Genomic DNA, 57671 nt, shown 5'->3' with positions numbered 1-57671 from the left:
GATAAAAAGAAATATTTATTTGATACATTTAGCTCCAGAAGGATGGATGTTGATGTCGAGTGATGATTCTTTTGAACCACTATTGGCATATTCGTTGAATGGAAAACTGAATAAAAATTCCCAATTACCAGATAATATGGAATTTTATGTAGGACTTTACAATATGCGTATTGGAAAAATATCTGAAAAAAGTCTCAATCCACTTGTTGAGTGGAATAAAATGTATTATAAATCCGTAATACGTTCACGTTCAATAGGTACAAAAATAGAACCAATAATAAATGTAAATTGGAATCAACCAGAACCATTTAATGCAAAATGTCCTGCATTAGGAAGTAGTAAGGCTTTGGTTGGTTGTGTAGCTGTTGCTATGGGTCAAGCCCTCTCTGTTACAAAACATCCTGCAAGACCGGTAGGTAATTTTACTACGACATCACCAATGGCAACCATAAAATCATTTAATTATGATAATGAAGAACCATATAATTGGGATAATATATCTGATGGATCTAAAGATAATTATGCAGAAGTTTCACGTCTTTTATATCATCTTGGTGTATCTGTTGAAATGCAATATGGCTTAGATGCTTCAGGTACTTATACTTATTTAGTTGAAAATGCTCTTAAAACTCATTTTGCCTATAATAACGTGAAATACTATTGGAGAGATGAATATGAAGGAAACTGGGAACAGTTGATAATAAATGAACTTGGAGCAGGCCGCCCTGTTGTATATAATGGAGTTGATACAAAGAATAATGCAGGGCATTGTTTTAATTTAGATGGTTATGATGGAACCGGAATGTTTCATGTAAACTGGGGATGGGGAGGATATGGAAACTCATATTTTAATCTTAATGCTTTGAGAGACAAATTTATGGGTATGGATTATTCAGATCAGCAAGGAGCTGTCATTGGAATTGCGGCTCCAAGTGACAGACCATTAAATATTAATGTTACACAACTGTCTGCGCCGTCTGGTCAAAGACCTGGAGTATTTGTAGGAAAGATATCTGTAGAAACAAGCGCAGTAGGACATACTTATTCATATTCAATAAGAGGTAAATATAAATCAGATGGAGTATATGAAACTGTGCCATTTAAGATAGTTGGTGATGAGATTTATACTTCGCAATCTTTATCTTATACAGCCGGCAGTTATGATGTAGAAATTGTAGTTACAGACGAAGATATAAATGCTTCTATTTCACAAGGCTTTAATATCAAGATTACAGGAAATTTACCTGCTATAAAATCAATAGAAGAAGCAACCTCTTTAGAATATGATAATTTAACAAAAACTTTAAGATTAAGTTCACTACAAGGAATAGAGTATATAATAAAATCAGAAAATGGAGTAATTATAAAAGATGGTAGTTTTGAAAATCAGCCATTGGAAATAAATACTCAGGAATATCCTTACGGTAAATACATTATTAATTTAAAAGATGATTACGAAGAGAAAGAATTATCAATTATTTTAAGTGAATAAATTATGAAGTTTACAATATTTTGTCCATATATATTCCTTTTGGGTGTGATTGTTGGTTGTAGTGATAAAAACGATCCTTCAGGAAATGATGAGAATCCTCCAGCTGGAGGAGATGTAATACTGTCTATTTCTACAGAAATAAACTCTCGTACTGCTAAAACAGCTTTTGTTGATGGCGATCGAATGAATTTATTTGTAAAAGAATATAATACAATTAGTTCTAATAATTTATTAGAAGGAAATATAATTGCAAGTTTTACAGAGTCAAAATGGAATATTCAACCTGAAATTAAATTGAATGAAAATATTTCAGGTTTTGTTTATGCATTTTATCCGTTTGATGAGAATATAACATCTGCTTCTTACGTGTCAATTGATGCAAATGAACAAATTGATTATTTGTACTCAGGTAAAGGAGTTTTGGTCTCATTGAAAAATCCTGAGGCAAAGTTAAATATGTCGCATGCAATGTCTGCGATTGCTGTTAATATTATTAAAGGGGATAATTATAAAGGAAGTGGAATTTTGCATAGTATAACTGTTAGTGGTGATGGATTTAAAGTCAAAGGTAACCTGAATATTGAGACAGGAGTGATTACGCCTGAGACGGATGGGTCTATCATTGTTGAAACAGAAAAAGAAATTGTCGGTAATGGATGGAATTCTGATTTACCGCAAACATTTACTATCCCATTTGAATCTGACGGTAAAAAAACAGTAATGACATTCTCTATTGATGACCAAAGTTATCAGGTTATCTTACCATCAATAAAGATAGAACGTGGAATGAAATATATTTTCAAATTAGGTTTGTCTGATAATAATATAACTTTATTCTCGGATAAAACTGAAGTTGTGCCTTTACAAAAAGAAGATGATGAAATTGGTATGGAAAGCAATGTAAAAACTATTGTATATGATTTTATTGGAGAAAAGGCATTGCTTCCTGATATATCTGGAGAAAATATGGTAGCAGGTTTTGTAAATTGGGGAGACAATAGTACTTTGGAAATTTATAAATCACAGAATTCTCATATTTATAAAGAAACAGAAGATGTTCATACAATAAAAATTGAGAATTGGAATGCTGATAAAGTGACATTTAATAATCTGATTGGCATCTCAAAAATAGACTTATCTAATTTTAAATGAGAGTTTTTACTTTCAATTTTAATATTTGCAAAACTCAAAATAAAACTAACTCAAAAAAAACAAAAAATGAAAAAACAAAAATTTATTAAGACACTTTTCCTAACGTGTATGCTTATGATGCTTTGTTGGGGATGTAAGGAAAATGAAGAGACACAGCAAGCAACATCGGTTAATAACATCAATGCAGTTTTGACTGCACCTGAAGGTCAGGTTTTCACGACATCTGCTACTATAGATGTGAAAGTTGCAGGTGCATTGGATTTTGCTTATAAGGTAGTTGAAGGAGCTAATGCAACGCCAGTTGATGGAGCTGTTATATATGCTGAAGCTCAAAATAAAGTTGATGGTATAGTGAAAATTGAAGATGATGCTCAGAAAATAAATATTTATGGTCTGGAAGGAAATAAGGATTACACAGTATTCTTTGCGTTCAGAGCTGATGATGGTTATAAGGTGGAATCTGTGTCATTAAAAACTCCTGTATATACTCAGCCTCTGACAATTGTGGATGCAAATATGTTTAAGGTTACATTCCATGTTGAAGTACCAAATGATACATATTATAAAGTGAGTATAGTTCCTACAGAAGTTTATAGAACTAACGAAGAACTTTATGGCTACAAGGACTTTAGTTATATGGCTGATGGTGATTTTATGGGAGAAGGCCAGGGTATGCCTTTACCACAATTCAAAGGTCCTAAGACTATTACATTTGAGAACGGACACAGTATGTATACTGGAGCATACAATGAAGATAAGGTTTTGAATTGGGGAGAAGGAACTGGCAGCGATCCTATAGAGGAGGCTGACTTGATAACTCAGATTAATCCAGGTACAAGCTACCAGCTTATTATATGGGAATGTCAAGAGAATGGTGATATTTCCGAATTCATGTTTGGAGGTATGTCAGAAATTAATGCTCAGGCGAGTTCAAGAGCAACTGAAAATCCGGTTTCACCTGTTGCACCGTCGGAAGTTTATTTATCTGGCGAACTTGTAACTTCAGTAGAAATGTCAATGGGAGGAATGGATATGGGTACATATCCTAAGATGTTCATGCGTCAGGGATTCTTTACTCAATTGCCGGCTCCAGGAAACGGTGAAGTAAAAATAGAAAAGGTTCTTGTACGCGAAAAGACGCTGGTTATGAAAATGACACCGGAAGAAGGTGTGCAGACAATGAAATATAACCTTATAGAAGAAGGTGAAAATATGGAGAAACTCCTTAAATATGTAGATGGTGAAAGAGGTATAGAATCTATGATATTCAGTGGAGGATATGAGTCGTCTAAAGAAATAGAAGTGGCATTTGATGTGGAGGTTGACAAAAAGTATTCTTTATTTGTTTCTGCTGTTTACAATGATGATGCTACTATACGTAGTCTTTACAAGATGACAGGTATAGAAATTCCTAAATCTACAAATCCTAAAGCTGAGCTTACGGTAGAAGCCGTTGAGTCGGCAAATGGTGATCCGTTTGTGGTTATGTTCAAAGTGAAAGCCCCTAACAAAGATTGTTATGCTTTCAGATATCTTATGAACTATACAAGTGAATGGTTTCCTATGCTGAACGGAATAGAAGGAGAGGAAATGGATACCAAAGTGGCTCAAATGATTGGACAGTACGGAACCGTTGTAAATGAAGAAAACGGTTCGGATATATTGAAGAAAATCAACAGCGATGAAGGCTATATATTAGGATTTACTTCACAGGATGATAAGGAAAGCTGGTTGGCACTGATGTCGTATAATGTAGACGAATCGACAAAATTGTTCTATGACGGACCTCAATACAGAGCAAGATCTGGCAAATGGGAGGCAGAAACTCCTGTACAGAGCGAATTGTTTGAGAAGCTTAAAGGTGAATGGACCGGAACACTTAAGCGTCCGGGAGAAAGTGGAATGATATCCACATTTGATGTCACTATCGGACAAGAACCGGCAGGATATACCACTACTCTTCCTGAGGAAATAAAAGCAGACCTTATAGAATACTTCAAGAAACAAGGAAACGAAAATCCACAAGCTGAAGTTGATAAACTGTGGGAGGAATTTAAAACAAGTCAGGAAAAATATAAAGATAAATATATCGGCCATAACTGGATGGTAGGTACAGGTTTCTGTTATGACAAAATATCAACTAAATTCGCGACTCCTCTTGACCTGTTCGGTGATACGGGATATTCTGCATATGATACTGACGAACTGTTCCAGGATTATGGTCCGAAATTGTTCTTCAAGATAGGAGCTGACAACAGCATTACACTTGTAAGTTCAGAAATGGATGATGAAGGTTTCTATACCACATATATTGATCCGTTTGAAGCATGGAGAAACCGTATAAGCCTATATGGTTACAATGAAGATTATGCTACAGATTTCAGTCAGTATAATTTCCCTTGTGAATTATCTGAAGATGGAAATACATTGACAATCAAACCTTATGAGAAAAACAATTTTGTATTCACTCCATCATTTGCACAGGAAATGAATATGGGTGCATGGAGCTGGAACTGTAAGGTTGATGGCAATATTGTTCTGACCAGGAAGTCTGATGCAGAAAGTCGCGCAAGCAAGAGTCGTGCATCACATTTATTTGTACCAGGAGAATATAAAGTATTACCAGTTAAAGGTAATGGTATGTTGAGAAGAACCCGTTTGCCAAAGGCAGATGTGCTTCCAGAAAGGGTTTATCATAAGCCTTATACTGTAGCGAATGCTCAGTGAGATTATTAAAAAATATATAATATCAGAAAACAGTAGCGGTTTAATGTGCCGTTACTGTTTTACTCGTTTTAATGAAGAGGTATTTGTGTAACAAATTTTAGTAAAGATTTATAGAAATGAAGAAAATCTCATTTTTGTTGGTCATACTATTGTTGATAGCAAACTATAGTTTTGCACAAAGTGTATGGCCTAATGTTAAGGTTGAAAAAATTAACGGTGATGTTGTAAACACAAAAGATGTACTTGAGGGAAAACCTGCTATTGTGTCTTTTTGGGGGGTTACTTGTAAGCCATGCATGACTGAACTGAATGCACTTAATGAGGTTATGGAAGAATGGCAGGAAGAAATAGACTTCAATATAATTGCAGTATCAATAGATGACAGCCGTTTTACATCACGTGCGCGTTCAATGGCTCAGGGATTTCAATGGGGCTTTATATGTCTGTTCGACAAGAACCAGGATCTGAAGCGTGCTATGAATGTATCTCTGACTCCACAAACATATATCGTAAATGCTAAGGGTGAGATTGTATATTCACATACCGGATATACACCCGGCAGTGAATATGAGTTATTTGAGAAACTTAAAGAGATAAGCGAGTAATGAGACAACTGATATTTACATTGCTATGCGTTACTTCACTTCCCTTATTTTCGCAGGAGAAGGGATATCTTACAGGGAGTCTTGAGTCAAACAGCATATATTATGTTAAGGATAATGGACTGAATAAAGAAAACTCAGTAGATCCTGACGACAGGTTCGGTAGCAACAACTATCTGAAACTTGATTATACTTTAGGTAAATTCAGTGCAGGAATACAGTTGGAAGGTTATCTCCCTACACTGCAGGGATATGATATCGGTCTGTATGGAAGTGGAAAGAAAGCAATATTAGGAATAAAGTATGCATCATGGCAGGATGAAAATTTTGCTTTTCGAGTAGGTGATATTTTTGAACAGTTCGGTTCCGGACTTGTTTTCAGAAGTTATGAAGACAGAACTTTAGGAATAAACAATTCTATAGAAGGTGTAAACGCAAGCTATAACTTCAAGAACTATGTCAGTGTAAAGGGATTGTATGGGCGTCCAAGACTTTATGATTCCTATGCTGACTCCTGGATAAGAGGAGCTGACCTGAGTTTATCGGTATCTGATATTATTGGATGGAATAGCGGATTGCTTAATCTGGAAGGAAGTGTTGTGAACCGTTACGAAGCATTGCCTGAAGATGCTTCCAATGCCTTGATTGTGGATAACCTGAATCTATATTCCGCAAGGCTGAATTTTGACTATAAAGGGATTAATATGGCTGCAGAATATGTTGGAAAAGGTAAAGATGCGTCGTTTAATGCTTCTAAGCCTGTGCAGGGACATGGATTTCTGGCTGAAATAGGATATAATTATAAAGCTCTGTCTGTGCTTGGGACATATCGTGAACTTAATTACATGAATACAACTCTGGCGCGTAATGGTAGAGGAGTTGGAAACGTGATGAACTATCTACCAGCTCTCACCAGACAATATACTTATATGCTTGCAAATCTTAATCCATATCAGGTGCAAGGAGACGGTGAGCGTGGAGGACAGTTGGATATATACTACTCCATTCGTTCAAAAGAGGATAGAAGTAAGTATTGGAATCTGCATTTTAATGGTTCCATGTTTTATTCTAATAAGAATATTACAGGGAAATCACGTCTGCTGTGGCGTGATATAAATGCAGATGTAGAACGTCAATGGAACAGGAAGTTCAAGACATCGCTTCTTGTATCGGTACAGGAATGGAATCCTTCTTTAGGTTTTGACGACGAGACTTATCTGTCGAACATCTTCGTACTGGACGGCCTTTATAAATTCGACCGTAAGAAGTCAATCCGTGCCGAGTTGCAGTATCTGTATTCACAGGACTACGAAAAAGATTGGGTTGCGGCTCTTGTTGAGTTCAGTTTTGCTCCAAAATGGAGCTTTTCTGTTAGTGATATGTACAATCTTGGAACTACTGATACACACTATTACAGTGGTTCAGTGAGCTACACACGCAAGAATACGCGATTACAATTGAGCTATGGCCGTAATAGAGCCGGATATGTATGTTCAGGTGGGGTTTGCAGATATACACCGGCATATACAGGCGCTAACTTGACTGTAACATCATCATTTTAATAACAAACATAAAAACAAAAAAACATGAAACTTAAGAATTTATTTTTCGGACTGGCTGCGGCATTTATGGCGACAGCCTGTTCAAGTAACGATGATCCAGGTAACGGAAACGTACAGGAAGGATTACAACTGAACTCTTCGGAAGCATACATTTTGAACAACGGACAGGAAGAGACATTATTCACCGTTACTATGGAAGGAGCGGACGTGACCGCACAATCTACAATATACCAGAAAGTAAACGGAAAATCGGAAGTATATGAAGGACTTTCATTTAAATCTTCCGAAGCTGGGAAATATGTTTTTTTTGCAAGTTATCAGGGTAAGCTGACACCGGAAATAACAATTGAAGCTGTGAAAGAGAAACTGCAACTTCCGGAGGATACCGACTCTGACAAATATGACGGTTTCCGTAAAAGAGTATTGGTTACAGAAGGCACAAGTCTTGACTGTAACATCTGCCCGAAAATGATTGTAGGGATAAATGAATTCAGCAAGCTGAATACAAACGGTGATGCAGTGCTTACTGTTGTTCACGGAGTAAAGGGTGAAGATGAGTTTTTCACACCTTCAACAGATGTTGTGGCTTTGCAGCTGTTCACCAGAGGTAACGTGGGCGGTGTTCCTTCAACAGTTCTGAACTTGAAAGCGGATGAAGGTATAGGGGTCTATGCTACAGACACACCGGAAACAATTGCAAATACTATTAAAAAGGCTGTGGATAGCGAAATGCAGTCGGAAGCAAGCTGCGCAATCTCGGCAGCAACTTCGGGAGATGCTACTAAAGGCATAAGTGTTTCTGCAAAAGTTAAAGTAAACAAGGCTGGAAGATACCGTATGGCTGTGTGGGTAATCGAAGATAATCTGGTAAGTTCTGAAAAGCAAATCGGTACGACTCCGGAACTTGATGCTATGTATGACTTCAGCAAACACAACCACTTGGTACGTTATGTGTCTGCAACCAAACCTATATTTGGTGACATAATGGCCGGCAAGGATACAAGCAAAGGCAACGAAGTTCTGGAGTTCCATCATTGCATAGAACAGGGGGCGTTCAAGTTTGCCGACATGCAGAATGTGAAAGTAGTGCTTATTGTAAGCAGAGCAGGTGAAAACTCATCAAACTTCGTAACAGACAACGTTGTGGAATGTCCGCTTAATCAAAGCATAACATTTGAATATAAATAAGATGACAGGTTGACGAGGTTTTAGATATTTGATATCAGACATTAGGAAAAAATGGTAACTAAAGCCTTGTCAACTGGTAATTAAGGCCTAGTAATTAAAATAATAACAAAACTACAATGAAGAAACATATATTATACACAACCTTGCTTGCTCTGGCACCAGTGATATATTCGTGCTCGGACAATGAGGGCAATGATATGAAATTGCCGGAAGAGGCCATAACAATAGCTGAGGGGCTTGATGCGAATGGAGGTTCTCTAACTGTAAATCTGACAGAAAACGGAATACCTGCCGGTGCATGGCAAACAGCTGTTTCAAGTAACCATTGGCTACAGGTAAGTGCGAATGCAGAAAAAAACCAACTTGAAATAAATTTTTCTGAAAATTTATGGCAGAATGACCGCGACGCAAAAATTAATATTACAGGGGCATCGGGTACAGTGGATTTGCTTGTATCACAAAAGTCTATTGAGTTCAGCGAAGACCATGAATATAAAATTCCTATAGTTTTTCATGTACTTTACAAAGACGAATCTGATGAAAAACAATATGTAAGACCTGGACATCTTGAAACTATATTGGAGGGCGTGAATAAATATTATGCAGACAACGGTTTGCCTGTCACCTTTGTGATGGCAGAAGAAGATAATGAAGGAAAAGCAATGCCTGAAAAAGGTATTTCCAGAGAAAAAATATCATATAATGATATTAATCCGGAGGATTTTATGGCAAGTGGCGATCCTAAATATAAAGAAATGCTTTGGGATAATGACAAATATATTAATGTATTTATCTATACATATACAACAGACCAACAGTATATAATAGGTATATCGCAATTCCCTATATTTCTTGAACCGTATTCTTTGGATGGTTGCACAACTTGTCCTTCGAACGGAAATCCATATGACTTTCCTTACCCGCACTGTATTTGTATAAACAATAACTACATTTATGAAATGCAGAAAGAGGGAGAAAACTATAATAATAAGGATATTACAATGACATTGGCTCATGAACTTGGTCACTTCCTTGCACTTTATCATGCATTCAATGAGAACAGCAGCTCTCCAAAACTGGATACTGACTATTGTACTGACACAAAACCATACAACAGAAACCAATATATGATAGGACTAAACTCATGGATTAGTAAAAATGGTCCTATAGGTCCAATAGGAAGTGATGGATACGAAAAGAATGTAATGCGTAATAATAGTGTGGAGCCAGAAGTGTTCCGTTCTACTAATATAATGGATTATGCTGTTTCTGATGCCAATAAATTTACTGAACAACAGAAAGAACGTATAATGTACAGCCTGCACCATTCATTCTTCTTGCCTGGTCCTAAGGATTTTAGTGAATCGCCAATATACCAGCAGAAAAGTAAGAGTGTAAAAAGCGGAGAAAATACTGAATGGGCATCTAAACCTAATATAACAAAATGTGATACAGGGCTTCATTAATATTATAGTTCATAGGTATAAGATCAATTTGCTTGTTAGCTGAAACTGCAATTAATATGCTTGCTTGTTTTTTACTAACATATGTTTGCTTGTAAAAAAATAACTTTTTACGTCCGCAAACTAAATATACCAATGAGTATTTGGAGAAATATGCTATTCTCAATTGCTCATTGGTATTATTTTGTTATTAAATAAAATAAATGGTTGTCTTTTTCGGGAATAGTGATTTACCAGAACTTATTCATCTCTTCATTGTATTCGAATCCTGCGTCTTTAAGACGTGATATTATTTCCTCTTTGTTAAGGCTTAAATCATCGCAAAGAGAGTCGAGCGAGGGATAAAAGTCTCTAAGCTTCATGTTGATGAGGCTGAAAAGCATCATCGGATCGTTTGGAAGTTCCATTGTCTTTTTGATTTTATGTTCGTTTTTTTCTGATGCAAAGGTACGCTTTATTTCAGACGGTTATATATCTTGATTAATTGTATTCTTCCGTTTTTATGATATTTTAGCTTATGTTGATGCTATGTTTGGAAAAATCAGCAGGTTTTTTGCTGTTATGAAAAACCGGATATTTGTGTAATAATTACTAAAGTTTTCATTTTTAGGGTGGTTAAGTCGGGAAAAAGCATTACTTTTGCGAAGTTTTAATGATCATTAATTTAGAAAAAACTGAAAAACAATGTTGGAGCTTGACTTACTCACTGCTGTTTCTCCTATTGACGGCAGGTATAGGACCAAGGCGGGAGCTTTGGCTGAATATTTTTCTGAGTATGCGCTGATCAAGTATCGTGTGCAGGTGGAAATAGAGTATTTTATTACTTTGTGTGAACTTCCGTTGCCACAGTTGAAGTGTTTCGATCATGCGCGTTTCGAATCATTGCGTAATATTTACCGTAATTTCTCAGAGGCTGACGCTCAGCGTATCAAAGAAATAGAAAGCGTTACTAACCATGACGTGAAAGCTGTGGAATATTTCATCAAGGAACAGTTCGACAAGCTTGGGGGATTGGAAAAATATAAGGAGTTCATCCATTTCGGATTGACTTCGCAGGATATCAATAATACTTCTGTGCCTTTGTCTATAAAAGAGGCTCTGGAGAAGGAATATTATCCGCAAATACAGAAACTTATTGACCAGCTTGCCGCATATGCTGAGGAATGGAAGGATATTCCTATGCTTGCGAAGACTCACGGACAGCCTGCTTCGCCTACAAGATTGGGTAAAGAGATTATGGTGTTTGTGTACAGATTGCGCCGTCAGCTGGATATACTGAAAGCTTGTGCCATTACTGCCAAGTTCGGTGGGGCTACTGGTAATTATAATGCTCACCATGTGGCATATCCTGAGTTTGACTGGAAAGAATTCGGTAATAAGTTTGTTGCAGAAAAGTTGGGATTGGAACGTGAGGAATATACTACTCAGATTTCGAACTATGACAATCTGGGGGCAATATTTGATGCGATGAAACGTATCAATACTATAATGATTGATATGAACCGCGACTTCTGGCAGTATATCTCAATGGAGTATTTCAAGCAGAAAATCAAGGCCGGTGAAGTTGGTTCGAGCGCAATGCCTCATAAGGTTAATCCGATAGACTTTGAAAATGCTGAAGGTAACCTTGGTATGGCTAATGCTATTTTCGAACATTTGTCGTCAAAACTTCCTGTTTCAAGATTGCAGCGTGACTTGACTGACTCTACTGTTTTGCGTAATATCGGTGTTCCTTTCGGTCATACTATTATTGCGATACAGAGTTCGCTGAAAGGACTTGGCAAACTGTTATTGAACGAGCATAAGATTTATGAGGACTTGGATAACTGCTGGAGTGTGGTTGCTGAGGCTATTCAGACAATTCTTCGCCGTGAGGCTTATCCTAATCCGTATGAGGCGCTGAAGGCTCTTACACGTACTAACCAGGCTATAAACGAGGCTTCAATAAAGAATTTCATAGAAACATTGGAGGTGAGTGAAGATATAAAGAAGGAACTTCGCGCAATAACTCCACATAATTATACTGGTATTTAATTTTATATTTGATTTATAGAGACATTTTTGGCCCGAGAGGGTAAGAGTATTAATTTTTTGATTTTATTATTATGACAGAAAGAGAATTCAGACAAAACGGTGAAAACCAGTCTGGCCGCGATGGTAGAAAATCTTACAACAACAGAGAAGGTTATAACAGAAACAATCGTTATGAGGGTGGAAATTACGGACGTCGTCCTAACAATGGATTTGAAGGTGGTGAGCAACGTCAGAACCGCTCTTCGTTCAACCCTCGATTTAACAACAATAATAATGGTGCTGACCGTCAGCAGCGTGGAGGTTATGGCAATAACAATTATGGCCGTCAGCAACGTCCTTATGGCAATCGCCCATATGGAAACAATGAAGGAGGGGAACGTTCTTACGGCGCACCACGTTTTAATAACAACGGCGGTGATCGTCAGCAGCGTCAGTTTACTCCTAGATTTAACAATGATGGGGGTGAACAGCGTTCGTTCCGTTCTCGTCAGGGACAGCAGGGCGGATATCGCCAGCAGGGTGGCGGATATGGAAACAACCGTCAGGGAGGATTCCGTCAGCGCACAAATGATTATAACCCGAATGCTAAATATAGCATGAAGAAGCAGATAGAGTATAAGGATGTGCTTACAGATCCTAATGAACCTATCCGCTTGAACAAGTTCCTTGCTAATGCCGGTATATGCTCACGTCGTGAGGCTGATGAGTTTATCACAGCAGGAGTGGTTTCTGTAAATGGTGTAGTGGTGACAGAACTTGGTACTAAAGTGCATCGTAATGATGAGGTTAAATTCCATGACCAGCCGGTAACCATTGAAAGAAAGGTGTATCTGCTGCTTAACAAACCAAAGGATTGCGTTACTACAGCGGATGATCCGCAGGAACGTAAGACTGTGATGGATTATGTGAAGAATGCATGTAAGGAACGTATTTATCCGGTGGGAAGACTTGACCGTAATACAACAGGTGTTCTTCTGCTTACCAATGATGGCGAGATGGCTTCGAAACTTACTCATCCAAAATACTTGAAAAAGAAAATTTATCATGTATATTGCGATAAAAATGTTACAAAAGCCGATCTTGACCAAATTGTACAAGGTATAACTTTGGAAGATGGAGAAATTCATGCTGATGCTGTAAGCTATGCTTCTGATACTGATAAGTCGCAGGTTGGAATAGAAATCCACTCTGGAAAGAACCGTATCGTACGCCGTATATTCGAACATTTGGGATATAAGGTAATTAAACTTGACAGAGTTTATTTTGCCGGACTTACAAAGAAAGGATTGCGTCGCGGTGACTGGAGATTCTTGACAGAAAATGAAGTGAATATGCTCCGTATGGGGTCTTTTGAATAATATAAATTATTAAATGATGGAAATGATTCGTAGAACAAAAATTGTTGATGTGCTGAAATCACGTGAATTCGGCAGTATGGTCAACGTTAAGGGCTGGGTTCGTACCCGCCGCGGTAGTAAACAGGTAAACTTTATCGCCTTGAATGACGGTTCTACTATAAATAATGTGCAGGTGGTTGTTGATTTGGCTAACTTCGATGAAGAAATGCTCAAACAGATTACTACAGGTGCATGTATCAGCGTAAACGGTGAATTAGTGGAATCTGTAGGTGCGGGACAGGCTGCCGAAATTCAGGCTCGCGAAATAGAAGTGTTGGGTGTATGTGACAATACTTATCCTCTTCAGAAGAAAGGACACTCTATGGAGTTCCTTCGTGAGATAGCTCACTTGCGTCCGCGCACAAATACTTTTGGCGCAGTGTTCCGTATTCGCCACAATATGGCTATCGCTATACATAAATTCTTCCATGACCGTGGTTTCTTCTATTTCCATACTCCTATCATTACTGCTTCTGACTGTGAGGGTGCGGGACAGATGTTCCAGGTTACTACCATGAATCTGTATGATCTGAAGAAGGATGAGAATGGATCTATAGTTTATGATAATGACTTCTTCGGCAAGCAGGCTAGTTTGACTGTTTCAGGTCAGCTTGAAGGTGAATTGGCTGCAACTTCACTTGGTGCAATCTATACTTTCGGTCCTACTTTCCGTGCTGAGAACTCTAATACTCCTCGTCACTTGGCAGAGTTCTGGATGATTGAACCTGAAGTGGCTTTCAATGACATCAATGATAATATGGACTTGGCTGAAGAGTTCATTAAATATTGTGTGCAGTGGGCTTTGGATAACTGCTATGATGACGTCAAATTCCTGAACGATATGTTCGATAAGGGATTGATAGACCGTCTGCAGGGCGTATTGAAAGATAGCTTTGTACGTCTTCCATATACAGAAGGTATCAAGATACTTGAAGACGCTGTAGCCAAAGGTCATAAATTTGAATTCCCTGTATTCTGGGGAGCTGACCTGGCTTCTGAACATGAACGTTATCTGGTGGAAGAACATTTCAACAAACCGGTAATCCTGACAGACTATCCTAAGGAAATCAAGGCATTCTATATGAAACAGAATGAAGACGGAAAAACTGTACGTGCTATGGATGTGCTCTTCCCTAAGATTGGTGAGATTATTGGTGGATCTGAACGTGAGGCTGACTATGACAAACTGCTTACACGTATTCAGGAACTTGGTATTCCTATGAAGGATATGTGGTGGTATCTTGATACTCGTAAGTACGGAACTTGTCCTCACTCTGGATTCGGACTTGGTTTCGAGCGCTTGTTGTTGTTCGTGACAGGTATGTCGAATATACGTGACGTTATACCTTTCCCTCGTACTCCGAGAAATGCAGAATTCTAATATTCGAGAATATAGAAATTATAGGCTGTATGGATAATTCCGTACAGCCTTTTTTGTAATATGTATTAAGATTAAGGCCTGATAATAAAAAAAATGATGCTAATCTGTGTGTCTAATAATTATTTTTGTTATATTTGTAGAAACCTATTAATAAACTTAAATATATAGTGTTATGAAAATGCGCAGTTTCTTATTATTGGCATTATTGTTGCTGGTGGCATCGGGTAATGCGTTGGCGCAAAAGGCTGAAAAAGTTCCTGTAAGTCTTAATGGCGTATGGCAGATGTGTTTTTACCGTTCTAATTCTCCGGATGTAGCCGGTGAGCTTAAAACAAGTAATTCATTTAAAATTCTTTCGGACGACGGACGGTTTACTAATATGGTTATGATGCCTCATGGAGCTATTATAATAGGTGAAGGGACATATGAGGTGGATTCTGAAAAATCATATACAGAAATTGTTGAAAGAAATCTCCATCTTCCGCAGCTGAACGGAAAAAAGAATGTGATGGAATACGAAATGAAGGAAAATGGAATAATGGTTGTGAAATATTTTCTGAAAGAGGATATTAACGGAAATATAATAGATTCATGGTGCTATGAAACCTGGAAAAAGGTTACTATGCCGGAAAAATATCCTGAGAACATTATTAGGTAATCGATAAATATAGTACTAAAATATATAAACGGGCTACTGTCGTTTTATTACGATAGTAGCCTTTTTTACATAGTATCAACTGATTATAATAGAAAAATATGGAAAAACTTTGTCTGTTTCAAGAAAAGTTGTACCTTTGCAAGCCGATTATTATCAAATAGTGATAAATTTAAGATTCTGAGCACTTTATTCTTCTTTGTCCGGGACGGATGGAGTGTGACGGATTCGTTTTTTAGTAGTTAACATTTTAAAAAAGATTTAAGAGTGGATACTTTAAGTTACAAGACCATTTCTGCAAACAAGGAAACTGCAACAAAAGAATGGGTTGTAGTTGATGCTACCGACCAGGTCGTAGGACGTCTCGGTGCAAAAGTTGCGAAACTGTTGAGAGGAAAGTACAAACCAAACTTTACTCCTCATGTGGACTGCGGTGATAACGTTATTATCATCAATGCAGACAAAGTTAAGTTTACAGGTAATAAGTGGAATGACAAAGTGTATTTGAGCTACACAGGTTATCCTGGTGGTCAGCGCGAAATCACTCCTGCTCGCTTGATGGCTAAACCTAATGGCGCTGAAAAATTAATGAAGAAAGTTGTTAAAGGTATGCTTCCTAAAAACCGTCTGGGAGCTAAGTTACTAGGCAACTTGTATGTTTATGAGGGTGCTGAACACAAACACGAAGCTCAGACTCCTAAAGTTATTGATATTAACACACTTAAATAATAAAGAATGGAAGTAGTAAATGCATTAGGCAGACGTAAAAGCGCAATTGCTCGCGTTTTCGTTAGCGAAGGTACAGGAAAGATTACTATTAACAAGAGAGACCTTGCAGAGTACTTTCCATCAACTATTCTGCAGTATGTAGTTAAACAGCCTCTTAACCTTCTTCAGGTGGCTGAAAAATATGATATTAAAGTAAATTTGTGTGGTGGTGGTTTTACAGGACAGTCACAGGCTTTGCGTTTGGCTATCGCTCGTGCACTTGTTAAAATCAACGCAGACGACAAGAAGGCTCTTCGTGCAGAAGGCTTCATGACTCGTGACTCTCGTTCTGTTGAACGTAAGAAACCAGGACGTCCGAAAGCACGTAGAAGATTCCAGTTCAGTAAACGTTAAGCGATTGAGTTTGTTAGTTTTTAAGTTTGTAAGTTTGTTGCAAGTAATCGGTTTGCGAAACTTCAGACTAAACTCAAGAACTTAGAAACTCAAAAACTTAAATGTAAAAGCGTTTAGTATCTAAACTGTCAGGATTTTCCCTACAATTGTTTGCGGAGAAACTACCGGACAGTTGGTTCAATTTAAACAAAAAAGAAAGTAAACGATTAAATTTAAAAACAATGTCAAGAGTAAATTTTGATACATTATTGGAAGCAGGCTGCCACTTCGGACATTTGAAGAGAAAGTGGAACCCAGCAATGGCTCCTTATATTTTTATGGAACGCAACGGTATCCATATCATCGACCTTAACAAAACCGTTGTAAAAGTTGAAGAAGCTGCTGATGCTTTGAAGCAGATCGCAAAATCAGGAAAGAAAGTCCTTTTTGTTGCTACTAAAAAACAAGCTAAACAGGTAGTAGCTGAGAAAGCTGCTTCTGTAAATATGCCATACGTTATAGAACGTTGGCCAGGTGGTATGTTGACTAACTTCCCAACAATCCGTAAGGCTGTTAAGAAGATGGCAACTATCGACAAACTTACTAACGATGGAACTTACTCAAACTTGTCAAAGAGAGAAATCCTTCAAATCTCTCGTCAGCGTGCTAAACTTGAAAAGAACCTTGGTTCTATCGCTGATTTGACTCGTCTGCCATCTGCATTGTTTGTTATCGACGTTTTGAAGGAAAATATTGCTGTACGTGAAGCTAACCGTCTTGGTATTCCTGTATTTGCAATAGTAGATACTAACTCTGATCCTTCAAATGTTGATTATGTAATCCCAGCAAACGATGACGCAACTAAGTCTGTAGAAGTAATTCTTGATGCTTGTTGTGCTGCAATGGCTGAAGGTTTGGAAGAAAGAAAAGCTGAAAAAGTAGATATGGATGCTGCAGGTGAAGCTGCTGCTCCAAAGGCTCCTAAGAAAAAAGCTGCAAGAGCTCGCATGGATAAGGCAGAAGAAGATGCTATCAATGCAGCAAAAGCTGCTGCTTTCGTAAAGGAAGATGAAGCTTAATTCTTGAATAAGACAAATATATAAATTGAGAATTGAAAATTGGGAATGGAACATATTTGCTCAGATTCTCAATTCTCAATTCTCAATTTTGTTTTATAACGATATTATTAACTCTTAATAAAAAGAAATTATTATGGCTGTAAGTATGGCGGATATTACCAAGCTTCGTAAAATGACTGGAGCTGGTATGATGGACTGTAAAAATGCTTTGAACGACGCAGAAGGCGATTTCGACAAGGCAATGGAAATTATTCGTAAAAAAGGACAGGCAGTTGCTGCAAAACGTTCTGACCGTGAAACTTCTGAAGGTTGCGTTTTGGCTAAATCAACTGGTGATTATGCTGCAATGATAGCTTTGAAGTGCGAAACTGACTTCGTTGCTAAGAATGCAGATTTCGTTGCTTTGACTCAGGCTATTCTTGATGCTGCTGTTGAAAACAAATGCAAGACTATCGATGAAATCAAGGCTCTTCCTATGGGTAATGCTACAATCGGTGATGCAATTGTAGAACGCAGCGGTGTTACTGGTGAAAAAACTGAATTGGATGGCTATTTCTTCGTTTCTGGCGCTTGTACAGCTGTTTACAACCACATGAACAAGAATCAGCTTTGTACTATGGTTGCTTTCAACAAGCCTTGCGATCAGCAGGTTGCTCATGAAATCTGTATGCAGATTGCAGCTATGAATCCTATAGCAATTGATGAAGCTGGTGTTCCTGAATCAGTAAAACAGGAAGAAATCAATGTTGCTATTGAAAAGACTAAAGCTGAACAGGTACAGAAAGCTGTTGAAGCTGCTTTGAAGAAAGCTGGTATCAATCCTGCTCATGTTGATAGCGAAGAGCACATGGAAAGCAACATGGCTAAGGGATGGATCACTGCTGAAGATATAGCTAAAGCTAAAGAAATCAAAGCTACAGTTTCTGCTGAAAAGGCTGCAAACTTGCCACAGGCTATGATTGAAAATATTGCTAAAGGTCGTTTGGGTAAATTCTTGAAAGAAGTTTGTCTTTTGAACCAGGAAAGCATCATGGATCCTAAGAAGACAGTTGCAGATACTTTGAAAGCTGCAGATCCAGAATTGGCAATTATTGATTTCAAACGTTTCACTTTGCGTGCTGAATAATCAATCATCTGAATAGATAAATTTAAAGCGTGAATTACAAAGGCTAAACCAAATGTAATTCACGCTTTTTTTATGCTTTGTTTTCTGACGATTATAATATTTATTCAGACTTGACTGAATTAGAGCCTTCTGCCTCAGAAAAAGCGGCTTCTTCGGCCTCTGATATTATTCTCTCCTCATCGTCAAATTTTTCGGCCATAGATTCAAATTTGTATTCTTCTTCGATTGCTGTATTTTCAACTGCATTATTTTGCTCTAGATTATTATTTGAGTTTTCTCTTTCATTCTTGGCAGCAAAAATGGCATCAATGAATACAGAATCCTTTTTAATCATTGTCATTGTGGCATGTGCAGCTTCTTGCTGTGACTCTTTTTTAGAGTATCCCTTACCGGTTCCTCCGGAAATGTTTTCAACTAAAATCTGGGTCTCAAAAATAGGGTTCTGGCTTTCGTCTGATGTTTGTCCGATAAGTCGGAACTCTATTTCAAATTTGTTTTTCTGACTCCATTCTATGAGTTTTGATTTGAAGTTAACTTCTTTCCTTGAGATTTTCTCAAGATTGATATATTGGCCTATTATACGTTTTTCCATGAATTTCATACATGTCTCGTATCCACGGTCCAAATATATAGCCCCGACAAGAGCTTCAAAAGCATTACCGCTCATGTAGCTGTTATGCGATGATTGTTTTGAAGAATACTTTATGAGTTTATCCAATCCTATATTAATCGCAATGTTGTTCAGGGTTTCCCTTTGTACGATTTTCGATCTGGTATTAGTAAGAAATCCTTCTCTTTTACCCTCAAATTTCTTATACACAATGTCAGCCACTACTGCATCAAGAATAGCATCTCCCAGAAACTCCAGTCTTTCGTTGTTTACAAGCCTTCCCTGAGTCTTTACAGAAGACGATTTGTGTAGTAATGCCTGCTTGTATATTTCAATGTTGTGAGGATAAAATCCCAGTATCTTATAAAAACGAAAATAAGGCTCCTTTTCCTTTCGGAAAAAGAGTCTTATTCTATCTGTAATATTTTCTATTGACACAGTTTATTCAGTGTATTTTTTAACGATTACACATGCATTGTGACCACCAAAACCAAATGTATTGCTTAATGCAGCACGTACAGTACGTTTTTGTGCATGGTTGAATGTGAAGTTAAGATTGTAGTCGATGTTTTCATCGTTATCTCCTTCTTCATGGTTGATTGTTGGAGGTACAATATCATTCTTAACAGATAATACGCTAGCAATAGCTTCAACACCACCGGTTGCTCCAAGCAAGTGACCTGTCATTGATTTTGTAGAGCTGATGTTAAGCTTATATGCATGTTCGCCGAACACTTCCTTGATAGCTTTAACTTCAGAAACATCACCAACAGGAGTTGAAGTTCCGTGTACGTTGATGTAGTCGATATCTTCAGGCTGCATTCCTGCATCTTCCAGTGCATTGACCATGACAAGTTTAGCACCGAGTCCTTCAGGATGTGAAGCTGTAAGATGGTGAGCATCAGCTGAAGCTCCTACACCTGCTAATTCAGCATAAATCTTTGCTCCACGAGCTTTGGCATGTTCCAGTTCTTCAAGAACTAAAATTCCGGCACCTTCTCCCATTACGAAACCGTCACGGCTTGCGCTGAACGGACGTGATGCACGAGTCGGATCGTCATTGCGTGTTGAAAGCGCGTGCATTGCGTTGAAACCGCCTACACCAGCTGCAAAAATAGCTGCTTCAGCTCCACCGGTAACTATGATATTAGCTTTTCCTAGACGAAGATAGTTGAAAGCATCTGCAATTGCGTTTGATGATGATGCACATGCCGATGTAGTTGTGAAATTAGGTCCATGAAAGCCGTACATGATGGAAATCTGTCCAGATGCGATGTCGGCAATCATTTTAGGTATAAAGAATGGGCTGAATTTAGGTCCGATAGTATCTTTAGTCTGTTCGTATCCGCCAACTTCTTCTTCAAAAGTACGGATACCACCGATACCTACACCTAAAATAACACCAATTTTGTTCAAATCTTCTTTTTCGACATCAATAGCAGCATCTGTTACAGCTTCTTTTGCAGCTGCCACTGCATATTGAGTGTAAAGGTCCATCTTACGGGCTTCTTTACGGTCGATATAATCTGCAGCATTGAAGTTCTTAACTTCGCATGCAAACTGTGTTTTAAACTTTGAAGCATCAAAGTGAGTAATAGGTCCTGCCCCACTTACTCCATTGATAAGGTTGTTCCAGAATTCAGGAACAGTGTTTCCCAGTGGAGTCAATGCGCCAAGACCTGTTACTACTACTCTCTTTAATTCCATAAACAGAGATTGATTATTTGTTAGATTCGATGTAAGAGATAGCGTCACCTACAGTCTGGATCTTTTCTGCCTGATCATCTGGAATAGAGATACCGAATTCTTTTTCGAATTCCATGATCAATTCAACTGTATCCAAAGAGTCAGCACCTAGGTCGTTAGTAAAGCTAGCTGTTGGTACAACTTCTGATTCTTCTACACCTAATTTATCAACGATAATTTTCTGTACTTTTGATGCAATTTCAGACATAATTTTAATTTTTTAAGTTTATAAAATTGATTTATTGATTAAATATTTGCTGCAAAGGAATAAATATTTCTTGTTTTCACCAAATATTCAGTCAAATAAATGCATTTTTTTGCACAAAAACATGCCATTTGTGCATGAATTATACTGTGAAAACATGAATTTATGCGTTAGTTATTCTTTTCTTAGATTATAATTTCCTCTTATTTTTTCGAAATCTTCAGGGCATGAAAGTAATAAGTTATAATCATTTTTAGGATTGTACTTAAGAAGTATATCATTCTTATTTTCAGCGGTTCCACTATTGTCGGAAGTATCAGGCAGCTTTATATCTATATCCATATCAATTCCGAAAAAATCGGTTAACGATTTAAGCGTCATTTGTGTTGCATTGAATTTACCGTTTGCCGAATATCCTGCAATGTGTGGCGTTCCGAAATATACTTTGTTCAACAATTCGAGGTTGATGTGCGGCTCATTTTCCCAAACATCAATTATTGCTTCAGACACTTCTCCTTTGTTTATTGCATTTAGAATAGAGTCTGTTTCTACAACCTCTCCTCTGGATGTATTTATTATTACAGTTTTTTTATTGAGGTTGTCGAAGAAAGATTTGTCTGCCAGATGATATGTTTTATACTTCCCTTCTGTTATCAGTGGAGTATGAAAAGTTATTATGTCGCACTCTCTGGCTATGGTATCCAGGCTTACGAAGCCTTTTTCGCCATTATCTTCTCTCGGAGGGTCATTTAGCAAGACTTTCATTCCCAATCTTTGGGCAAGTGATCTTATTCTGTTGCCGACATGTCCCACGCCTACAATTCCGATACACGTATTCTCGAATACCAGTCCTTTTTCTTTATGTAAAAGTTCCAAAGCGGCATGAACATATTGTTCTACTGCGCCGGCATTGCAACCAGGGCAATTTTTCCATGTAATTCCCGCTTCTTTGCAATAATCAGTATCAATATGGTCAAATCCTATTGTTGCTGTACCAATAAATTTTACTTTGCTGTCCTGTAACAGCTGTCTGTTGCATTTGGTTCGTGTGCGGATTATAAGCGCATCTGCATCTTTAATTTTTTCAGCTGTTATTTCATTCCCGGGCAGATATTCAACATCTTTAGTAATTTTTGCCAATGTATCCTTTATATAAGGAATTTTATTGTCAACAACTATTTTCATTTTCTTTTATTATCGTTTTTATGTATAAAAGCTTTCGCTTTATAAAGCCTGCATGTCGTTAAGCCTTTTGTAATATCCGTTTTTCTTCAATAATTCTTCGTGTTTTCCGCTTTCCACTATTCTTCCTTCGTATAACACATATATTGTATTTGCATTCTTGATGGTTGACAATCTATGTGCTATGGCTATAGTTGTACGCGTCTTCATTAATCTTTCCAGAGCTTCCTGTACGAGTCTTTCGCTTTCTGTATCCAGGGCAGATGTTGCTTCGTCCAATATTAGTATCGGCGGATTTTTAAGTATAGCTCTTGCTATTGAGATTCTTTGTCTTTGTCCACCAGACAAACGGCATCCTCTATCTCCAATATTTGTGTCGTACCCTTCTTCTGTTTCCATAATGAAATCATGTGCATTCGCTATCTTGGCAGCTTCTATAACCTGTTCCATGGTAGCATTTTCTACGCCGAATGTTATATTGTTGTAGAATGAATCGTTAAACAGAATGGCTTCCTGATTTACATTTCCTATCAGCGAACGTAGATCTTTTACTACCAGATCTTTTACGTCAACACCGTCAATCAGTACTTTCCCCTTTTGTACATCATGGAAGCGTGGAATTAAATCTACCAGAGTTGATTTACCAGATCCGCTTTGTCCTACTAATGCAATTGTCTCACCCTTCTTTATTTTCAGGTTTATTTCATGCAATACCTCATTATCTCCATAACTGAACGATACATTGTCGAAAGTTATGTCGTTTTTCAACTCCGTGATATGAGAGGCATCCTTTTTTTCTATGATATTGTTTTCTGCTTTAAGGATTTTATCAACTCTCTCCATAGAAGCCAATCCTTTAGGTATGCTGTATCCTGCTTTTGAAAAATCTTTCAGCGGATTTATCACACTATACAGAATTACCATATAGAATATAAAAGTAGGAGCGTCTATTGTAGATTTTTCCCCCAGTATAAGCGAACCTCCAAACCATAGTACTATGACTATAAGTATTGTACCCAGAAATTCACTCATAGGATGTGCAAGCGATTGTCTTATAGCGACTTTGTTTGTTGCCTGTCTGAATTCGTTGCTGCATTTGTTGAAGCGATTTATCATTTTTTCTTCAGCTACGAAAGCCTTGATAATTCTCAGTCCGCCAAGTGTTTCTTCCAGTTGCGACATTGTTTCACTCCACTTCTCTTGAGCTTCAAGTGATTGTCTTTTAAGTTTTCGACCTACCTGTCCCATTACCCATCCCATTGTAGGAAGAACAAGAAGGGTGAATACGGTAAGTTGCCAGCTTGTGATGAACAGTGTTGTGAAATATGATATTATAAGAATTGGATTTTTAAGTAACATATCCAGCGAGCTGGTGATAGAGTTTTCTATTTCACTTACGTCGCCACTCATTCTGGCTATGATGTCACCTTTTCTTTCTGATGAGAAAAAGTTTAGTGGGAGATACATTATTTTTGAATATACCAATGTCCTTATGTCGCGTACTACTCCTGTTCTCAATGGAATCATTACTGCAGATGATCCGAAATAACATGCAGTTTTAAAAAGTGTCATTCCGGCAAGAAACAGTCCCAACCATAAGAGAGTTGTCGATGATCCGTATATCTCTATCAGTTTTGACACATAATAGTAGAAATTGTTTACGGCAGTATCCTTCAATGGTGCGCTTCCCCATTCCATGAAAGTATATACCTTGTTTCCTCCGTCTGTCTTGAACAATATGTTAAGTATTGGTATTAGCAGTGAAAATGAAAAGACATTGAATACTGCAGAAAGCACATTCAATATTATAGCCCATACAACAAATCTTTTATATGGAGAGACAAATCTTGTCAATAGGTTGAAAAATTCTTTCATCTGTAATAATTATCTGTTTTGTATTTATTATTTGCTCTTCTCTTCTTCGTCTTTAAACCATGAAGCATACATCAGATATCCGTTCGCTATCTTCTGGTTTAATTCTTTACTTTGTTCAGGGTCAACCTTTTTTATGAATTTTGCTGGTACTCCGCCCCAAAGAGTATGTGGTTCTATCACTGTATTTGCCAGTACAAGTGCACCCGCAGCAACTATTGCTCCTTCACCAACCACAGCGTTGTCCAGAAGTGTAGAACCCATTCCAATCAGAGCATTGTCCTTAACGCATGCTCCGTGCAAGGTAACATTGTGGCCAATTGATACGTCATCACCTATTTCAACAACGGATTTTTCGTAAAGAGTATGCAGTACGGTTCCGTCCTGTATATTTACCCTGTTTCCGATACGTATAGAGTTGACATCACCTCTTAGTACAGTATTGAACCATATGCTACAGTCATCCCCCATTTTAACATCGCCTATGATAGTGGCATTATCTGCCAGATAGCAATTTTTTCCTATTTGTGGTGTAAAGCCTCTTACCGGTTTAATTAGTGCCATATCTTTTTTATTCTTAATATAATATGGGCAAAAGTACAAATTTATTCTTTGAGTACAGCCTTCGTTTATTATTTATTTTATATATGTAGATATGCACAGTATGTATTTTATTGCCATTTTAGAGGGATGTTATTAAATATTTTAAAAAATATGGATATAGTTTTTGTATATAAAGAAAATATTAATATATTTGCATCGAAGTTAATGAAAAAGTATTTGTTTATTTGTTTTATATATTAAATAACCCGTATCCCTTTAATCTATTGTTTAAGAAAATAATTCTATTCTAAGAAAAAAATCACATTCACTTGTTTTTCATTCATTCTAAAAAACGCTGTCCGATTGTCGGCAGCGTTTTTTTTGTTGGTATCACTTGGTTTGTGTATATCCTTCTGTTTTTAGTAGTTCAATTATTCTTTGTTTGAAATCCCCCTGAATGATTATCTCTCCGTCTTTTGTTGATCCGCCAACTCCGCATTTTGTTTTCAATATCTTTCCAAGTTCTTTAAGATCATCATCCTTGCCTACAAATCCGGTTATCAGTGTTACGGTTTTTCCGCCGCGTCCTTTTTTCTCTATTGAAACTCTGAGTTTCTGCTTGTTCTTCTCAATTGTTTCATTCTCTTCATTCTCTTCTGTCTGATAATTGAAGTCAGGATTTGTGGAATATACAATGTTCAATCTTTCCTTCCAGTCGTTGCTTTTCATTTTCTGTAAATGTTTAAATTCAACCAAAGGTATAAACTTTTTCTTTATTATGTGTGCGTTTCCAAATAAATAGACTAATTTTGCAATTAACAGTTTAGTTTTATTTATGTCATGACATCGCCAGTTCATAAAATATCGGATAAAATACCGGAACCGACACTCCGACGTTTGCCTTGGTATTTGTCTTGTGCAAAACTTATGAAAAGCCAAGGGGAGAAATATGTGTCGTCCACACAAATATCAAGACAGATAAATATTGACTCTTCGCAAGTTGCCAAGGACTTGTCGTATGTGGCTGTATCGGGGCGTACACGTGTCGGTTATGATATAGATTGTCTGGTCAGTGTATTGGAGGATTTTCTAGGATTTACAAATCTGCATAAAGCTTATCTGTTTGGCGTAGGTAGTCTTGGAGCAGCTTTGCTTCAGGATACAGGTCTTTCGCATTTCGGGCTTGAAATTGTTGGGGCATTCGATGTTGATCCCAAGAAAGTAGGCACTTTTATAGCCGGCATACCGGTTTATCACACTGACAAGTTTCCGGAAATAATCAAGCAGTCCAATGTAAATATCGGTATATTGACAGTACCTATCAGTATAGCTCAGGAAATAACAGACTATATGGTAGGCGAAGGTATAAAGGCTGTATGGAATTTTACTCCGTTCAGAATACGTGTGCCCGAAGACATAGTTGTGCAGAATACATCTCTATATGCACATCTGGCCGTTATGTTTAATCGTTTAAATGAAGAATTAAAATAATCATAATATGAAGATTATAGCCATAGGAATGAATTATTCCCTTCACTGCAAGGAGCTCCATGCCGACGAGTCCCTTCCGCAGGAGCCGGTGATTTTCATGAAGCCGGATTCCGCTATTCTAAAAGATAGCAAACCGTTTTTTATTCCAGACTTTTCACAACAGATAGACTACGAAACAGAGTTGGTGGTACGTATAAACAGGCTTGGAAAGAATATTTCCGAACGTTTCGCCCATAGATATTATGATGCTGTTACAGTGGGTATAGACTTTACTGCCCGCGACTTGCAGAGAAAGTTCCGTGCCGAAGGAAAGCCTTGGGAATTATGCAAGGGATTTGATAATTCCGCTGCCATAGGCGATTGGGTGGATATAGAAAAGTTCAAGGATATACAGGATATACATTTCCATCTTGACATAGACGGAAAGACAGTTCAGACAGGCCATACACGCGATATGCTTTTCGGTGTGGATAAGATTATTGCGTATGTCAGTCAGTTCTGCACATTGAAGATTGGTGATCTGCTGTTTACAGGAACTCCGGTAGGAGTAGGCCCCGTAAGTATTGACAATCATCTGGAAGGTTATCTTGAAAACGAAAAAGTACTTGATTTTTATATACGATGAAGATAAGAGTAGGATTTGGTTTTGATGTTCACCGTCTTGTTCCCGACAGGGAGCTATGGCTTGGTGGAATAAAGCTGGAACATGAGTTGGGCTTGTTGGGACATTCGGATGCCGATGTGCTTATACATGCCATCTGCGATGCTCTTCTTGGAGCGGCAAATATGCGTGATATAGGATTTCATTTTCCGGATAATTCCGGAGAGTTCAAGAATATCGACAGCAAGATACTTCTTGCCCGTACTGTAAAGCTGATAGAAGAAAAAGGATATACAGTCGGTAATATTGATGCTACTGTATGCGCCGAACGTCCTAAACTGAAAGCCAGGATACCGGAAATGCAGGAAGTATTGGCTAAGGTTATGGGTATAGATGTTGACGATGTTTCTATAAAGGCCACAACTACAGAAAAGTTGGGATTTACAGGGCGTGAAGAAGGTATATCCGCATATGCCACAGTGCTGATAGAGAAACATTAGTATCTCATTCATATTAAAATAAATTGAGAGCCCGTTTAGTGAATTTTCACCGAACGGGCTCTCAATTTATACTTACTGATGTGGTATTATAAGATTAATCCCAGTGTAAGCATTATACCGAAAATAAGCATATTTCTTGATGTCTCACCTAAAATCGTGTTAAGGGCTTTTCCTTTTCCTATCTTTGCCATTCTTATCGTTGTCATGATATGCATTACCAGATAAAATTGTGGTAACAGTACTGCATATATTTTCTCTATGCTCAGGAAATAGAAACATAGCCAGCAAGCTGCCAGTCCGAGCAGAAAATAAAGAATAAGCCCCGCTCTGGCGCCAAGTCTCACTACGATTGTTTTCTTACCGCTCACGGCGTCCTGCTCCCTGTCGCGGAAATTGTTTATCATCAATAATGTGTCAATGATTAGTCCGCACGCGATTGACGCAATGGTTACAGATGTGTTCCAGTCATGAGCCATAACGTAATAAGTGCATCCGACAGGAACGAAGCCGAAGAAAATCAGTACAAGTACATCTCCCCATCCGTGATATGCCAGAGGGTAAGGTCCTGCGGTATATAGAAAGGCAAATACCATACATGCTATTCCTACCGGTATCAATTCCCATCCTCCGAAATTCAGTAGCGACAGACCTGTTATTCCTGCCAGTACTGTAGTCACACCTATGCCGGCTTTCATTGCCTTTGGCGATATCCAGCCTTGTGCGCAGGCACGTTCCGGACCTAAGCGGTCTTCTCTGTCAGTTCCTTTTAGAAAGTCAAAGAGGTCGTTTATAAAATTTGCGTCTATCTGCATCAGGAATGCGAATAGGAAACATAATATAGCAGGTACAATGTTGAAATGTCCGTATGTGTAAGCCAAAGCGCAGCCCAACATAACCGGAATGGCAGCCCCTGTCAATGTTTTGGGGCGTGCTGCCAGAAACCATGCTTTTACGGAATTAGTCTTTACCATAACAATTTTTTTCTGAAACCGCTCGCAAAGTTAGTACATAAAATGCTACTTTCGCGTATATAACCAATCGAAATGTTCATTTATGCGTAAATTACTGATACATATCGTTCTGTCGCTCATCGTATCGGCTGCTCTTACTTCATGCGCCACTGCTTCATTCTCCAAATACAAAGGTATAGGCCGTATAAAGACGTATCATATTTCCAGTAAGGATGTTCCTCCGTGTTTTGATGGATTCAGGGTAGCTTTTGCTACAGACTTTCATTATGAGAGTCGCTTCGGCAGGAAACGTCTCCCTTCATTGGTCAAGGCGCTCACTTCATTGGATGCGGATGTGTTGCTGCTCGGCGGAGATTATAGAGGCCGGAACGGTGGAGATGTTGGCGAGTTGTTTGATGCTATATCCAGTGTTAAGATGCCTTATGGCATATATGCAGTGATGGGTAATCATGAGCGAGGGGAGAATGATTCACTGGTGCGCAAGGCTATGGATAAGACAGGAGTCGTACTTTTGGAACATAAGGTTGATACTATAACAAGAGAGTGTGGCAGAATAATGATTTGTGGAATCAGGAACCCGTTTGATCTTGAGCATAATGGAGTTTCGCCTACATTGTCGTTGCGTCCAGATGATTTTGTCATAATGTTGACTCATACGCCTGACTATGTGGAAGATGTAGATATCTCAAATACAGATCTTGCTTTGGCTGGGCATACACATGGCGGACAGGTTAGTCTGTTCAATAAATGGAGTCCGGCTAAATTCTCAAAATATGGCAATCGTTTTCTTACCGGAAAAAAGACGAATACATCAGGCATTCCCGTAATAATAAGTAATGGATTGGGAACTTCGCGTAAGGATGTAAGGCTTTTCACTCCTAGTGAGATTGTCCTTGTAATTCTTGAGTCGTGCGATTAATTATGAGGGTATAAATATTTATGGGCAAAATAGATAACAGAATGATTTACTTTTTAATTTTGTACCATAAAATATGTTCAACTGCAAATATTAATTCTTTGTTTACGATGAAAACATCAATAACCGGCTGCATTACAGTGTTTGTGGCTTTTGTTTTTCTGTCAATTGGGAATATCTTCTCTCAGGGAATGAATGAGCTTGTCTATGCTGAAGATACTACATTCTCTGCAAGCGAATTGCATGAGTTAAGGTTGCGTTTCAGAAACTTGAATTTCTTTCGTAATAATGAGTATAAAGGAGAACTCGTGAAGGGATATACATTGCCTGGACTATGGATTTTACCTTCTGTTTCATATCAGCCGCTGAGAAATCTGAAGATAGAGGCGGGTGCATACATGTTGAGATACTGGGGAGAAAGTAAATATCCTAATACACATTATGCCAATCTTCCCGGTTATGATACCGGCGATACTCAGAGTGCCTTTCATGCAGTTCCGTTCTTCCGTGTTCATTATAAGCCTCTTCCTGGCATTTCTTTGGTCCTTGGAAATATTTACGGTAGTAACAATCATGGTCTTATTGAACCATTGTATAATAAGGAAATGGTTATGACGTCCGATCCGGAGGCTGGTGTGCAGTTTTTATGGAATACCAGATGTTCTAATATGGATATGTGGGTGAACTGGGAGAGCTTTATATTTCAGGGCGATAATCGTCAGGAAGAATTCACTTTTGGTGTATCGTCGAGGGTAAAAGCCAACTCTTCTTTAGATAGGGTACATTGGTATTTACCCGTCCAGTTGATTTTTAAGCATCAGGGTGGAGAGATTAATACGTCTGCAACATCTCGTGGTGTAAAAACATGGTTTAATGCAGCGGCAGGTGTTGGGGTTGACATCAAGACACCATTCCCTTGTTTTAACAGACTTAACATAGAAGCCGATGCTGCATACTACTCGCAGCAGAAAGGGGACATATTCCCATCTGATAATGGATATGGCTTTTATGGTAAGGCAGTTGCCGATTTTAAGAATTTCCGTTTGCATGCCGCTTATTGGCAATGTCATGATTTTGTCTCTCTTATGGGCGATCCTTTGTTTGGCGCGGTATCAATGTGTAATCCTGGTCAGGTGTATAAAGATCCTAAAATGGCATATTTGAGTCTGGAGTATTCACACAGGATAGGAAAGGGGTTTGCTTTAGGAGTACATGCCGATGTGTATAACACCTTTGCGGCTGATACTAAGACTACGCTTTCAGGTGATGATGGAAATTTGGAAGTGAAGTTCTCTCATGTTCCGAACTCTATCAGTTTCTTGGCTGGTATTTATCTCAGAACAGATTTCAGTTTCTTGATCAAGCGTTTCTGATATATAACAAAAAAGGTTCACTGTTAAGCGAACCTTTTTGCTCTTCAGGTTGGACTTGAACCAACGACCCTCTGATTAACAGTCAGATGCTCTAACCGACTGAGCTACTGAAGAATGATAAGATATGTGTTGATTTTTTTGCTCTTCAGGTTGGACTTGAACCAACGACCCTCTGATTAACAGTCAGATGCTCTAACCGACTGAGCTACTGAAGAATTTTGCAATCTCGATTTTCGCTCTTCAGGTTGGACTTGAACCAACGACCCTCTGATTAACAGTCAGATGCTCTAACCGACTGAGCTACTGAAGAAGGTTGTTTTCTCGATTGCGGTGCAAAGATACTAGCTTGTTTTGAATTATGCAATACCTTTGGCAAAAAAAAGATGAAAATATTTTGTTTTACCCTAAAATTCTTGTGTGATATTGCATCTGAGAGAAGCGTATCTCCCTTTCCTTGACGAAATTAAGTTAAATATTGGACATTTTCTGTTGCTCTAAGCAGAATAATGCTTTTCTTTGCAATAATATTTTGAAATACATTATAAAATAAACAATATATAAAGATATGAATACTAAGAAGACTATTATAGCCGCGTTTGCCATATTGGTAGGTCTGGGATTGCTAAGTTTCAAGGGGGATGACAGAAACTTCAAGATAGCAAAGAATCTTGATTTGTTCAATTCTATATTCAAGGAATTGGATATGTTTTATGTTGATACTGTTGATGTGGAAAAGATGATTCAGAACGGTGTTAACGGCATGCTGGCACTTACAGACCCTTATACAGAATATTATCCAGAGGAAGAAGTCAGCAGTCTGAAGGAGATGATTACCGGAAAGTACGGAGGTATTGGCGCAGCAATCAGATATTATGAGGCAAACGACCGTATTGTAGTAGTTGAGCCTACTGAGGGTATGCCTGCTGCCGAATCGGGAGTGAAGGCAGGTGATATAATACTGGAAGTAGGAGGAAAGCCGATGCTTCGCGGAGACATGAAACCACAGGAGTTCTCAAGTAAGGTAAGTGAAGCTCTGCGCGGTGAACCGGGAACTTCGTTTGTGCTTAAAGTCCTCCGTCCTATGCAGAACGACAGTACTGAAATGGAATTCAAGATTACCCGCAGGAATATACGTACAAATCCGGTACCATATCATGGAATGGTGCGCGACAGTATAGGATATATTGCTCTTCAGAGTTTCACAGACAATTGTTCTAAAGATTTCAAGAAAGCATTTATCGAACTCAAACAGCAAGGCGCGAAATCTCTTATAATAGATTTGAGAGATAATGGTGGCGGTTCGCTGGCTGAGGCAGTAGATATTGTCGGTCTGTTCGTACCGAAAGGTCAGGAAGTAGTTTATACCAAGGGTAAAATCAAACAGGCGGAAAATTCTTTCAAGACACGTTTTGAACCGGTTGACACCGAAATCCCTTTGGTCGTTCTGGTGAACGGCTCTTCTGCCTCTGCATCCGAAATTCTCAGCGGTTCGCTTCAGGATCTTGACCGTGCGGTGATTGTAGGTAGCCGTACATACGGTAAGGGACTTGTTCAGACCACACGTCCGCTTCCTTATAATGGTACTCTGAAGGTTACTACATCCAAGTACTATATACCTAGTGGCAGATGTATCCAGGCTATCGACTATTCAAAGAAGAATGCAGACGGCTCGGTAGCACGTACACCTGACAGCCTTACAAATGTATTTCATACAGCTATAGGCCGAGAGGTACGCGATGGTGGAGGAATACGTCCTGATATAGAAGTAAAGGCCCAGAAGTTCCCTAATATTATATTCTATCTTATGAACGAGGATATTATATTCGATTATGCCACACAGTACTGCTGGACTCATCAGGCGCCGGCTTCTGTTGCAGACTTCAAGCTGACAGATGATGATTATGAAAAATTCAAAACACTGGTGAAATCGCGTGATTTTACATATGACCGCCAGAGTGAGAAGATGCTTAAATCCTTGAAGGAAATGGCAGAATTTGAGGGATATATGGATGGAGCCAAAGAGGAATTTGCAGCTCTTGAAAAGAAACTTAACCATAATCTGGACCGCGACCTTGAGACATTCAAGAAACAGATAAGCGAATATCTCTCTCAGGAGATCATAACAAGATATTTCTATCAGCGTGGTGCGGCGATGGAACGTCTGAAAGACGATGACGACCTTGAAAGTGCTGTAAAAGTACTTCAGAATAAGGCTGAATATGCTAAAATTCTGTCAGTATCAAAGTAAGGGTAAAAATCTGATATATTATTTTTATGATACTTCTCTGTCAGTTCGATAAAAACTGGCAGAGAAGTATTTTTTTCGGGTTATTTCTGATCCATTTTCCACCAGTCGAACTCAAAGAGTTCTTCATCGCCTCCGCGATATAATATTGTAACGTCATGTACTCCGGTAACTTTCTCTACCGGTGCAGAGATGTTGTGCCATTCTTTGTTTGTAGTTACGCTGATAATGGATACGGGCTTGTCGTCAACTCTAATTTCTATTGTTCCGCCTGCTTTGCCTCGTACACAGACAGTTATTGATTTGGCTCCATTTTCGAAATCAACACTGCGAATACGCTGCCATGAACCGTTATAGATACGTGTAAGCCAATGGTCTTTACCTTCCTGACGGTCTGTTTTCAGACCGTAGCTGTCTGCCATAGTCTCTGCTTCAACACGTTCATACGGGCTAAGGTTTTTAACAGGCTTTTTCACTCCTTCTTTTGTAAAAGGAATGTGTGGTATGGAACCGTCGGCGTTGAATTTGAATTCCTCCACACAAGAAGCGCGGCGGAAACCTCCTCCGTTTGGCAGACGTCCGTCATGATAAAACATAAAGTTACGTCCCTTGAATTCTATAGAACCGCCGTGTATGGTAAAACTGTTGTTTGCTTCCTCCATAACGCGTCCACCGTATTTCCATGGTCCGGCAATGCTTTTTGCCGTAGAATATGCCATGTGTTCCGGTACTCCTCCTGCTGCATATTCTATATAATAAGTGTCTCCACGTTTATAAACCCAAGGGCCTTCTTCGTATCCTGTTTTCATGATTTTTTTGTTCAGTTGCCAGTCGTGTTTCAATACTTTAGGGCCGAAGGCAGACTCGTCATCCGTGTTGACTTTTATTATTTCACTCTCTAATGACACCATGTCGCGTCCCAGTTTGGCATACCATAATCCGTTGTTTCCCCAGAACAGATATGCCTGTCCGTCATCGTCTATAAATACCGACGGGTCAATATATCCAAAGCCTCCCGGAACCAGTGGTTTGCCAATAGCATCCTTGTATGGGCCTTCAGGACGGTCTGCCACGGCAACGCCTATGCCATGCAAATGTTTGGTCGTGTCTTCAGCTGCTACATACCAATACCATTTTCCGTCCCGTTCTATAGCCTGCGAAGCCCATGCGTTGTCTCCCTGTTTTGCCCATTTGAATGTTGCCGTTGACAAAGGCACTCCGCGGAATGTCCAGTTTACCATATCTGTAGTAGAAAAAAGCAGCCAGTCTTTCATCTTGAAATATTGTGCGTCGTCTTCGTCATGGTCTGTAAACAGATAGACCGTATCGCCATGTACATACGGAGCCGGATCCGGCGTATAACAGGTTTGTATAATAGGATTTTGTCCGGATAACCGGAATAGTGATGACAGTATTCCCACTGCCAGAGTGATTGTTGTTTTTCGTTTCATAATTTTAGGTTTTACTATCTTGTTATTTGTTGTTGCCATTAAAGCGTTTACAAAGAAAAAGATATTTCTCCTATCATTTGAAATATGATGTTACAAATGTTTTTGCTTATGTTACAAATATGATGTAAGTGTATATTTTCTATGCGGTTAAAAACAAAAAAGGGAAGAAGACGCGTCTGTCTCCCTCCCTATTGTGTAATATGGTGATTTCTTTTATTTCTCGTGGAAATCTCCGTTGGCTTTTATCAGTTCTATCAGTTTTTCTACAGCCTGTTCTTCAGGAATATTCTTTTCTATACATTCCTTACGCTTGTACAGACTGATTTTGCCGCGTCCTGCCCCTACATAGCCATAGTCGGCATCCGCCATTTCTCCCGGCCCGTTTACTATACATCCCATAATTCCTATTTTCAGGCCTTTCAGATGTGAAGTCGCGGCCTTGATGCGGGCAATTGTCGATTCAAGGTCGTAAAGAGTTCTTCCGCATCCCGGACAAGATATATATTCGGTTTTGGAAGTACGTACTCTGCCGGCCTGAAGAATTCCAAATGCTGTTTCGTCAAGTTTCTTATCTGCTATGGCCGAGGAGTTGTTGTAAAGCAGGATACCGTCAGTCAGTCCGTCGAATATTAATGCTCCCATGTCGGCTGCTGATTTAATCTGCAAGTCCTCAACAGAATTTTCTTCATACATCTGGAAGAACACTACAGGGTTTTTCAGGCCTTGTCTTGTGAGCTGATGAACAAGACCACGGTATTCGCCCAGTCTGTTAGGATGATTGCTCTGTGCAATGATTACAACTTCCGGATGCAGACGCAGACATGCTGTTACCTCTTCGTTGAGGCCCATATAAGTGGTAAACAGGAATTTGATGTCCGATTGGATTTGGTGCAGACCTATAATCTGCTGGGTGTTGAATGCAGGATAAGTGCCTTCTTCGCCATTCCAAACGTTTGCGTCAACTATATAGCCGATGTCCTTTCTCCTGTTTTCAGGCAGAGTCTGTCCGCAATATACGTAATCAGGCTTGAACTGTTCGTTCATGTCCATGTTGCCGTTCAGGCGTACGGAAACAACTACAGGGAGGTTGTCGCCACCAATGTTGCCTACGGCGTTTGTCTTGCGTCTTGAAGGGTTGGTGTAGCAGAAATCGTCTGCTTCGGCTCCAGGGATATAAGGATGGTTTTCGCGTTTGATGATGTAGTCCACCAGTTTGCGTGCAACAGGAATTTCTGCTTCAGGAGCTTCGCTGAGCGATACGCGTATGGTGTCGCCAAGTCCGTCGGCAAGGAGTGCGCCTATTCCGAGAGCTGACTTGATACGTCCGTCCTCTCCGTCTCCTGCTTCAGTCACACCAAGATGCAGAGGGAATGCCATGCCTTCCTTTTCCATCTGTTCGGCAAGCAGTCTGACGGTCTTTACCATGACAACAGTGTTGGAAGCCTTGATGGAGATTACTACATTGCTGAAATTCTCTTCTATACAGATACGAAGGAACTCCATACATGATTCAACCATGCCTTCAGGGGTATCGCCATAGCGTGACATGATACGGTCCGACAGTGACCCGTGGTTCACCCCGATGCGGATTGCTGTGTGATTTTCCTTGCAGATGTTCAGGAATTTGACAAAACGCTCGCGGATTTTCTGTATCTCCTGTGCATATTCCTCGTCAGTGTATTCCAGGCTTTTGAAAGTACGGGCAGGATCGACATAGTTACCCGGATTGATACGTACCTTTTCGGCATAAAGTGCAGCTACATCCGCCACGTTCGGATTGAAGTGTACATCTGCCACGAGAGGGGTATTGTAACCTTGCGAGCGCAGTCCAATGTTTATATTCTTCATGTTTTCAGCCTCGCGCACACCTTGAGTGGTGAGGCGTACATATTCTCCACCGGCGTCGATGATACGTTTGGCCTGTTCTACACAAGCCTCTGTATCCATTGTTACGGTGTTGGTCATGCTCTGTATGCGTATAGGATTAGCGCCACCCATAGGAGTGGCGCCAACATATACTTCGTTTGCCTTTCGGCGTGAATAGTTGAAGTAATCCATTTAATTAGTCTTGTATGCGTATTTAACTTCTTTCAGTTCTTCGTTTGCCTTTACAATCTTGTTTTTCAGTCCTTCCTTGTAAGCGGCAAACTTCTTAGCCAATTCCTCGTCAGAGAGTGCTATCATCTGTACTGCCAGGATTGCAGCGTTCATTGCTCCGTTGATAGCTACTGTTGCTACAGGTATTCCAGGAGGCATCTGGATGATAGAATACAAAGCGTCAACACCATCGAGTACAGAGCCTTTAATAGGTACTCCGATTACAGGAAGTGTAGTGTTGGCAGCAATAACTCCCGGAAGTGCGGCAGCCATACCGGCAGCAGCTATTATTACTTTCAGTCCTCTGTCGGCAGCACCTTTTGCAAATGCTTCAACTTCGGCCGGAGTACGGTGAGCTGAAAGTGCGTTAATCTCGAAAGGAACCTGCATTTCGTCAAGCAGTTTGGCAGCCTTTTCCATAACCGGAAGGTCAGAAGTACTACCCATGATGATACTTACTATTGGTTTCATTCTTTTTTCTCTTATAGTTTATACTTGTTTGTTTTTGTTTATGTCTGTTGTTTTGATATTATTCGTTTATAAGTTTTTTATATGCTTCTGCATCCAGCAGTTCTTCAGCTTCAGAAACGTCTGTAGGCTTGATTCTGATAATCCATCCTTCGCCGTAAGGGTCTTTATTCACAAGTTCAGGATTTTCTTCAAGTGCCGGATTTACTTCAAGTATTTCTCCTCCAACAGGCAGGAACAAATCGGAAACGGTCTTTACTACTTCAATACTTCCGAATGTTTCTCCTTTTTCCAGTGTTTCTCCTTCTGTAGGAACATCTACGAATACAATATCACCTAATTGTGTTTGAGCATAGTCTGTTATACCTACATATGCTTCTTCTCCTTCTAAACGAATCCATTCATGTTCGTTTGTGTACTTTACGTTTGTTGGAAAATTCATGGTTTTAAAATTTGCAAGGTTAGTATATCTTTTCAAATAAACAAAATTCCTGTGACACCGCAAAATAATCCGACAACAAATCCTCCGAAAACTTCAATAAGAGTGTGTTGGCGCATTATTATTCTGGCTGTACACAACATACCAGCCAGCAATATGAATCCTGACAGCCACCATACCGGATTGAACTGGAAAAGAAAACTGTAGGACAGCAGTCCCCCGACCATTAATCCGCTACTAGCCGCGTGTGTACTGATTTTGAGCTTTAGGTTTACAATGGTACACAATACCATACATATCAGTACGGCAAGAACTATTCCGCTCATATACCTTGGAGTGTGTATCCTGTACATTGTCACCAGACCGCCTATGTAGCTTAGGATTGTCAGTCCGTACGGGACGAACCTGTTTTCACGGTGTCCCAGCTCTTTTATTCCCCAGCCGTTGATTTTCTGGAAAATGTATATACCCAGCATGGGGAAAAAAATGGTGAAGCAATACACAAGTCCGAGTATCGACAGTTTGTACGACATGGGCATTATGTTGAGATATGTAAATAGAAATATCATCAGAAATGCCACAAACGGAACCATGAACGGCGAGAATATCGCCGATACTATATAGGATGCTATATATAGCGGGTCCTTTTTTTCCTGTTCCGTGAAATGCACAGGCTCGTGATATGTCAGTTCGCTGGGAATATTATTTTCTTCCATTTTATCTTCTTAGTCTAGCTACAGGAATATTTAACTGTGTACGGTATTTGGCGACAGTACGGCGTGCTATAGGGTAGCCTTTGTCTTTAAGGACTTCTGCCAGTTCGTCGTCAGTCAGAGGGTTTTCCTTGTCTTCGTTGTCAATCACTTCTTTCAGAATTCTTTTTATTTCTCTTACGGACAGTTCCTCACCGTTGTCGGTGGTATATCCGTCGTTGAAAAAGTACTTGAGCGGGAAGATACCGAAGTTGGTTTGCACATACTTGCTGTTGCTTACCCTTGATACAGTCGAGATGTCCAGTTTGGCCCTTTCCGCCACATCCTTCAGTATCATAGGTTTCAGCAAGGTTTCATCTCCCTCGGTAAAGAACGGGCGCTGCAGGTCTATTATTGCCTGCATGGTGCTTAGCATGGTGTTCTGTCTTTGCTTTACGGCATTGATAAATCCTTGGGCTGCATCAACCTTCTGCTTCAGGAACATGAATGCGTCTTTTGCTTCTTTCGATTGGTTGGCTTTGTTCTTGGTCTGTTCTTCCAGCATGTCCGTAAATGTTCTGCTTAGTCGGAGTTCCGGAACATTTCTGTTGTTGAGGCTCAGGATGATATTTCCGTCATCTTCTGTCTCGACTATAAAGTCCGGGATTATGTGATGCAGGTTTTTGCCCATGGCTTCTCCCATGGAACTTCCCGGACGCGGATTTAACTTTACAAGTTCGGCCACGGCAGCATTGTATTCATCTTCCGTGATATTGAGTTTCTGTATAATCTTATCCTTGTTTTTCTTTGTGAACTCGTCGCAATACTGGTCTATTATGTCGTATTCTATTTTTTTCAGCGGCGAATCCTCTTTTCTCTTTATCTGAAGAAGAAGACATTCTTTGAGGCTTCTTGCACCTATTCCGGCAGGGTCAAAGTCCTGTATTATCGATATGATGTGTTCAAGTTCTTCTTCTGTTGTGTATATTCCCTGATATATGGCCAGTTCGTCCATTATAGCTTCTGTGGTTTTCCTCAGAAGTCCGTCATCATCCAGTGAACCTATGATATACTCTCCAAGCATTTTCTGCTCGTCGGTCAGTTCTTGCATGTCAAGCTGCTCTTTCAGTGTCTCGTAGAAAGAAACATTGTCCGATAAAGGTATTTCTTCTGGAGTTTCGCCTGCGGAACGGTTGTTCTCTTGCAGTTTATAGTCAGGAATGTCATCTTCTGTACGGTAGTCGCCCAGCGATACATCTTCGTTATAGTTCGTATCCGGGTCTGCATCAGGGTCAGTAGGATATTCGTTAGCCTGATCCTCAGCTATTTCGGCAGGGTCTTTCCCTTCTTCCAGTGCAGGATTATCCAAAATCTCTGCATGTACTCGCTCTTCCAATTCCACTGTTGGCAATTCCAGAAGTTTTACCAGCAACACTTGCTGTGGTGAAAGTGTCTGGACTTGCTGTTGTGCCTGCGACTGTATTTGACGTGAGTTTTGTGCCATTTTATAAATTTATTTATTGGCAAAAGTAGTAAAATAATTGTGATAATCAATCCTGAAAAGGTTAGTTTGTTTTAAAGAAAGTATCTTTTATATCAGATTACATAAAAAATATGGTTTTACCTGTTGTTGATTTTTAAGTTGGATTTTATATCCTAGTAAGCCTGTATAAATACATAGATATAACTGCAATTATTTAAATGTAACATGCAGCAAAACATATGTAACATTTACGGTTGTTATGTAACGTCGGTTACATATTTTGGAATGAAAATATTGTGAATACAAAAAAAAATAATGTAAATTTGCAATGTGTTAAATGAAATTTAAATGTGTAATCTTAAATGAAAATGCGTATGAATATTATTGAAGAAAGTGGATAGCAAAAACTGATGAATCTAAGAATCGACTATTTAATTTTTTATTTTTAATTATTAAAGTAATGAAAAACATAAGACAAAAGTTTATTGAGAAATTTTCTTTTGATAAGAAAAAACACTTTCTCACACAGATGAAGGTGTTCTTTTTCCTGTTATTGCTTGGCAATGTTTCGATGATGGCTCAGACTTTCGTTGTACAGGGAAAAGTCCTTGATGCGAATGACGAACCTTTAATCGGTGCGGCTATTGTGTTGAAAAGTCAGAGTACTGTTGGTACTGTGGCAGACTTTGATGGAAATTTTACTTTGGAAGTACCAAGTAAGGATGCAGTATTGACCGTTTCTTATTTGGGTATGACTCCACAAGACGTTAAGGTTGATGGACGCAGTATGATAGTAGTTGTATTACGAGAGGATTCCGAAATGCTTGAGGAAGTTGTAGTTGTTGGTTATGGACAGCAGAAAAAGGCTTCTGTGGTTGGTGCTATCACGCAGACAACAGGCAAAGTGCTGGAAAGAGCTGCCGGTGTTTCGGATATTGGTGCCGCATTGACTGGTAATCTTCCAGGTGTTGTTACTACTGCTGGAACAGGTATGCCTGGTGAAGAAGATCCTAAGATTACAATTCGTGGTGCTAGTTCATGGAATAATAATGAAGAGCCTCTTGTTTTGGTAGATGGAATTGAGCGTCCAATGAGTTCAGTGGATATTACTTCTGTTCAGTCTATTTCTGTTTTGAAAGATGCTTCTGCAACAGCAGTATATGGTGTAAAGGGTGCAAATGGAGTTATCCTGATTACTACCAAGAGAGGTACAGAAGGAAGTGCTAAGATTGATGTCGGTTTTAATGCGACTTTGAAATCTCCTTCGAAATTACCTAATAAATATGATTCGTATGATGCTCTAATGTTCCGTAATATTGCCATCGAACATGAATTAGCGTTGGCTCCTCAATCATGGGCTGATATACGTTCTCAAGCTTTTATTAATAATTATCGCAATCAAACTACTGTTGAGCAAAGGGAACGCTATCCTAATGTAGATTGGCAGAAGGCTTTGTTTAAGGATAATACCATGTCATACAACGCAAATATTAACATTAGTGGTGGTACAAAGTTTGTAAAATATTTCGCTGCTGCGGATTATGTGCATGAAGGCGACCTTTTCCGAGTTTATGATAATGGACGTGGCTATAATTCTGGTTATGGATATGACCGTGTAAATGTACGTAGTAATATTGATTTTAATATTACAAAAAGTACTGTGTTGAAAGTAAATTTGGCTGGTTCAAATGGTATTAGAAAATCACCATGGAGTAATTCGGGAAATTCTGAATGGCAGATAGGTCAGCAATGGTCTGGTGTATATAATATTCCGTCTGATGTGTTTTTGCCTCAATATTCTGATGGTAGTTGGGGTTTTTATCCTAAAGTTTCAAATACAACAAATTCAGTACAGAATATTGCAATTAGTGGAACAATGCAGACAACGACAACACGCATTAATACAGACTTTACTTTGGAACAGGATTTATCTTTTATAACAAAAGGTCTTGTCGCAAGAGCTACAATATCATGGGATAATGAGTTTGTTGAGAATAATCGTGGAATTAATGATTTATATAATGATGCGCAAACTAAGTGGATTGATCCGGAAACCGGTCAGGTTGTATGGGGAGAATCATATGATACCAATCAAGGATTTGATTGGTCGCAGGGTATAAATTGGATTACACAGTCTGGATCTGTAGATAACAGTAGAACAATAAGAAATTTGTATTATCAGGCACAGTTAAGTTGGGCGCGTTCTTTTGGTAAACATAATATGACTGCTATGGGATTATTTAGCCGTCAGGAGAATGCAAGAGGTAGTGTGATGCCTACTTATCGTGAAGACTGGGCTTTTCGTGTTACTTATGATTTTGCTAATAGATATTTTGTAGAATATAATGGTGCGTATAACGGTTCAGAAAAGTTTAGCCCTGAGAATCGTTTTGCTTTCTTTAATTCTGGTGCTATAGGATGGATGGTCAGTGAAGAACCTTTTATGCGTTATCTTCGTGAGAAAAAAATTCTTGATATGATGAAGATTCGTGCATCGTATGGTGAGATTGGTTCCGACCAACTTGGAGATCCATTTGATGAATCACGTCGTTGGTTGTACATGGATTCATGGAAATATGCGGGTCACACTCGTTTGGATTTGAACCATGCTGAAAGTATTTATACTTGGTGGTATGAATCTGCTATTGGCAATGAAGACATACAGTGGGAAGTCGTGGAAAAAATGAATTTAGGTATAGATTACTCTTTCTTTGAAGGATTAATGGCAGGTAGTGTTGAATTTTTCCGTGATACTCGTTCGAATATATTTGTATTTGGTAGTGATCGTTCAATACCTTCTTATTTTGGCGGAACACCTCCTTCAATAAATAAAGGAAAAATCCGTACAACAGGTTATGAATTAGAATTACGTTTAAATAAAGTTTTAGCGAATGGATTGCGTCTTTGGGGTAATTTTAATATGACTCATGCTCGTAATGTTGTACTTGTGAAGGATGATCAAGCTTTGCGACCTGCATATCAGAAGGCTGCAGGACACGGTGTTGGTCAATATTATTCTTATATTGACAATGGTTTTATCCAAAATTATGATCAGATGTTTGGTAGTCCAGCTCATGATTCAAGTGACTCTCAAAAATTGGTTGGAGACTATTATATTGTTGATTATAATGGTGATGGTGTTATAGACAGTAAAGACTCTGTTCCTTATGGATATACGAGTTCGCCTGAAAATACATACAATGCTACGATTGGATTTGAATGGAAAGGCTTTAGTGCCTTTGCACAGTTCTATGGCGTTAATAATGTTACACGTGATGTTGCTTTAAAAAGTTTGGAAAATAACTTAAATACTGTTTACGATGCAGGAACATGGTGGTCAAAAGATGAACCAAATGCAGATATTGTTGTTCCTCGCTGGAATTCGAAGCCTACTTATTATGACGGTACGCAATATATGTATGATGGTTCATATATCCGTTTGAAAAATGTTGAAATAGCTTATACATGGACAAAGGGATGGGTACAAAAGTTGGGTATCAGTAACCTTAAGATTTATCTTAACGGAAATAACTTGTGGTTGTGGACTCGTATGCCTGACGACCGTGAGGCAAATCTCTCAGGAGCTGGATATTTGGGAGCTTATCCTACAGTGAAACGTTATAATTTAGGTATTAAGTTTACATTATAAAAATACGTAGTTCAGAGGTATAAATAATTTTACCTCCTTTTACTACTATAAAAAACAGATATATGAGAAAACAATATACATATATATATACTGCACTTTTTTCCATGGTGATAGGTTGCGGTATGACTTCTTGTCAGGATTATCTTGACAAGAGTCCCGAGGCTACTGTAAATAAGGAGGATGCTTTTAAAGATTTTCGTAATTTTCAGGGTTTTGTGGAAGAAATTTATAACTGTATTCCTGACAAGGAGAAATGTAATTATTGTACTTCTTGGAACTGGGGCGATGATGAGCTTTTCAATTCGCTTGGTAATGCACACATGACCAATCAGGTTGATTTAGGAAATTTCCGTAACTGGTACAGCAACGGGCAGACATGGCTGATGACGAGTACTAATGATCCGAGATCGACTAATAGCTTCAATCATTCGTTATGGGGACATGCATGGTACTGTATCCGTAAGTGCAACATTGGTCTAGCTAATCTTGACAAAATGGTGGGAACAGAAGATGAGAGAAATCTGATTGCTGGACAGCTTTATTTCTTCCGTGCGTGGTGGCACTTTGAGATGATGACATATTGGGGAGGTCTTCCATATATTGATCAGGTGCTCGACGCTACACAAGAACTGACTCTACCTCGTCTGTCGTATCAGGAGTGTGCAGACAAAGCTGCGGAAGATTTTCGTCGTGCGGCAGATTTACTACCGATTGATTGGGATGATACCAATGCCGGACAGGCTACAGTAGGTAGGAATCAACTTCGTATAAACAAGATTATGGCATTGGGATATCTAGGCAAAAATTATCTTTGGGCAGGAAGTCCTTTAATGAAAAATGGTGCTCAGTTGGGAGGAAGTCAAACTTATAATTACGACGAGGAATATTGTCATAAGTCAGCAGAGGCTTTCGGAGAGTTACTTGCACTAGTTGAAGGCGGACAGACACAATATGCCTTAGCGGAATTTAACTATTCGAATGTTTATGACCATGAAAAGGCTGCTGGCGCTACAACATGCTATTCTGATATCTTTTATACGCGTCGTCAGAATTGGCAGGTGCCAGGCTCGGTTGAAGCTATATTTAGAGGTCCATCGGGAAGTGACGGAGGAGCTGATGGTAATAATTCCAACTGGAATATGTCTAAATTGTGGGGACCTAAGGTCGCAAGTTTAGTAGAACACGACGTCATTATTCATTTGCCAACTGCAAATTTAGTTGAAATGTACGGTATGAGTAATGGATTACCTTTGGATGATCCTAACTCCGGTTTTGATCCTACTCACCCGTTTAAGAATCGTGATCCTCGCTTCTATCACGACATTGTGTTTGACGGTTTTCATTATGTACTTGCTGAAGATAAGTTGAACGACGCTCAGAAACCATACGCTTATCTGAATCTGTCGAGTGGAGGTGGAGATATGCGTTCTGATGATATGGGTAGTCGCACGGGATATTTTTTCCAAAAATTAGTACCACATACATGTAATGTTGGTGATAAAGAATATGATTGGGGAAGTGCGCTTCACACTTATCTTCCCTATATGCGTCTAGCTGATATCTATCTTATGTATGCTGAGGCTTGTGCTGCTACAGGAGGAGCTTCAGCAAAGAGTAGTAATTTTGGAAAAACTGCTCTGGATGCAATTAATACAATACGTAACCGCTGTGGTGCTGGTGAGGTAGCAGACTCGTATGCTGCAGACAGAAATAAGTTTATGGACGAAATTCGCCGTGAGCGTGCTGTGGAACTTTCAATGGAAGGATTCCGTTTCAATGACCTTCAGCGTTGGCTTCTGCTTACTGAATCTCCTTATAATGAAAAGTATGCTGTAGAGTTTGATCGTCTTGAGGATGATGACTTCTACAGAAATAATGATCCTGCTGAAGCTAGAGTTGCGAACTATCGTCACAAATTGCTTGTTAAACGAGTGTTCGGTATCAAGCATTATTGGTTCCCTCTTCCTGATGATGATGTTTACCTTTATCCGGAATTTCCACAGAATCCAGGTTGGGAATAAAACGGTAAATCAATAAGGCTAATTGAATATCAAAGGAGTTAACAGAAAAATACTGATGTATAATAATAAAAAACTGAACAATGAAAGATAAACAGACAAAATTCATTCTTCTTGCTATGCTTACCGCAGCACCTTGTCTGGCCGGAGCGCAGAGTGCGATTGAGAATGATACTGACACATTGTCAACAGGAAATGACGCCGAGGTTCAGGTGGCATTCCGGAAAGTATCACGCAAGGATCTTCTTGGAGGAGTTTCTGTTGTCAATATGGAGGAACTTACCCGGAAAAACTATAATACTTATAGTCTGGATAATATGCAAGGCTATGTGGGTGGATGGAACGGAAACTCCCTGTGGGGAATGGATGGCGATAATGCTGGTTATTTGGTCCTTGTGGACGGAGTTCCGCGTGATGCCAACAACGTGATGCCTACAGAGATAGAGCAGATAACTTTCTTGAAGGGAGCACAGGCTGTAGTGTTATATGGTAGTAAAGCTGCCAAAGGAGCTATCCTGATTTCTACCAAGCGAAGCACTGCTGAAGGGCTGAGTGTGAGTGTTAGAGCTAATACAGGTTTCAATGTTGCAAAAAGTTTTCCAGAATATTTGGGATCAGCTGAATATATGACTCTATATAATGAGGCACGTGTAAACGATGGGCTGGCCCCTTTGTATTCCGATACACAAATTTACAATCATGCTTCAGGATTAAATCCTTACCGCTATCCGGACATAAATTATTATTCTTCCGATTATGTAAAGAAAATGTATAATCGTTCAGAGGTTACAGCCGAGATTGAGGGCGGAGGTTCAAAAGCTCATTTTTACAGCAATATCAGCTATTATCGTAATGGTGACTATCTGAACTTTGGCGAAGCGGAAAATAATATGGTGGATCGTTTTAATGTACGTACTAATGTGGACGTAAAGATTAATGATTTCATCAAAGCATATATCAATGCTAACGCTACTTTCTATAATTCAAAGAGCGCAAAAGGCAATTATTGGGAAGCAGCTTCTACCATGCGACCAAACTTTCCGCAGAACGCGGCTCCGCTTATACCTATCGATATGATTGATCCTAATGCGAGCGCTGTGTGGGAATTATTGAGTACTTCGGGTAATATTATCGATGGCAAATACTTCCTGGGCGGTTCGCAAGCCAATCCTACAAACGCTTTTGCAGATGTATATGCGGCAGGAAGCAGTAAATATACCAGCCGTCAGTTTCAGTTCGACACTGGGGTGGATGTTAGCTTGGAGAAACTTCTGAAGGGATTGTCGTTTAAGGCTATGTTTGCTGTTGACTATGCAACTTCTTATAATACATCGTTCGATAATAATTATGCCATATTTGTTCCAACATGGTCTAACTACAATGGCAAGGATGTCATTGTAGGGCTTACCAAAGAAGGTTTGGACGAGCGTCCAGGTATTCAGAATGTTGGTGGAAGTGCTGATAATCAGACTATAGCCTTTAATGCTCAGTTTAATTATCAGAATACATTTGCTAAGGATCATAACGTATCTGCTATGCTTATTGCAAATGGTTATCAGCAGACACGTTCTGCGCAATATCACCGTATTAGTAATGCTAACTTGGCTTTACAGGCAGGATATAACTACCGTCAGCGTTATTATGCAGACTTCAGCGCAGCTCTGATTCATTCGGCAAAACTGGCACCGGGACACAGAAATGCCCTGTCGCCTTCGCTTACATTGGGATGGCGTCTGAGCGAAGAAGATTTTCTTAAGGACTCTCCTGTTGTGGATGACATGATGCTTAGCGTATCGGGTAGTATCCTGAATCAAGATATCGATCTTAAGATGGGTGATACTGAATTTTATCTGTATGATGGCTTGTGGACTCAGGCTGATGGCTATGGCTGGTATGACGGATCGGCAGGTAAATATACTTACTCAACTAAAGGTGAGAACTACGATCTCGACTTCATAAAGCGTAAGGAACTTTCTGTCAATCTGAATACTTCATTGTGGAAACGTTTTATCACTCTTGACGCTTCCTTCTTCATTATGTCCAACGAAGGTTACTTGATCGATAAGCCTACGTTCTATCCTTCATACTTAAGTACCGGTTATCCTGTAGCTTCGTTTTTGCCAGTATTGAATTATAACAATAACCGCCGTATAGGTTTTGATTTTAGTGTGAATGTGAACCATCGTATCGGTGAGGTAGATTTGTCTTTAGGAGTTTCAGGTACATACTATGATACTAAGGCTACAAAGCGTGATGAAATATATGACGACGCTCACCGTTATCGTGAAGGTAAGCCAATTGACGGTATATGGGGATATCAAAGTGCTGGATTGTTCCAAAGTCAGGAAGATATTGACAGCTGGTATGATCAGTCTAAGTTAGGACAGATTAAACCGGGAGATATCAAATATATCGATCAAAACGGTGACAATATTATTGACGAGAAGGATGAGGTTTATCTTGGTAAAGGTGGCTGGTATGGAGCTCCGTTTACTATGGGTGTAAACATCACTGCCAAGTGGAAGGATTTCACTCTTTTTGTTCTCGGTACTGGTGGAGTTGGAAGCTATGGCTTGAAGAACAGTTCTTATTATTGGGTGGATCAGGAAGACAAGTATTCTGCAGTGGTACGCAACCGTTGGACAGAGGCTACAGCTTCTACCGCTACTTACCCACGTTTGTCAACACTCAATGCAAGTCAGAATTTCTGTGATTCCGATTTCTGGATGTATAAGGCAAACCGTTTCGATCTGGCTAAGATACAGATTACATATGATTTACCTAAGCATATATTGCGCAGCTCTTTCGTAAAGGAACTGTCGGCATTTGTGGGCGGAGCCAATCTGCTTACTATCTCTAAGGAACGCGAACACATGGAGTTGAATGTGGGAAGTGCGCCTCAGAGCAGATACTATAACATTGGTTTAAAAGCAGTATTCTAAAAAAAGTGATAAAAATGAAACTGAAATATATTTTTATATCTACTGTGCTTCTTGCATCTCTCTCAGCTTGTGAAGATATGTTTGAGCCGTCTCAGGAGAACATTAGAGGTGTGGAAGAAATGTTTTCCGATCCTAACTATGCCTCAGGTTTGTTGGGATATGGTTATGCGATGTTGCCATATGATAATTCAAGCGTCAGCGATGTTGCTACTGATGATGCTGTAACCAACGATCTTACTAGTAATTACTCGAAAATGGCACTTGGTGCTTGGTCATCAAGCAACAATCCTATGGAACAGTGGCAGGCTCGTAAGGCTACTATACAGTATATCAATACTTTCCTAAGTATTGTGGATAAGGTGAAATGGTCTAGTACTGAGACTACTAACAGGATGTTTATTGACAAGTTGAGTGGCGAAGCGTATGCTCTGCGCGCATTGAATTATTTCTATCTTCTGCAAGCGCATGCCGGATGGACTGACGATGGACAGCTGTTGGGTGTACCAATGGTGTTCGAGCCTGAAGATAAAAACTCCGAATTCAACCAGCCACGTAACTCGTTTAGCGAATGTGTAAACTATATCTTTGACGATCTTGACAAGGCAATAGAACTCTTGCCGCTTGACTTCGCAAATATCGGCAGTAATGCAGAACTTCCTTCAAGATATCAGGAAATAGGTGCCGAGATGGGTGGCTATAACCTAGTGTTCGGAACTTATCAACGTGGACGTATATCAGGACGTATAGCTGAAGGTATTAAGGCTCAGGTTGCTCTTCTAGCGGCAAGTCCTGCCTATCGTGAGGCTTCTGGTGTTACATCAGAAGAGGCTGCAGGATATGCTGCTACAGTTCTTAACAGAATAGGAGGTGTCAGCGGAATAGACCCTCGTGGAAATACATGGTACAATAATACAGATGAGCTTGACAATATGGGCTCCGGTGCCGTAACAGCAGAAATCCTGTGGAGAGGTAACCGTACTAATAGTGATGCTGATTGGGATATAGGTATCACACAGGAGAAGAACAATTTTCCACCAACATTATATGGAAGCGGTAGAATCAATCCTACACAGAATCTGGTTGACGCTTTCCCGATGGCTAACGGTTATCCTATAACAGATACTTCTAACAGTGGTTATGACGCTTTAAACCCTTATGCGAATCGTGATCCACGTTTGACAAATTATATATTATATAACGGTAGTACTTATAAGGGTAAAACAATCATCACTGGACTATATGCCGACAGCGAGAATAAGACAGATGATGGACTGAATAAAATAGGTACATCTACTCGTACTGGATATTATCTGCGCAAGCTTTTACGTGAGGATTGTAATCCAAATCCGAGTGCTCTTAACCCTAAGTATCATTTCCCGGTACGTATTAGATATACGGAAATCTTTTTGGCTTATGCCGAGGCAGCCAACGACGCTTGGGGACCTACCGGTACTGGTGGAAATACTTATAGCGCATACGATGTAATAAAGGCTTTACGTGTACGTGGAGGTGTTGGAACGGATAATGGCGATCCATATCTGGAGAGTGTTAAGAATGATCAGACACGGATGACAGAGCTTATTAGAAACGAAAGACGCATTGAGTTATGTTTCGAGAACAAACGTTTTTGGGACATTCGACGTTGGAATTTACCGCTTAACGAGACTGCTAGAGGTATACGTATAGAACAAGCTACAGGCAACTCTTTGAAATATACGGAAATTGATGTAGAGATACGTAATTATAGAGACTATATGTATCACGGTCCTATACCTTATTCTGAAATACTGAAATGGAGTAATCTCCAGCAGAATAAAGGATGGCAGTAATATATGTTTAATTAAAATTATGAAAGTAAAAATGGAAACAAGAAAATCTATATTATTGATGATGTCGGGGGTTATGGCGTTTGCTTTCTCTTCCTGTAAGAATGCGGACAGAACTTTCCCTGATTATGAGGGAGGAACTTCTGTATATTTTGCATATCAGTATCCGGTGCGTACATTGGTCCTCGGTAATGATGAGGTAGTAGATAATTCGCGTGATAATGAACACAAATGTGCAATTTACGCCACTATGGGAGGTTCATACGAGGGAAGGGATATTACTATCGACGTCGAGATAGACAATTCTCTGTGCGATAATCTGACCTTTGAGGATGGTTCTCCGGTCCTTCCTTTGCCGGCCGATTATTATGAGATGCTTGGAAATCAGATTAGATTTGGTGGCGATCATTGGGGATATGTTGAAATACAACTCAAAGATGCTTTCTTTGCCGATCCGAAGGCTCTGACTAACAATTATGTAATTCCTGTTTTAATGACAGGACAGAAAGGTGCTGACCGTATTATTACTGGTACTCCATCGATAGAAGGAGACCAGCCAGCACGCACTAATTCGGCTTATTGGAACATACAGCCCAAGGACTATGTGCTATATTGTGTGAAATACATGAATCCATGGCATGGCTTTTACTTGCGTCGTGGAATAGACCAAATAACAACCGCCGCTGATGGTACAATAACCACAAATGTCCGTCACGAGGAATCTGTAGAGAAGGACGAGGTTTGCGAAATGACTTCTCGTTCACTTAATACCGCAATTTTCCCAGTATCTATTAATGATGAAAATGGTACGGCCGTTACTTGTGACTTGCTGCTTACATTTGATGGTGATAACTGTACCATTACCTCTGGTAGTGATGGTATTGTAGCTTCTGGAAGCGGAAAGTTTGTGGAAGACGGAGAGAAAAATTCATGGGGTAATAAAGATCGCGATGTCATATATCTGGACTATAGTATAGATTATGGTTTCAAGCAAGTTGCTACTAAGGATACATTGGTTGCACAGACTCGTGGCACAAACAAATTAGTTACCTTCACTCCTACATATAATGAGAAATAAATATCTTTAAATAAAAATATGTACTGGTTATGAAGAATAAATCTTTATATATAAGTTCATTGTCAATGTTGCTTCTCATGGCAGCATGTGCTGACGAACAGATTGCTGAATTTAAAGTAGAGAAACCGGCAAATATTGAACAATATGAATATCTGAATGCTTATGATGCATTAAAAACATATGTTGACCGTACTGCAAATCCCAACTTTAAGTTGGGTATTGCATTGGGAGCCAATGATTTTGTCGCAGGTGGACAAGTTCATAGCTTGGCAATATCTAATTTTGATGAAATGACAGCTGGTAATGAAATGAAATATGCTTCCTGCGTTTCTGATGATGGCACTATGAATTTTTATAATGTTACAAATTTTGTGAATGAAGCCAAAGCTGCTGGCATGACAATATATGGTCATACATTAGGATGGCATTCACAGCAGAATATTAAATATTTGAATTCATTGATAGCTGATAAAGAAGTTGTAGGTGACGGAAGTGTTACGAATAAATATGCTTATCAGTCAGACTTTGAAGATGGTAATCCAATTGGTGGATGGGGAAACAATTCAACTCTTGAAGTAGTCAATGAAGGACCTGATGGCTCTAAGTGTTTAAAAATGACTAACCCAAGTGTTGTAAATCCATGGGAAGCTCAAGCTGCTATTGATTTGCCTTTTGAAGGAGGTCAAGTTTATTATTTGAGTTTTAAAGTTAAAGGTAGTGTTGAAGGAAGTATGGGGGCGTCTTTCCAGCATAGCGCAGATTATGGTGGTCGTGGAGATTTCCCTTCTATGAATATTACTACAGACTGGACTGAAGTATTGGTTTCAACTACAGCTCAAGACGGTGCGGACCGTTTCCTTTTCAATTATGGAGCATACGCTGGATCAATTTATATTGATGATTTGGCTATTTATTACGAAAGTAATGCCGGTGAGGTTGCAATTCCTGTCTCTGTAATAGAGGATGATTATTCCAGTGGTACGCCTATAGGCGGATGGGGTGGTCATACATCTTCTGTAGTCGATGGTGTTTGCGTCGTTGAAAATCCTTCAGAATCCCAATCGTGGGAAAAGCAGTTGTGCTATGAGGTAACTACTCCTTTCACAAATGGAACAGTTTATTTCTTACGCCTTAAAATAAAAGGAACTAAAGAAAGTAGCATAGGAGTTGGCTTCCAAAATCCTAATGGATATATTGGTTGTGGTGATTTCCCTGCTTTACAGGTAACTACTGATTGGAAAGAGGTTACTATTTCTACAGCTTGTACTGGAGAGGGAGCAACACGTTTATTGTTTAATATTGGTGCATACGTAGGAACTTTGTACTTCGATGATGTATGTTTATATTATGAGAAATCGGCCAATGCTATACCGTTGACACCGGAAGAAAAGAAGGATACTCTTACATGGGCTTTGGATAATTGGATTAAAGGTATGATGGAGGCTACAGGAGGTTATGTAACTGCTTGGGATTTGGCAAATGAAACCGTATCCGGAGCAGATGATGATCACGACGGTATATATGACCTTCAGTCTGCAGAAAATGGTGATCCTACTGCAAATTTCTATTGGCCAGATTATCTTGGTGACATAGACTATGTACGTATTCTCGAATCAAAGACTCGTAAATACTTTGCTGAGTATGGTGGAAATCCTTCTGATTTGAAACTCTTCATTAATGACTTTAATTTGGAATCATGGTGGGATGGCAACATGAAAGCCAAGAGTCTTGTTGAATGGATCAAAAGATGGGAAGCTGACGGCGTTACTAAGATTGATGGTATTGGAACTCAAATGCACGTTAGTTACTTTTTAGATGAATCAGTACAGAAAGCACAGGAGGATGCCATTGTTAATATGTTCAGAATTCTGGCAGAATCAGGCAAACTTGTCAAGATTACTGAGTTGGATATGGGACTTAAAATAAGTAACCCTAATGAAGACGGTATTAAAACAGAAAATGTAACATTTGAACAGCAGCAGAAAATGGCAGAGTTCTATACATTTATAATCCGTAAGTATTTCGAGATTATTCCTGCTGAACAGCAGTATGGTATTACTCAGTGGTGTGCGACAGATAGTCCTGCCGACTCTGGTTGGAGAGGTGGAGAGCCTGTTGGATTGTGGGATTTGAATTACAATCGTAAACCTGCTTATGAAGGTTTCGTAAATGGATTGAGAGGTACTGATGTTGAGTAATTTCTAAATTAATCAATCTTCTATTATATTAATGGGCAGGTATTATTTTTATCTGCCCATTATTATGTACGCTCAGCATGAGTATTAGCTAACGGGTGCAAGTCCCCAATGAGCCCTAATAGCGGGAATCATACAGCCAAAAGCAAGGGTGTCCATCGCGAGGTGGAATCTAAAGGAAGCTGGGGGCAAACATCTGGTCTGACGAACAGAAACTTCATATAAGGCATATAACCGTGGGTAAGGTTGCAAAGCAAACCAAAGCCCTATAGCTATTCGGAACGGTTGATGGATTTTCCTTGAGCTTGCGAAAAAATGGAGCAGACATAAGATGGAAAGTTAATACCCTTATCCGAGGAGGTCTCACGGACGCATGAGAATAGTGAAAAAAAAATCGAAATCAGCGGAGTAAAGCTTGCCGTGAGAAGTCAGCAGATGTCATAGTAGCAAACGTGTCGATAAGTTTGTGAAGGACAGAACTTTATTTAAACGATAATAATTGAAAATTACCGTATGTTGGATAGAATGCACAAAACTGGAACTGAAGTTTTAGGCTGCCCTCAGAGAGCTAAGACGGAATCTGAATGGTATGTGGGAGCGCAGACCTTCATATGGATGGTTGAAGACAATGTCGTGGAAGTACCATTTGACAGAGAGCATCTTCTGGAAGCTATTCTTTCACCCGATAATCTGAATAAGGCTTATAAGACTGTAGTCAGAAACAAAGGGTGTGGCGGTATCGACAAGATGTCATGTGACGAACTTTTCCCATGGCTCCTCGCCAACAAGAAAAGCTTGATACGCTCTTTGCTTGACGGCAGCTACCGTCCCAATCCTGTCCTTAGAGTGGAAATTCCTAAGGATAACGGCAAGATGCGACAGTTAGGAATACCGACCGTTGTAGACCGACTGATACAGCAAGCCATCACCCAAGTACTGACCCCCATCTACGAATTTCAGTTTAGTCGGAACAGTTTCGGTTTCCGTCCGAGACGTGGTTGTCATGCTGCATTACGCAGGGAGAAAGACATCGTCAATTCAGGCTACAAATATGTAGTAGACCTTGACCTCGAGCGATTCTTCGATACCGTATGCCACAGTCGTCTGATAGAAATACTGAGCCGTACAATAAAGGATGGAAGAGTGGTTAGTCTTATACACAAATATCTCCGCAGCGGAATCCTGAATCATGGTATGTTTGAGGCGAGCCACGAAGGCACTCCTCAAGGTGGTCCTTTAAGTCCCCTATTAAGTAATATCATGCTTAATGAACTCGACAAGGAACTAACGCGAAGAGGTCATCTCTTTGTTCGGTATGCCGATGATTCAATGATATTCTGCCGAAGTAAAAGTGCGGCGAAACAAACTAAGGAATCTATTACCCGATTTATCGAGGGTAAACTTCATTTGAGAGTAAACAAGGAAAAGACAACAGTCTCATATGTCAAAGGTGTAAAATACTTAGGTTATTCCTTTTATAACTGCAAAGGTAAATTTGAATTATGCGTACACTCCAAATCTAAAGTCAAGATGAAGCTCCGCTTGAAAGAGCTTACAGGTCGTAGCAATGGAATGGGTTATGAACGTAGAAAGCAAAAACTTAAGGAATATATAAGAGGTTGGATAGGCTATTACCACCTTGCCGACATGAAACGTCTTCTCCTTGAAACGGACGAATGGTTACGACGTCGCATACGAATGTGTATATGGAAATCTTGGAAAAACCCTAAGACGAGAATATCAAATCTGATTCGATGTGGAATCTCTAAGAGGAAAGCCAATGAATGGGGTTATACTCGATTGTATGATCTGAATAAATTTAACAATATGAAATATCGAATAAAGCTTATCATTACATGTTTTATATTAGGACAATTTCTCTTCTCTTGTAGTGATAAAGAATTAATAGAAGAACCGCCAACTGTTGAAGAACCTACTCCGGAACCGAAACCAGAACCTGAGCCGGATCCAGAACCGGAACCTATAGTGACACTACCTGAATTACATGTTGACGGTCGTTATCTGAAAAATGCTGAAGGAGAAATTGTAAATCTTCATGGCTTTACCCAGACATATAGTCCTTTTTTCAATAGTAACAGATGGTCAAATTATGATGTAAACGGATGTTTGAGTTATAATAAACGTATGGTAGACGAAATTCTGGATGCCGGTTGGAAATTTAATTTTGTGCGTATGCATCTTGATCCATACTGGAGTGATGACCCCAATAAACCTTCTGTTCGTTATGAAGGGCATGAAAGATTTTCAGAAGTACGTTTCCGCAAGTATCTAGATGAACTGTTTGTTCCTATGGCCGAATATTTTTTATCAAAAGGAATGTATGTAGTTATGCGTCCGCCTGGAGTCTGTCCTAATGGTGAGGGTTACGAGGGTATAGAGATTGGTGACACTTATCAAGAATTCTTGTTGAAAGTGTGGGATATTGTGTCAAAACACAGTAAACTGAAGAATAATACCGGTATTATGTTTGAATTGGCTAATGAACCGGTAAATATCAAAGGTACGGATGGCAAATTTGGAAGCAGTGGTGAAGCTTGTTTTGCAAATATGAAGGAATATTTTCAGGCTATTGTAGATAAAATCCGTTCTAATAATAGTAATAATATAATATGGGTACCAGGTTTAGCCTATCAGTCTTCGTATGCAGGATATGCTACTCATAGGATTGAAGGGGAGAATATTGGATTTGCAGTACATTGTTACCCCGGATGGTATGGCAGTGATGCAGAAGAAGACAGCTCTGAAGGTATTGGTTCTTCTACAGGAGGAGGTTATGAAGCTTTTCAGCGTGGATGGGATGCACAGGTTGGTCCTGTTGCAGAATTTGCACCTATAATGGTGACAGAAATTGATTGGGCCCCGAAGAAATACGATGCTACTTGGGGAAAGAGTATAACAGGAGAAGCTGGAGGAAAAGGTTTCGGGGCAAACTTTAAGTATATAGCCGATAAGTCCGGTAATGTCTCATGGCTGTTCTTTACTACAGATTCTGAAATGTTGGCTGCTTTTGAAGATATACCTGGCGAACTGGGAAACTACACCTTCCTTAATGATCCAGAAGCATGCCCTTGGCCTATGTATCATTGGTTTAAGGAGTACGCTGAAGGTGTGGTTGTTAATGGAGAGTTGGAAAGGCTTGAATTCGTTGGAACGCCGGATAATATTGAATTGGTTATGGGTGATGCTGAATATATAAATGTTAAGGCTGTCTATTCTGATGGATCTACACGTATGATTACACACGAAGTAACTCTTGCTTCATCTGATGATTCTGTTGTTAAGGTTGATGGAGTAGGTAAAATAGTAGCTGTATCCGAAGGACAGGCTACTCTTACAATTTCATATGTAACAGACAGTCAGGACCGAAAAGAACTTTCTGTTTCAGTAAAAGTCCTTTCTCCATTTATTTTAAAAGAAGAGTTTTTCAATCCTTCAATATGGGAAGATGGATCGTTTGATGAAGAAACTTCTACACTCATTACAGGAAAATATGGTTTTGGAGGATGGCAATATGCTGATGGACTAGATTTGCATGAGTACAGCTCTATAAGAGTAGAATTGGCTTCACCTAATGATTGTGGAGCATCTTTCAGACTATTTGACCAAAATTCATATTGGACATCACCTGCAATGTATGATTTTGGTAGTTCTACTGTAATAAATGTCAATCTGCAGAATATGACTAATGCTGAAGGTATAAAACTTGATCCTTCTCATCTGTATATAGTAGGATTTTGGTCTACAGGAGGCAAACCTATAACGATTAAGAGTATTTCTTTAAATAAATAAGTATTTTCAAGTTATTCTTGTTCATAAGTTTGGGATTCTTTAATTAAAGTAGGTTTATTATTAAATACCGGTTCTAGGTGAACAAGCATTTCATCGGACCGGTATTTTTATTATATTTACTGCATGAAATAATATGGATAGTAAGCTTCCAAAATTGGCGTATTGACTAGCATTGCTCTTTCCCATACCTTCGTGCTAAACTTAAAACTTGAAAGATTATGTTTAGCGAAAAAGATTTTGAAAGACTGTGGTTCCTCTACAAGACCGAAGGTGAACCCAAAGGAGTTTCCATCAACTCATTCTGCATTA

General features: G+C 39.3%; 43 protein-coding genes, 3 tRNA genes and 1 pseudogene (1 of these 47 running past the window's edge). 29 read left to right on the top strand and 18 right to left on the bottom strand.

Going from position 1 to position 57671, the window contains the following annotated elements; translation table 11 throughout:
* From NW213_RS13900 to NW213_RS13870, 7 genes are all read left to right on the top strand, one after another.
* Nucleotides 1–1492: the 3' portion of a C10 family peptidase gene (locus NW213_RS13900; RefSeq protein WP_258323136.1), read on the top strand. The gene continues 152 nt to the left of window position 1, outside the view; the window shows 1492 of its 1644 coding nt (coding positions 153–1644); its start codon lies off the left edge, out of view; the stop codon is at nt 1490–1492.
* Between the two features lie 3 nt (nt 1493–1495).
* Entirely contained in the window at nt 1496–2644 is a 1149-nt protein-coding gene (locus NW213_RS13895) for a fimbrillin family protein (protein WP_258323135.1), read from the top strand.
* Nucleotides 2645–2710: 66 nt separating this feature from the next.
* Complete coding sequence (locus NW213_RS13890; protein WP_258323134.1) at nt 2711–5371, top strand: hypothetical protein; 2661 nt, start codon at nt 2711–2713, stop codon at nt 5369–5371.
* 116 nt (nt 5372–5487) lie between these two features.
* Entirely contained in the window at nt 5488–5976 is a 489-nt protein-coding gene (locus NW213_RS13885; RefSeq protein ID WP_235328312.1) for a TlpA disulfide reductase family protein, read from the top strand.
* The gene (locus tag NW213_RS13880) at nt 5976–7535 is read left to right on the top strand and encodes a DUF6029 family protein (RefSeq protein ID WP_258323133.1); all 1560 of its coding nucleotides are present in this window, start codon (nt 5976–5978) and stop codon (nt 7533–7535) included. Before NW213_RS13885 ends, NW213_RS13880 begins: the two co-directional genes overlap by 1 nt.
* Before the next feature lie 24 nt (nt 7536–7559).
* Nucleotides 7560–8723: an Omp28-related outer membrane protein gene (locus NW213_RS13875; protein WP_258323132.1), complete on the top strand. Its 1164-nt coding sequence runs from the start codon at nt 7560–7562 to the stop codon at nt 8721–8723.
* Nucleotides 8724–8839: 116 nt separating this feature from the next.
* Nucleotides 8840–10189 carry a zinc-dependent metalloproteinase lipoprotein gene (locus tag NW213_RS13870; RefSeq protein WP_258323131.1) on the top strand — a complete coding sequence of 450 codons (1350 nt, stop codon included), beginning with the start codon at nt 8840–8842 and terminating at the stop codon, nt 10187–10189.
* Nucleotides 10190–10416: 227 nt separating this feature from the next.
* Here the strand turns inward: NW213_RS13870 and NW213_RS13865 are convergent, their stop codons facing one another.
* Nucleotides 10417–10593: a DUF4250 domain-containing protein gene (locus NW213_RS13865; RefSeq protein ID WP_235328320.1), complete on the bottom strand. Its 177-nt coding sequence runs from the start codon at nt 10591–10593 to the stop codon at nt 10417–10419.
* Nucleotides 10594–10873: 280 nt separating this feature from the next.
* On the opposite strand from NW213_RS13865, the gene purB reads away from it, so the two are divergent.
* From purB to tsf, 8 genes are all read left to right on the top strand, one after another.
* Nucleotides 10874–12220, top strand: a complete 1347-nt coding sequence (gene purB, locus NW213_RS13860; protein ID WP_154043345.1) for an adenylosuccinate lyase — start codon at nt 10874–10876, stop codon at nt 12218–12220.
* 68 nt (nt 12221–12288) lie between these two features.
* Nucleotides 12289–13578, top strand: coding sequence for a pseudouridine synthase (locus NW213_RS13855; protein WP_375338155.1), 1290 nt, complete (start codon nt 12289–12291; stop codon nt 13576–13578).
* A gap of 16 nt (nt 13579–13594) precedes the next feature.
* Nucleotides 13595–14998: an asparagine--tRNA ligase gene (gene asnS, locus NW213_RS13850; RefSeq protein WP_154043346.1), complete on the top strand. Its 1404-nt coding sequence runs from the start codon at nt 13595–13597 to the stop codon at nt 14996–14998.
* A 172-nt stretch (nt 14999–15170) separates the two neighbouring features.
* Nucleotides 15171–15656, top strand: a complete 486-nt coding sequence (locus NW213_RS13845; protein WP_154043085.1) for a DUF4488 domain-containing protein — start codon at nt 15171–15173, stop codon at nt 15654–15656.
* Nucleotides 15657–15920: 264 nt separating this feature from the next.
* Nucleotides 15921–16382, top strand: coding sequence for a 50S ribosomal protein L13 (rplM, locus tag NW213_RS13840; protein WP_154043086.1), 462 nt, complete (start codon nt 15921–15923; stop codon nt 16380–16382).
* 6 nt (nt 16383–16388) lie between these two features.
* Nucleotides 16389–16775, top strand: coding sequence for a 30S ribosomal protein S9 (rpsI, locus tag NW213_RS13835; RefSeq protein ID WP_154043087.1), 387 nt, complete (start codon nt 16389–16391; stop codon nt 16773–16775).
* A gap of 221 nt (nt 16776–16996) precedes the next feature.
* A complete protein-coding gene (gene rpsB / locus NW213_RS13830) occupies nt 16997–17833 on the top strand; it encodes a 30S ribosomal protein S2 (protein ID WP_154043088.1) in 837 nt (278 codons plus the stop codon).
* A 133-nt stretch (nt 17834–17966) separates the two neighbouring features.
* Nucleotides 17967–18959 (top strand): translation elongation factor Ts, encoded by a 993-nt coding sequence (gene tsf / locus NW213_RS13825; RefSeq protein ID WP_204392619.1) that lies wholly within the window; start codon nt 17967–17969, stop codon nt 18957–18959.
* Nucleotides 18960–19059: 100 nt separating this feature from the next.
* Here the strand turns inward: tsf and rnc are convergent, their stop codons facing one another.
* From rnc to NW213_RS13790, 7 genes are all read right to left on the bottom strand, one after another.
* On the bottom strand, nt 19060–20001 hold the full coding sequence (gene rnc / locus NW213_RS13820) for a ribonuclease III (protein ID WP_258323145.1): 942 nt from the start codon (nt 19999–20001) through the stop codon (nt 19060–19062).
* Between the two features lie 9 nt (nt 20002–20010).
* A complete protein-coding gene (fabF, locus tag NW213_RS13815) occupies nt 20011–21276 on the bottom strand; it encodes a beta-ketoacyl-ACP synthase II (RefSeq protein WP_154043090.1) in 1266 nt (421 codons plus the stop codon).
* Between the two features lie 13 nt (nt 21277–21289).
* Nucleotides 21290–21523 carry an acyl carrier protein gene (locus NW213_RS13810; protein WP_154043091.1) on the bottom strand — a complete coding sequence of 78 codons (234 nt, stop codon included), beginning with the start codon at nt 21521–21523 and terminating at the stop codon, nt 21290–21292.
* Between the two features lie 171 nt (nt 21524–21694).
* On the bottom strand, nt 21695–22705 hold the full coding sequence (pdxB, locus tag NW213_RS13805) for a 4-phosphoerythronate dehydrogenase PdxB (protein WP_258323129.1): 1011 nt from the start codon (nt 22703–22705) through the stop codon (nt 21695–21697).
* 39 nt (nt 22706–22744) lie between these two features.
* The gene (locus NW213_RS13800; protein WP_258323128.1) at nt 22745–24577 is read right to left on the bottom strand and encodes an ABC transporter ATP-binding protein; all 1833 of its coding nucleotides are present in this window, start codon (nt 24575–24577) and stop codon (nt 22745–22747) included.
* A 27-nt stretch (nt 24578–24604) separates the two neighbouring features.
* Nucleotides 24605–25138, bottom strand: a complete 534-nt coding sequence (locus tag NW213_RS13795) for a gamma carbonic anhydrase family protein (RefSeq protein WP_258323127.1) — start codon at nt 25136–25138, stop codon at nt 24605–24607.
* A 369-nt stretch (nt 25139–25507) separates the two neighbouring features.
* Complete coding sequence (locus NW213_RS13790; protein ID WP_258323126.1) at nt 25508–25846, bottom strand: translation initiation factor; 339 nt, start codon at nt 25844–25846, stop codon at nt 25508–25510.
* A gap of 111 nt (nt 25847–25957) precedes the next feature.
* Between NW213_RS13790 and NW213_RS13785 the strand changes: the two genes are divergently transcribed.
* Genes NW213_RS13785 through ispF form a run of 3 tightly spaced genes read left to right on the top strand, consistent with a single transcriptional unit; the run spans nt 25958 to nt 27709 of the window.
* Nucleotides 25958–26608, top strand: a complete 651-nt coding sequence (locus NW213_RS13785; RefSeq protein ID WP_258323125.1) for a redox-sensing transcriptional repressor Rex — start codon at nt 25958–25960, stop codon at nt 26606–26608.
* A 7-nt stretch (nt 26609–26615) separates the two neighbouring features.
* Nucleotides 26616–27233 (top strand): fumarylacetoacetate hydrolase family protein, encoded by a 618-nt coding sequence (locus NW213_RS13780; RefSeq protein ID WP_154043097.1) that lies wholly within the window; start codon nt 26616–26618, stop codon nt 27231–27233.
* A complete protein-coding gene (gene ispF / locus NW213_RS13775; RefSeq protein ID WP_204392633.1) occupies nt 27230–27709 on the top strand; it encodes a 2-C-methyl-D-erythritol 2,4-cyclodiphosphate synthase in 480 nt (159 codons plus the stop codon). The genes NW213_RS13780 and ispF overlap by 4 nt, the downstream gene beginning before the upstream one ends.
* An 86-nt stretch (nt 27710–27795) precedes the next feature.
* On the opposite strand, the gene NW213_RS13770 is transcribed toward ispF, so the two are convergent.
* Nucleotides 27796–28680 carry a 1,4-dihydroxy-2-naphthoate polyprenyltransferase gene (locus NW213_RS13770; RefSeq protein ID WP_375338154.1) on the bottom strand — a complete coding sequence of 295 codons (885 nt, stop codon included), beginning with the start codon at nt 28678–28680 and terminating at the stop codon, nt 27796–27798.
* An 82-nt stretch (nt 28681–28762) separates the two neighbouring features.
* Here NW213_RS13770 and NW213_RS13765 point away from each other — a divergent pair, with 82 nt between their 5' ends.
* A complete protein-coding gene (locus NW213_RS13765) occupies nt 28763–29599 on the top strand; it encodes a metallophosphoesterase (protein WP_258323124.1) in 837 nt (278 codons plus the stop codon).
* Nucleotides 29600–29706: 107 nt separating this feature from the next.
* Nucleotides 29707–30969 carry a hypothetical protein gene (locus NW213_RS13760; RefSeq protein WP_258323123.1) on the top strand — a complete coding sequence of 421 codons (1263 nt, stop codon included), beginning with the start codon at nt 29707–29709 and terminating at the stop codon, nt 30967–30969.
* Nucleotides 30970–31009: 40 nt separating this feature from the next.
* Here the strand turns inward: NW213_RS13760 and NW213_RS13755 are convergent.
* The 3 genes from NW213_RS13755 to NW213_RS13745 all read right to left on the bottom strand — a co-directional run bounded on the left by NW213_RS13755 (nt 31010) and on the right by NW213_RS13745 (nt 31279).
* A tRNA-Asn gene (locus tag NW213_RS13755) sits at nt 31010–31083 on the bottom strand.
* A gap of 27 nt (nt 31084–31110) precedes the next feature.
* Nucleotides 31111–31184, bottom strand: a tRNA-Asn gene (locus NW213_RS13750).
* A gap of 21 nt (nt 31185–31205) precedes the next feature.
* A tRNA-Asn gene (locus NW213_RS13745) sits at nt 31206–31279 on the bottom strand.
* Nucleotides 31280–31534: 255 nt separating this feature from the next.
* On the opposite strand from NW213_RS13745, the gene NW213_RS13740 reads away from it, so the two are divergent.
* On the top strand, nt 31535–33217 hold the full coding sequence (locus NW213_RS13740; protein WP_204392638.1) for a S41 family peptidase: 1683 nt from the start codon (nt 31535–31537) through the stop codon (nt 33215–33217).
* A gap of 80 nt (nt 33218–33297) precedes the next feature.
* Here NW213_RS13740 and NW213_RS13735 read toward each other — a convergent pair whose 3' ends face one another.
* The 6 genes from NW213_RS13735 to rpoN form a co-directional block, all read right to left on the bottom strand.
* Nucleotides 33298–34665, bottom strand: coding sequence for a glycoside hydrolase family 43 protein (locus NW213_RS13735; RefSeq protein ID WP_258323122.1), 1368 nt, complete (start codon nt 34663–34665; stop codon nt 33298–33300).
* Nucleotides 34666–34878: 213 nt separating this feature from the next.
* The gene (locus NW213_RS13730) at nt 34879–36723 is read right to left on the bottom strand and encodes a 4-hydroxy-3-methylbut-2-en-1-yl diphosphate synthase (RefSeq protein ID WP_258323121.1); all 1845 of its coding nucleotides are present in this window, start codon (nt 36721–36723) and stop codon (nt 34879–34881) included.
* Entirely contained in the window at nt 36724–37233 is a 510-nt protein-coding gene (gene purE, locus NW213_RS13725) for a 5-(carboxyamino)imidazole ribonucleotide mutase (RefSeq protein WP_154043105.1), read from the bottom strand.
* A 58-nt stretch (nt 37234–37291) separates the two neighbouring features.
* Complete coding sequence (gene gcvH, locus NW213_RS13720; RefSeq protein WP_154043106.1) at nt 37292–37672, bottom strand: glycine cleavage system protein GcvH; 381 nt, start codon at nt 37670–37672, stop codon at nt 37292–37294.
* Between the two features lie 32 nt (nt 37673–37704).
* Entirely contained in the window at nt 37705–38385 is a 681-nt protein-coding gene (locus NW213_RS13715; protein ID WP_258323120.1) for a phosphatase PAP2 family protein, read from the bottom strand.
* Nucleotide 38386: 1 nt separating this feature from the next.
* Nucleotides 38387–39865, bottom strand: coding sequence for an RNA polymerase factor sigma-54 (gene rpoN / locus NW213_RS13710; protein ID WP_258323119.1), 1479 nt, complete (start codon nt 39863–39865; stop codon nt 38387–38389).
* A 439-nt stretch (nt 39866–40304) separates the two neighbouring features.
* On the opposite strand from rpoN, the gene NW213_RS13705 reads away from it, so the two are divergent.
* The 8 genes and pseudogenes from NW213_RS13705 to NW213_RS13670 all read left to right on the top strand — a co-directional run bounded on the left by NW213_RS13705 (nt 40305) and on the right by NW213_RS13670 (nt 57362).
* Nucleotides 40305–43493, top strand: coding sequence for a SusC/RagA family TonB-linked outer membrane protein (locus NW213_RS13705; protein ID WP_375338153.1), 3189 nt, complete (start codon nt 40305–40307; stop codon nt 43491–43493).
* 62 nt (nt 43494–43555) lie between these two features.
* A complete protein-coding gene (locus NW213_RS13700; RefSeq protein WP_375338152.1) occupies nt 43556–45514 on the top strand; it encodes a RagB/SusD family nutrient uptake outer membrane protein in 1959 nt (652 codons plus the stop codon).
* 80 nt (nt 45515–45594) lie between these two features.
* Nucleotides 45595–48453, top strand: a complete 2859-nt coding sequence (locus NW213_RS13695; protein WP_258323118.1) for a SusC/RagA family TonB-linked outer membrane protein — start codon at nt 45595–45597, stop codon at nt 48451–48453.
* A 14-nt stretch (nt 48454–48467) separates the two neighbouring features.
* Nucleotides 48468–50282, top strand: coding sequence for a RagB/SusD family nutrient uptake outer membrane protein (locus tag NW213_RS13690; RefSeq protein WP_258323117.1), 1815 nt, complete (start codon nt 48468–48470; stop codon nt 50280–50282).
* Nucleotides 50283–50313: 31 nt separating this feature from the next.
* Nucleotides 50314–51357 (top strand): DUF5627 domain-containing protein, encoded by a 1044-nt coding sequence (locus tag NW213_RS13685; protein ID WP_258323116.1) that lies wholly within the window; start codon nt 50314–50316, stop codon nt 51355–51357.
* Between the two features lie 29 nt (nt 51358–51386).
* Nucleotides 51387–53555, top strand: a complete 2169-nt coding sequence (locus tag NW213_RS13680; protein WP_258323115.1) for an endo-1,4-beta-xylanase — start codon at nt 51387–51389, stop codon at nt 53553–53555.
* Between the two features lie 510 nt (nt 53556–54065).
* A pseudogene (gene ltrA, locus NW213_RS13675) lies at nt 54066–55352 on the top strand (group II intron reverse transcriptase/maturase); the annotation flags it as partial.
* A 27-nt stretch (nt 55353–55379) separates the two neighbouring features.
* Nucleotides 55380–57362, top strand: a complete 1983-nt coding sequence (locus NW213_RS13670) for a cellulase family glycosylhydrolase (RefSeq protein WP_154043350.1) — start codon at nt 55380–55382, stop codon at nt 57360–57362.
* Nucleotides 57363–57671: the final 309 nt, after the last annotated feature.

Origin of the sequence: Bacteroides sp. ET336 (assembly GCF_024733815.1) — a bacterium.
Classification (GTDB): Bacteria; Bacteroidota; Bacteroidia; order Bacteroidales; family Bacteroidaceae; genus Phocaeicola; species Phocaeicola cellulolyticus.
This window is presented reverse-complemented; position numbering and strand designations above follow the sequence as displayed.

Bases quoted from the DNA above. Each gene is read 5' to 3' on its own strand.
- NW213_RS13895 (WP_258323135.1), top strand. From the start codon at position 1,496: ATGAAGTTTACAATATTTTGTCCATATATATTCCTTTTGGGTGTGATT.
- NW213_RS13890 (WP_258323134.1), top strand. From the start codon at position 2,711: ATGAAAAAACAAAAATTTATTAAGACACTTTTCCTAACGTGTATGCTT.
- NW213_RS13885 (WP_235328312.1), top strand. From the start codon at position 5,488: ATGAAGAAAATCTCATTTTTGTTGGTCATACTATTGTTGATAGCAAAC.
- NW213_RS13880 (WP_258323133.1), top strand. From the start codon at position 5,976: ATGAGACAACTGATATTTACATTGCTATGCGTTACTTCACTTCCCTTA.
- NW213_RS13875 (WP_258323132.1), top strand. From the start codon at position 7,560: ATGAAACTTAAGAATTTATTTTTCGGACTGGCTGCGGCATTTATGGCG.
- NW213_RS13870 (WP_258323131.1), top strand. From the start codon at position 8,840: ATGAAGAAACATATATTATACACAACCTTGCTTGCTCTGGCACCAGTG.
- NW213_RS13865 (WP_235328320.1), bottom strand. From the start codon at position 10,593: ATGGAACTTCCAAACGATCCGATGATGCTTTTCAGCCTCATCAACATG.
- asnS (WP_154043346.1), top strand. From the start codon at position 13,595: ATGGAAATGATTCGTAGAACAAAAATTGTTGATGTGCTGAAATCACGT.
- NW213_RS13845 (WP_154043085.1), top strand. From the start codon at position 15,171: ATGAAAATGCGCAGTTTCTTATTATTGGCATTATTGTTGCTGGTGGCA.
- rpsI (WP_154043087.1), top strand. From the start codon at position 16,389: ATGGAAGTAGTAAATGCATTAGGCAGACGTAAAAGCGCAATTGCTCGC.
- rpsB (WP_154043088.1), top strand. From the start codon at position 16,997: ATGTCAAGAGTAAATTTTGATACATTATTGGAAGCAGGCTGCCACTTC.
- tsf (WP_204392619.1), top strand. From the start codon at position 17,967: ATGGCTGTAAGTATGGCGGATATTACCAAGCTTCGTAAAATGACTGGA.
- fabF (WP_154043090.1), bottom strand. From the start codon at position 21,276: ATGGAATTAAAGAGAGTAGTAGTAACAGGTCTTGGCGCATTGACTCCA.
- NW213_RS13810 (WP_154043091.1), bottom strand. From the start codon at position 21,523: ATGTCTGAAATTGCATCAAAAGTACAGAAAATTATCGTTGATAAATTA.
- pdxB (WP_258323129.1), bottom strand. From the start codon at position 22,705: ATGAAAATAGTTGTTGACAATAAAATTCCTTATATAAAGGATACATTG.
- NW213_RS13800 (WP_258323128.1), bottom strand. From the start codon at position 24,577: ATGAAAGAATTTTTCAACCTATTGACAAGATTTGTCTCTCCATATAAA.
- NW213_RS13795 (WP_258323127.1), bottom strand. From the start codon at position 25,138: ATGGCACTAATTAAACCGGTAAGAGGCTTTACACCACAAATAGGAAAA.
- NW213_RS13790 (WP_258323126.1), bottom strand. From the start codon at position 25,846: ATGAAAAGCAACGACTGGAAGGAAAGATTGAACATTGTATATTCCACA.
- NW213_RS13785 (WP_258323125.1), top strand. From the start codon at position 25,958: ATGACATCGCCAGTTCATAAAATATCGGATAAAATACCGGAACCGACA.
- NW213_RS13780 (WP_154043097.1), top strand. From the start codon at position 26,616: ATGAAGATTATAGCCATAGGAATGAATTATTCCCTTCACTGCAAGGAG.
- ispF (WP_204392633.1), top strand. From the start codon at position 27,230: ATGAAGATAAGAGTAGGATTTGGTTTTGATGTTCACCGTCTTGTTCCC.
- NW213_RS13770 (WP_375338154.1), bottom strand. From the start codon at position 28,680: ATGGTAAAGACTAATTCCGTAAAAGCATGGTTTCTGGCAGCACGCCCC.
- NW213_RS13765 (WP_258323124.1), top strand. From the start codon at position 28,763: ATGCGTAAATTACTGATACATATCGTTCTGTCGCTCATCGTATCGGCT.
- NW213_RS13760 (WP_258323123.1), top strand. From the start codon at position 29,707: ATGAAAACATCAATAACCGGCTGCATTACAGTGTTTGTGGCTTTTGTT.
- NW213_RS13740 (WP_204392638.1), top strand. From the start codon at position 31,535: ATGAATACTAAGAAGACTATTATAGCCGCGTTTGCCATATTGGTAGGT.
- NW213_RS13735 (WP_258323122.1), bottom strand. From the start codon at position 34,665: ATGAAACGAAAAACAACAATCACTCTGGCAGTGGGAATACTGTCATCA.
- NW213_RS13730 (WP_258323121.1), bottom strand. From the start codon at position 36,723: ATGGATTACTTCAACTATTCACGCCGAAAGGCAAACGAAGTATATGTT.
- purE (WP_154043105.1), bottom strand. From the start codon at position 37,233: ATGAAACCAATAGTAAGTATCATCATGGGTAGTACTTCTGACCTTCCG.
- gcvH (WP_154043106.1), bottom strand. From the start codon at position 37,672: ATGAATTTTCCAACAAACGTAAAGTACACAAACGAACATGAATGGATT.
- NW213_RS13715 (WP_258323120.1), bottom strand. From the start codon at position 38,385: ATGGAAGAAAATAATATTCCCAGCGAACTGACATATCACGAGCCTGTG.
- rpoN (WP_258323119.1), bottom strand. From the start codon at position 39,865: ATGGCACAAAACTCACGTCAAATACAGTCGCAGGCACAACAGCAAGTC.
- NW213_RS13705 (WP_375338153.1), top strand. From the start codon at position 40,305: ATGAAAAACATAAGACAAAAGTTTATTGAGAAATTTTCTTTTGATAAG.
- NW213_RS13700 (WP_375338152.1), top strand. From the start codon at position 43,556: ATGAGAAAACAATATACATATATATATACTGCACTTTTTTCCATGGTG.
- NW213_RS13695 (WP_258323118.1), top strand. From the start codon at position 45,595: ATGAAAGATAAACAGACAAAATTCATTCTTCTTGCTATGCTTACCGCA.
- NW213_RS13690 (WP_258323117.1), top strand. From the start codon at position 48,468: ATGAAACTGAAATATATTTTTATATCTACTGTGCTTCTTGCATCTCTC.
- NW213_RS13685 (WP_258323116.1), top strand. From the start codon at position 50,314: ATGGAAACAAGAAAATCTATATTATTGATGATGTCGGGGGTTATGGCG.
- NW213_RS13680 (WP_258323115.1), top strand. From the start codon at position 51,387: ATGAAGAATAAATCTTTATATATAAGTTCATTGTCAATGTTGCTTCTC.
- NW213_RS13670 (WP_154043350.1), top strand. From the start codon at position 55,380: ATGAAATATCGAATAAAGCTTATCATTACATGTTTTATATTAGGACAA.